The organism is Pararoseomonas baculiformis (assembly GCF_017813395.1).
GTDB classification, from domain to species: domain Bacteria; phylum Pseudomonadota; class Alphaproteobacteria; order Acetobacterales; family Acetobacteraceae; genus Roseomonas; species Roseomonas baculiformis.
Genome location: NZ_JAGIZB010000023.1, coordinates 1 through 55461, shown reverse-complemented (window position 1 = coordinate 55461; position 55461 = coordinate 1). Strand labels below are relative to the sequence as shown.

The following is a 55461-nucleotide window of genomic DNA, read 5'->3' as shown; positions in this document are numbered from 1 at the left end:
GCCCGATTCGCATGATCGTCACCTGGCCCCCCGGTGGTGGGGCGGACATCCTGGCGCGGCAGATGCAGCCATCCCTCAGCGCCGCGCTCGGACAGCCCGTGGTGGTGGAGAACCGGGGCGGGGCGTCCGGTGCGATCGGCGCGGCGGAGCTGATCCGCGCGCCGAATGACGGCCACACATTCGGCCTGGTGACGAGCACCCTCGTCTCCATGGCCCTGATGCGGCGGCAATCCTACGATCCGCTGCGGGACGTCACGCCGATCATGCTGCATTCGCGCGTGGCCAATATCCTTGTCGTCCATCCCTCGCTGCCCGTGCGTTCGGTGGCGGATCTGGTCGCGCTGGCGCGGCAGCGGCCGGGCGAGCTGTCCTTCGGCTCGCCAGGGATCGGCTCCGCCGTGCATATCTCGGGCGAAATGTTCAAGCTGGCCACGGGCACGAACATGATCCACGCCCCTTATCGCGGTGGCGGACCGGCCCTGGCGGACCTCGTGGCCGGCTCCCTGCACCTGATGTTCGGGAATGCCAGCTCCACCCTGCCTTTCGTGCGGGATGGAAGCCTGCGGCCGATCGCCGTCACCTCCGCGCAGCGGGCGCGCTACCTGCCCGATCTGCCGACCATCGCGGAATCCGGGCTGCCCGGCTTCGCGATCGACGAGTGGTATGGCTGCATCGGCCCGAGGGACATGGCGCCCGCCGCCGTGGAGCGGCTGAACGCGGCCATGTCCGCTATTCTCTCGGCCCCGGCGGAACGGGCGCGGCTGCTGGAGATGGGCGCGGAGGTCGCGGTGGGCACGCCGGCCGAGTTCGGCCAGCTTATCGCGCGCGATGTGGAGGCGATCGGGCGCGTGGTGCGCGATGCGCGCATCACCCTCGAATAGGGAAGGGCAGGCGATGCAGCGCAGGCTTGAGGGCATGAGGGCATTGGTGAGCGGCGCCAGCCGGGGTATCGGCTTGGCCATCGCGCGCCGGCTGGCCGCGGATGGTGCGCGGGTGATGCTGGTGGCGCGCTCCGGCGCGGCGCTGGAGGAAGCGGTTGCGGCGTTGCCGGGCTGCGCTGCCCACCCCACCGACCTCTCCCGCCCGGAGGCCGCGGCCGAGGCGGTGGAAGCGGCCATCCGGCAGTTCGGGGGCCTGGATCTACTGGTGCACAGCGCGGGCGCCACCCAGCGTGGCGACTTCCTGGCGCTGGACGACGCGGCTTGGATGGATGGCTATGGGTTGAAGCTGTTCGGCGCGGTGCGGCTGTGCCGCGCGGCCTGGCCGCATCTGCGCGCCAGCGGCGGATCCGCCGTGCTGATCGCCGGGGTCGGCGGGCGCGTGGCAAGCGCCGATTTCACCATCGGCGGGTCCGTGAACGCCGCGCTGATGAACCTGACCAAGGCGCTGGCCGATCGTGGCGTGGCGGATGGTGTGCGCGTGAACGCCATCAATCCCGGCAGCATCCGGACCGGGAGACTGACCGGGCGGATCGAAACCCTCGCGCGGGAGCGGGGGCTGGAATCCGGGGACGCCGCCCGCGCCCTGGCGGACCAGACCGGCGTGTCTCGCTTCGGGGAGCCGGAGGAGATCGCCGGCGTCGTCTCCTTCCTGGCTGGGCCCGACGCGTCCTACATCCAGGGGGCGATCCTTGATGTGGATGGCGGTTGGGTGCGGGCCGTGTGAGGCGGCTGGATCAGCCCAGGGGCGGCGCGTCCAGCCGCACGGCGATACCTTCCAGCCCGGGACGGGAGGCGGGGTAGCGCTGCATCACCAGCGGGTCATGACCGGGAATGATGTGATCCTGCGATGTCGCGAGCCGGTGCAGCGTGTCGTACCCTTCCAGCATCTGCGCGACATCCGCGACGATGGGAAAGGGGCGGCGCTGCTGGAAGTTCGCGTAGAAATGCGAGGCATCGGATGCCAGCACGACCCAGCCGCGCCGGGTGCGCACCCGCACCACCTGCAGGCCGAGCGAATGCCCGCCGACATGATGGACGCTGATGCCGGGCGCCACTTCAGAGCTGCCATCATGGAAGCGTGCCCGTCCCTCGAAGATCCGGTGGACCATGGCGGTGACATCCTCCGCCTCGAAGGGCTGGCGCAGCACGCCGTGGCACATGCAGCGGCCGGTGCAATAGGCCATCTCCCGGTCCTGGATGTGGTATCGGGCGGACGGGAACATGGAATGGTTGCCGGCATGGTCGTAATGCATGTGGGAGAGGATGACGTCCGGCACCGCCGCCACGTCCAGGCCGAGCGCGGCCAGGCCCTCGGCCGGGCTGCGGATCATCTCGCGCCCGCGCTTGCGGGCCATGGCGGCATCGAAGCCCGTGTCCAGCACGAAGTGCCGGTTCCGCCCAATGATCGCCCACACGAAGTAGTCCAGCGGCATGGGGGCGTTGTCATGCGGGTCGCCGCCGATGAAATTCTCATGGGCGGGCCGGTCATGGCGTGCGTAGCGCACCGCGTGGATCTCGTAGATGTCGTCGTCCTGGCTCATGGATCGATGCGTCCTTCCGTTTCCTGCCCTGTTCCTGGGGCCAGCCATGCCGGATGATGCGGGCGGCCGTGCCTCCACCAGCCGGATGCGCGACGTGGCGCAGCGGGCCGGTGTTTCGCCGATGACCGTTTCCCGCGCGCTGCGCGACCCCTCCAAGGTGTCCGAGGCGGTACGGCGGCGGGTGGAGGAGGCCGTGCGGGCGGTGGGCTACGTGCCCAACCGGCTGGCCGGCAATCTGTCCTCCATGCGGTCGAATGTGGTGGGGCTGGTCGTGCCTGGCCTCGACAACTCGCTCTATGCGCCCACCATCCAGGGCGTCTCCGCCGTGCTGCGCGCCAGCGGCTTCCAGCTGATGATCGGCGAGTGCGGCTACAGCCAGGAAGGGGAGGAGGCGCTGATCACCGCCTTCCTGGCGCAGCGCGTGGCGGGGCTGATGCTGCACGACACGCGCCATACCGCCCTGGCCTGCGAGATGATCCGCCGCGCGGGCGTGCCGGTGGTGGAGACGGGGACGATCATCCCCGATCCCCTGGACATGGTGGTGAGCTATTCCAACCACGATGCCGCCCGCGCCATGGTGCTGCACCTCCACCGGCTCGGATACCGCCGGGTCGCCTTCGTCAGCCTGCCCGCGGCGAACAATGATCGCAGTCGGGACCGGCAGCGCGGATATCGCGCCGCGCTGGCCGAGCTGCGCCTGGAAGCGGAGCCCCGGCTGATGCTGGAGATGCCCCCGGGCCTTGCTGCCGGCGCCGAGGCGGTGGTGCGGCTGGTGCAGGGCGATGCACCGCCGGATGCGATCTTCTTCGCGGGGGATGTGCTGGCAGCGGGCGCACTGTTCGAATGCCAGCGGCGAGGCTGGCCGGTACCCGGAAAGGTGGCGCTCGCCGCCTTCGACGATATCGACATGCTCCGGCACGTGGTGCCGCCGATCACCACGCTCCGTCTGCCGCGCACCGGGATTGGCCGGCGGGGCGCCGAGGTGCTGCTCGACCGGATCGAAGGCCGTTCGAGGGAGCGTGTGGTCGTGGACCTGGGTTTCGAGATCATCCAGCGCGACAGCACCTGAAGAGCTTTCTGTTATCGGTACCATGATTCCGCTTGTGCCACGAGCCCCCGCTGCATAGACCCGGCGCAAGGGCCGGCATGGCCGAGGGGAGGGACGCGATGGCGGATGATGTGCTCGGCTTCGTCGGGCTGGGGCAGATGGGGAGTCGCATGGCGGCGCGCCTGCTCGATGCCGGGCATGCGCTGGTAGTCTTCGACCCGGTGGAGGCGGCCGTGGCGCCGCTGGTGGCGCGCGGTGCCCGGCGCGCGGCGAGCGCCGCGGAGGTGGCGGATCTTTCCGATACAGTCCTCGCCAGCCTCCCTACGCCGGAGGTGGTGCGCATGGTCGGGCTCGGGCCGGACGGCGTGCTGTCCGGGCAGCGCGCGCGGCGCTTCGTCGATTTCTCCACCACCGGGCCGCGCGTGGCGCAGCAGGTCGCGGCAGCCTTCCTCGCGCAGGGCCGGACATCGATCGATGCACCGGTCAGCGGCGGCATAACGGGGGCCGAGAAGGGATCGCTCGCGATCATGGTGTCTGGCCCGCGCGAGGAATTCGAACGCCTGGAGCCCGTGCTGCGTGTGATGGGGAAGCCCTTCTTCTGCGGCGAGAAGCCGGGGCAGGCGCAGGTGCTGAAGCTGTGCAACAACCTCCTCGCCGCAGCCGCCCTGGCTATCTCCTCCGAGGCGATCGTGATGGGCGTGAAGGCAGGGCTCGACCCGAGCCTGATGTGCGAGGTGATCAACAGCAGCAGCGGCCGGAACAGCGCCACGCAGGACAAGTTCCCCCGTGCCATCATCCCCCGCAGCTTCGATTTCGGCTTCACCACGGCCCTGTCGCACAAGGATGTGCGGCTCTGCGTGGAGGAGGCCGAGGCAATGGGCATACCGATGGTGGTGGGCAGCGCCGTGCGCCAGATGCTGGCCGTCACCAGCGCCTCGTTCGGGCCGGAGAGCGACTTCACCTCCATCGTGAAAGTGGTGGAGCAATGGGCGGGTGTGGAGGTGGGCGGCGCCTGAGGCACCGCCCGCCCCCGGGACCCTGTCCTATTCCAGCTGGATGTTGAGGTCCCGCAGCACGCTCTCCCAGTTCGCGCGGTCCTCGGCGATGAAGGAGCGCATCTCCTCGGGCCTGGTCGCGACGGGGAGGGCGGCCTGGGCGCGGTAGAGGTTCTGCACCGCCGGGGCCTTCAACGCCTCGGCAGCGACGGCCGCGATTCGCTCGGCGATCGCGGCGGGCATCCGTGCCGGGCCGAGCAGGCCGAACCAGTTCTCGGCGTTCACCGGCATGCCCAGCTCGGCCATCGTGGGCGTCTCCGGCAGGAGCGGGATGCGCTGCGCGGCTCCCACGCCGAGGATCTTCACCTTGCCGTCGCGCGCGATGGCCTCGGCCGGGCCGGCATTGAGGAACATCGCGTCCACCTGCCCCGAGACGATGGCCGTGCTGGCCGGCGCCGCCCCGGTGAAGGGAACATGCAGCATCTGGAGCTGCGCCTTCTTGATGAGCGATTCCATCGCGAGGTGGGAGGTGCTGCCGATGCCCCAGGAGGCGAAGGTGACCTTGCCCGGCGCCGCGCGCACCTTGGCGAGGAAAGCGTCGAGATTGTCAGCGCCGAAGCCCGGACGGGTCAGCAGAACGAAGGGACCGCGCGCGAAAAGCGTGACGGGCGTGAAATCCGTCACCGGGTTGTAGGCCAGCCGCGGATAGATCAGCGGATTGATCGCGTGGGTTTCTGCATTGGCGAGGATCAGGGTGTAGCCATCGGGGGCGGAACGCGCGACGGCCTGGGTGCCCACCGCGCCATTTGCCCCTGGACGGTTCTCGATCACCACGGGCTGGCCGAGGGGCCCGGACATGGCGGGCGCGATCCCGCGGATGACGATGTCGGCAAGGCCCCCCGCGTTCCAGGGCACGACGACGCGAATGGGTTGCTCCGGATAGGCGGCGAGCGCCGGCCTGGCCAGGGGAAGCGTGGCACCGGCGCCGAGCAGGGCGCGCCTCGTGAACTGCACCATGGGTCTTCCTTTCCGTCGTTTCCTCTGCCCGGCCCGCACGGAACCGTCCGGCGCGGGCCAAGCCATTCCTTGCAAGGGACCTCCCGCGCGGCTGCGAGCCCCGGGCGGGCAGGGCCCGCGCCGGGAGTGGCGGATCACCGTCGAACGGTCCTCTTCGAGGGGAGGGACGCCGCGCCGCTGCGCCTGGGCCGCCGGAGCCGCGCCTCTCCCTGGCCCTGGTTACGAGCCTCGCGGGAGGGTTTCGCGGCCATCACGCCCTGTCAACGATTTTCAGATTGTCGGACAAAGATTCCAGAAACGCGCCCGGCATGGTGCTCTGCCGGCGCCGGGCGGCGGCGCCTATTCGGCCGCGCTGGCCCGGGCGCGGCTGGCCTCCGCCTGCTCCCGCGCCTGCTGGTTGAGGATCCTGAGCGCAACGCGGGCCGCCTGCATCACATGGTCCCGACAGGCTTCCCAGGTGCCCTCATGGTCCCGCCGCTCGATCGCCTCCACGATGCGCCGCATCTCGGCGATGGTGTGCGGGAGCCGCTCCGGATCCGAGAGTGTCGTCGCGCGAAGCTGCGAGTTCCGGTTCAACACCTGGTCCAGCATCCGCGCCACATAGGCATTCCGGCAGCCTCGCAGCAGCACCTCGTAGAAGCGCCGCTTGAGCCCGAGCAAGGCGACGCGGTCCGCCGCCGGTCCCGCGGCGGCAAGCTCCTCGAACACGCCGCGCAGTTCCGATATCTCCGCGTCCGAGGCGCGCTCGGCGAAGCCTCTGCCAGCCAGCGCCTCCAGCACGGCCCGGACCTCGTAGATCTGGGTCGCCTCGGCGGGGGACAGGAAGGAGACGAAGGGGCCGCGGTTGGGCACCACATCCACCAGCCCTTCCGCCTCCAGCAGGCGCACGGCCTCGCGGATCACGCTCCGGCTTACCCCGAAAAGATCGCACAGCATGCGGTCCGAAAGATGGTCGCCGGGCATGAACCGCCCGCTGACGATCGCCTCCCGCAGGCGGTCCTCGACCTGCCGCCGCACGGGCCGGGGCGTGATGCGCAAGGATCCGTCGTTCGGCATCGGTCTCCCTGTCCTCGGCCTGGCGGGCGCCTGGGCCGCACTTCAATGTGGCCGCCGGCCTGAGTTCAGTCCAGGCGGCAGGCCTGCATGCCCGGGCCGGTAAGATTGACAGACAATTGGGCAGGGGCATAGCCTCGCCGCAACAGGGAGGTCCGAGCATGTCCGATGACACTTGGTTCGACAAAGGGCTGGAAGTCCGGCGCGCGGTGCTGGGCACCGAATATGTCGATGGCAGCATCGCCCGGGCCGACGACTTCATGATGGCGTTCCAGCGGATCACCACGGAGTGGTGCTGGGGCTATGCCTGGACGCGGGAGGGGCTGGACCGGCGCACCCGCAGCCTCCTGAACCTCGCCATGCTGACGGCGCTGGGAAAGACGCCCGAGATCAAGCTGCATGTGAAGGGCGCCCTGAACAACGGCGTGACGGTGGAGGAGATCAAGGAAGTCCTCCTGCACGCCACCGTCTATTGCGGCATTCCCGCCGGGCTCGACGCCTTCAAGGCGGCGCATGAGGTGCTGGTGAAGGAAGGCGCACTGAGCGGCGAGCCGGCGAGGCCCGCGGCGGAATGAGCGGCGGATCCCTGCGACGGATCGCCTTCATCGGCATCGGCAACATGGGCTGGCCGATGGCCGCCCGGTTGGTGCAGGCCGGCTTCGATGTCGTTTCCTTCGATGCTGCGCCGGAGCGCGCGGGCCGCTTTGCCCAGGAGGTGGGCGGCGAGGCGGCCGATGATGCCGCCTCCGCCGTGCGGGGCGCCGATGCGGTGATCACCATCCTGCCGACCTCGAAGCATGTGGCCCAGGCGCTCGAGGCCATGGGGGATGCCCTGGCCGAGGGCATGCTGGTGATCGAGATGACCTCCGGCGTGCCGACGGCGACGCGCGGCTTCTCCGAAATGCTGGCTGCCCGCGGCGTGGCAATGATCGACGCGCCCGTCTCCGGCGGGGTGCAGCGTGCCCGCAGCGGCGAGTTGGCGATCATGCTGGGCGGCGAGGCCGCCGCCGTGCAACGGGCCGATGCCGTGCTGCGTGCCATGGGCACCACCCTGACCCATGTCGGCGGCATCGGCGCCGGCCAGGCCATGAAGGCGCTGAACAACCTGATGAGCGCCGCAGGCTTTCTAATCGGGTCCGAGGCATTGCTAATCGGCCAGCGCTTCGGCCTCGATCCTGCGGTGATGGTGGATGTGCTGAACGCCTCCACGGGCATGAACAACAGCACGCAGAAGAAGTTCAAGCAGTTCGTGCTCTCGCGGCGCTTCGATGCCGGCTTCGGGCTGGACCTGATGGTGAAGGACGTCTCCGTCGCGCTGGAGGTCGGGAGGGACACGGGAACGCCCACGCCTTTTGCGGCCCTTTGCCGGGAAATGTGGGCCAGCGCGCAGGTGCTGCTGGGCCCCGGCCAGGATCACACCGCCATGGCGCAGTTTTCCGAGCGGCTTGTGGGCGAGGCCTTGGGGGGCGGCAACCGTACCGAGGGCTGAGCGGAGGCCGTCGGGCAGCCTGTCACCAAAGCTTCACGTGACTGGCTGCATCGTTCGATAAAACTGGAACTATGGAATCGAACGATGCCGCCGCTTGCTTCGCTGCGCTGGGCCAGCCCACACGCCTCGGCATCCTGCGCCATCTGCTCGCCGCGGGGCCAAGCGGGCGGCAGGCCGGCGAACTCGCCGAAACACTGGGCGTGCCGCAATCGACCCTGTCGTTCCATATCCGCAGCCTGGAAGCCGCGGAACTCGTCCAGGTAACGCGGCAGGGCCGCTTCATGATCTGCGCGGCGCGGATCGATCGGGTGCGGCGCATCGTCACCTTCCTTCTGGAGGTGTGCTGCGACGGCGATCCGGCCCGCTGCGGCGATTTCGCGCGGCTGTTGGATACCACCGCGGGGCAGGGTGCCGCGCCCGGACCATTCCATGTCCTTTTCCTCTGCACGAGGAACTCGGCGCGCTCGATCATGGCCGAAGCCATCCTGAACGGGCTCGGCGATGGCCGCTTCCGGGCCTTCTCGGCGGGATCGCATCCATCGGCCGAGGGACCGATGCCGGAGGTTCTCGCCCAGCTGAAGGCCCTGGGCCATGACGTGTCCGGCCTGCGCAGCAAGTGCTGGGACGCCTTCGCCGGGCCCAATGGAACCCGCATCGACTTCGTCATTGCCCTTTGCGACACGCTGCAAGGCCAGGCCTGCCCCGATTTCGGCAAAACGGTCATCACGGCGGCATGGCCGCTACCGGATCCCGCCAAGTTCACCGGCTCCGCCGCCGAGCGGGCGACGCTGCTGAACGAGCTGGCCGCCGCGCTGCATCGTCGCCTCTCGCTTATGGTCGCGTTGCCGGTTCGATCGCTGGACCGCATGGCCCTCAAGGCCAGGCTGGATGAGCTGGCGGATCCCCATGCGCTGACGCGGGCCTGATGGGCGGAATTCGGGAAAGACCACGGATGAGGGTTGGAATCAGCGGCATGGGCCGCATCGGGCGGCTTGCACTCCGCGCGGCGCTCGGCGGCGCCGAGCGGGCGGAGGACGACCCGCGGCGGGACAACCGCCTGGATGTGGTGCATCTGAACGAGATCAAAGGCGGCGCCACCGCCTGCGCGCATCTGCTTGAGTTCGACAGCGTCCAGGGCCGCTGGCGCGGGCCGCGGATCGAGACGGAGGGCGAGGCGGCGATACGCATCGGCGAGCGCCGGCTGTCCTTCTCTGCCCATGCCGAGCCGGGCGCCATTCCCTGGGGCGAGCTGGGCGTGGAGGTGGTGCTGGAATGCACCGGCAAGTTCCTGACGCCCGATGTCCTCCGTAGGCATCTGGACCAAGGCGCGAGGCGGGTGATCGTCGCCGCACCGGTCAAGGACCCTTCGGTGCTCAACGTCGTCGTCGGCGTGAACCACGACCTTTATGACCCGGCGGCCCATCCGATCCTCACCGCCGCTTCCTGCACGACAAACTGCCTCGCCCCTGTCGTGAAGGTGGTGCATGAGGCCATCGGCATCCGCCACGGCCAGATCACCACGATCCACAATCCCACGAATACCAATCTGGTGGTGGACGCGCCGCACAGGGACCTTCGCCGCGCCCGGAGCGCAATGCTCTCCCTTCAGCCCACCACCACCGGCAGCGCGACCGCTATCGCCCTCATCTACCCGGAGCTCAAGGGCAAGCTGAACGGCCATGCGGTGCGCGCCCCGGTGCTGAATGCCTCCCTCACGGACTGCGTCTTCGAAATGGCGCGGGAGACCTCGGCCGAGGAGGTGAGCCGGCTCTTCGCCGCGGCGGCCGCTGGCCCGCTCGCTGGCATCCTGGGCTTCGAGCCGCGCCCGCTCGTCTCCGCCGACTACGCGCGGGACACCCGCAGCAGCATCGTGGACGGCCAGAGCACCCTGGTGACGGACGGCACGATGCTGAAGGTCTATGCCTGGTACGACAACGAGATGGGCTATGCCTGCCGCATGGTGGACCTCGCCTGCCATCTGGCGGAGAGGGGAGTCTGATGCCCGCCCTTGGCAACTACCTGATCGTGACGGGCGCCTATTGGGGCTTCACGCTCACGGATGGCGCGTTGCGGATGCTGGTGCTGCTGCACTTCCACCGGCTCGGCTACACCCCCTTCACGCTCGCCTTCCTCTTTCTTCTCTATGAGGCGGCAGGGATCTTTGCGAATCTCGGTGGTGGCTGGCTCGCCGGGCGCTTCGGGATCCAGCGGATGCTGGCGGTGGGGCTGGCGCTCCAGATCGGCGGCCTCCTCATGCTCTCGGCGCTCGATCCTGGTTGGGGCGCTACCTGGTCTGTCGTCTGGGTGGTGGCCGCCCAGGGCGTCGCGGGTGTCGCAAAGGACCTGACCAAGACCGCATCCAAGTCGGCCATCAAGGCATCATCCGGGCAGGGGGCGGGCCAGCTCTTCCGCTGGGTGGCCTGGTTCACCGGATCGAAGAACGCGATGAAGGGCTTCGGCTTTTTCCTCGGCGGCTTCCTGCTGCAGGTGGCGGGGTTCGGGCCGGCGCTCTGGGCGCTCGCGGCGCTCCTGGCTCCTGTCCTTGCTGGGGTGGTGCTGGGCCTACCCCGGGAACTTGGAAAGGCGAAGGCCTCGAAGAGCTTCAGGGAGCTCTTTGCCAAGACGCGCGGCATCAACCTTCTCGCGGCGGCGAGGGTCTTCATGTTCGGGTCGCGGGACGTGTGGTTCGTCGTGGGCCTGCCCGTCTTCCTCTATGGCCAGGGCTGGCACTTCATTGCTGTCTCCAGCTTCCTGGCGGCCTGGACCATTGGCTATGGCGGCGTGCAGGCCGTCGCCCCCTCTCTCATCCGCCGCAGCCCAGACGGGCTCTCGCGCGAGGTGCCCGAGGCGCGGCTCTGGGCGGGTGCTTTGGCCGCGATCCCGGTTGCCCTCGGCATCCTCCTCGCGGTGCCGGGGATCGGGCGCCCGGATCTCCTCGTCGTCGCGGGGCTGGCCGTCTTCGGCTTCGCCTTCGCGGTGAACGCCTCGCTGCATTCCTACCTGATCCTCGCCTATGCAGGTTCGGAAAAGGCTGCCGAGGATGTGGGCTTCTACTATGCGGCCAATGCCGCGGGGCGCCTGCTCGGCATCCTTCTCTCGGGGCTGCTGGCGCAGAGGGGTGGGCTGGAGGCGTGCCTCTGGGGGGCGGCGGCCATGCTGCTGGCCTGCATGTTCCTCACGGTCCTCCTGCCGCAGGACGCGAAGGCACGCCGCGCGAATGCCTGAGAGCCTGGGCCGCCACTCTTGTCATGCCGCGGGGGCGGCCCGGCCGGCGCTGCGCTCGACGACCCGCCGCAGGGTGAGCCCCTGGACGATGATGGTGAAGACGACGACCACATAGGTCGCGGCCAGGATCACCGATTTCTCCGGCGTCTCGGGGATCGACAGGGCGAGGGCGATCGAGATCCCGCCCCGCAGCCCGCCCCAGGTGAGGACGGGGATGGTGCCAGGGACGAAGTGCTTCCAGCGCCCGAGCAACCAGACCGGCAAGGCGACGGAGACGAGGCGCGCGAGCAGGACAAGGATGATGGCGGCCAGGGGCAGCCAGTTCAGCAGGGAATCCGGCCTCAGGACCAGAACCTCCAGCCCGATCAGAAGGAAGAGGATGGCGTTCAGGATCTCGTCAGCCAAAGTCCAGAAGCCGAACAGGTAGCGCTGGGTGAGGTCGCTCAGGGCATCGCGCGGGCCGCGGTTTCCGATCAGCAGGCCGGCCGTCACCATCGCGATCGGGCCGCTCGTGCCGAGCCGGGCGGCGAGGGAATAGGTGCCTGCCACCAGGGCAAGGGAGATCAGGACCTCGACCGCGTAGTTGTCGATCTGCTTCATGGCCCGGTAGGCGAGATAGCCGGAAACCAGCCCGAGCAGCGCGCCGCCCACCGCCTCGACGCCGAACAGCTCCGCCACCTCGCCGAAGCCGGTGGCGCCATGGCCGGCGCCGGCCGCGACCGCGAGGACGATGGTGAAGACCACCACCCCCACGCCATCGTTGAAGAGCGACTCGCCTGTCATGTCGAGCTGGAGGGAAGGCGGGACCTTCACGGCCTTGAGGGTGCTCAGGACGGCAACCGGGTCCGTGGGGCTGATCAGGGCACCGAAGACGAAGGCCCAGGCCAGCGGAAGCTCCGTCCCGAGCAGGGCGGCGACATACCAGAAGGACAGCCCGATGATGGCGGTGGAAAGCAGGACACCGGCCGTAGCCATGGTTCCCACCGCCCAGGCCCGTTCGCGCAGGACCGAGAGGTCCACATGAAGCGCGCCGGCGAAGAGAAGGAATGCCAGCATGCCTTCGAGCACGGTTCGCTGGAAATCCACCTGCCGGAGCAGGGTCCCCACCTGCTCATAGAGCTGGATCGCGGGGAAGATCCGCTCGACCAGAAGAAGGACGAAGGAGGCGATGAGGCCCATGACCAGTAGCCCCACCGTGTCCGGAAGGCCGATGAAGCGATGGTTGATCCAGGCGAAGGCGGCCGTCAGCACCAGGAGGAGCGAGATGAGTTCGAAAGGAGAGAACATTCGGGCCTCCCGGAGGCGGTGCATGGCTGCCGGTGCAGCTCGGATGCAAGGCGCGCGGGGCGGCGGGGTTTCTGCCGCTGGCGCATTGAAGGGCCGGGGCGGGGCATCCGGCGTCCGCGCGCTCGCAGCTTCGGGGCGCGTGATGTAGGGAGGAAGGCAGGGCCCGGGCCCGCTTCGCGTCCCCCGCTTGACCGTTCCCATCCCCTACCCGAGGAGGATGGGGCGGCGCCGCGGGCCATGCGCGGCCAGGGCGCAGGAGGAAGCGGAAGAATGCGATCTTGGAACCGGACCGACCAGGGGCTGGACCGCGCCACCACCCGCACGACGAGGGCGGCGTGATGGGGCCGCTCTCCGGGCTACGCGTCGTCGAGGTCTCCGCCTTCATCGCTGCCCCGATCGGGGGCATGACGCTGGCCCAGCTTGGGGCCGATGTGATCCGCATCGATCCGATCGGCGGGAATATCGACTATCGCCGCTGGCCTCTCTCACCCGGGGGAACGAGCCTTTACTGGACCGGGCTGAACAAGGCGAAGCGCTCCGTCGCGCTCGCCCTCAACAAGCCCGAGGGGCAGGAGATCGCGCGCGCCCTGATCTGCGGACCGGGGGAGGAGGCGGGCATCCTCCTCACCAACCTGCCGGCCAGCGGCTGGATGGGCCATGAGGCGCTCGCGGCTCACCGGCCCGACCTGATCTCGCTCCGCCTGATCGGCAATCCGGATGGCAGCGGCGCCGTGGACTACACGGTGAACTCCGCGAGCGGCTTCCCCATGGCCACGGGCGCGGGCGAGGGACCGGTGAACCATGTCCTGCCGGCCTGGGACATCGCGGCGGGCCTCTACCTTGCCACCGGCCTCCTCTCGGCGGAGCGCGTGCGGCGGCGGGAGGGCAGGGGGCAGGAGGTGGTCCTCTCCCTGGCTGATGTCGCCTTCGCCTCGGTCGCCAATCTCGGTTATGTTGCCGATGTCCAGGTGAACGGGGCGGTGCGGCCCCCCATGGGCAACGAGCTCTACGGCGCCTTCGGCCGGGACTTCGCCACGAAGGACGGGCGGCGCGTGATGGTCGTCGCTATCTCCAACCGCCAGTGGCGCGCAATCGGCAAGGTGACCGGGCTGGCCGGCAAGCTGGCGATGATCGGCCCCATGCTGGACGTGGACCTGGATGAGGAAGGCGGGCGGTTCGAGGCGCGCCATGCCATCGCCGCCGTGCTCGCCCCCTGGTTCGCCCGCCACAGCCTGGCCGAGATCGCCCGGACCTTCGAGGGCAGCGGCATCCTGTGGGGGCCTTACCAGGATTTCGGCCAGCTGGTTCGGGAGGATGCACGGGTTTCCACCGCGAACCCGATGTTCCGCGAGATCGACCAGCCCGGCGTAGGCCGCGTGCTGGCGCCGGCCGTGCCGCTGTCCTTCTCCGGCACGCCCCGCCCCGAGCCGCGCCCGGCCCCGCGCCTGGGCGAGCACAGCGATGCCGTGCTGGCCGAGGTGCTGGGCCTTTCGGCGGCGGCTATCGGCAAGCTGCACGATGCCGGCGTGGTCGCCGGCCCGGAGGAACGCTGAGATGAACGCCGTGACCGACAACCTCACCCTGGCCGACCACGCCGCCGCGCTCGCCGCCGCCGAACGCCTTTTCGAGGAGGGACGGCGGGCGGTGGCCGCCACTGTCGCGCCCACCGGCAGGCCCGATGCGGCGCTGATGGACCGGCACCAGTTCCCGCTGCACGGCCTGGCCTGGCAGGCCGCCTATGTCGAGGCGCTGCGCCAGACCCTGCGCTGGGCCGGACAGCTCTCCGCCGATGGCCGGCTCGGCACCACCGAGGCGGCAATACTGCGCCTGGGCTTCGCGGAATACGCCAGCCAGCTGGCAGGCGGCATCCCGATGAGCCAGACCGAGATGGTGCGGCCTGCCGATCTCGGCGTGCCGCCCGAGGCGGTGGCGCGGTTCCTGGCCGAGCCCGCCCTGGCCCGGCTGGCCGCACCGGCCGGGCTGGAGGCGGCGCGCCTGACTCTCGCCGATGCCGTCGCCGCCGGGGATTACGGCGCGATCGGCCTGGAGGACGAGGCGCTGGAGGCGACGCGGAACGAGTTCCTGCGCTTCACCGCGGCCGAGGTGACGCCGCATGCGCAGGAGTGGCACCAGAAGGACGAGCTGATCCCGCTTGAGCTGATCGGAAAGCTGTCCGAGATGGGGGTCTTCGGCCTGACCGTGCCGGAGGAGTTCGGGGGGCTCGGCCTCGGCAAGGTGGCCATGTGCCTTGTCTCGGAGGCGCTGAGCGGCGGCTATATCGGCGTCGGCTCCCTCGGCACGCGCTCGGAGATCGCGGCCGAGCTGATCCGGCTTGGCGGCACGGAGGATCAGCGCCGGCACTGGCTGCCCCGCCTGGCCTCCGGCGAGGTCCTGCCCACGGCTGTCTTCACCGAGCCGAACACGGGTTCCGATCTCGGCAATCTCCGCACCCGCGCGGTGCGGGAAGGGGATGTGTACAGGATCTATGGTGCGAAGACCTGGATCACACATGGCTCGCGCTCAGACCTCATGACGCTGCTCGTGCGCACCGGCCCCGCCGATTCAGGCTACAAGGGCCTGTCCATGCTGCTGGCCGAGAAGCCGCGCGGCACGGAGGCTGACCCCTTCCCCGCGCCGGGCATGAGCGGGGCCGAGATCCCCGTGCTCGGCTACCGCGGCATGAAGGAATACGAGATCGGCTTCGACGGCTTCGAGGTGCCCGTCTCCGCCCTGCTGGGCGGCGTGGAGGGCCAGGGCTTCAAGCAGCTGATGGAGACCTTCGAGAGCGCGCGCATCCAGACCGCGGCGCGGGCGCTCGGGGTCGCGCAGAACGCGATGGAGCTGGGCGTGTCCTATGCCACCACGCGCGAGCAGTTCGGCCGGGCGATCCTGCATTTCCCACGCGTGCATGCGAAGCTGGCATGGATGGCGGCCGAGACGATGATGGCGCGCCAGCTCTCCTATTTCGCGGCCCGCACCAAGGATTCCGGCCAGCGCTGCGACATAGAGGCAGGGATGGCCAAGCTGCTTGCCGCGCGCGTGGCCTGGTCCAATGCCGACAGCGCCCTGCAGATCCACGGCGGCAATGGATACGCGATTGAATACCCGATCAGCCGCGTGCTCTGCGACGCCCGCATCCTCTCCATCTTTGAGGGAGCCGCCGAGATCCAGGCGCAAGTCATCGCACGCGGCCTGCTGGGCCGCGTGAACTGAAGCGGGGCGGGCAGCGCCGCGCCCGCCCCCTCATAAGGCCGGTTGGCGGAGGTTCCTGCGAGGAATCCGCCTTCCCGGCTGCCATCCCCGGCGCGGCTGGACGGACCGGGGAGCCTCCGCTCGCGCGCCGTCAGGTGACCTTGCGGTACACCGTGAGGCCGAGCACGAGGAGTGCCACGGCGATGATCACGGCGAGCCAGAACAGGATCTTCGCGATCCCCATCGCGGCCCCGGCCAGGCCGCCGAAGCCGAGCGCACCCAGCACCAGCGCGATGACGGCGAAAATGATCGCCCATTTCAGCATGGTGGTTCTCCTTTCCCGAGACTCCGATATTGCAACGGCCATCCCCGGCACAGGTTCCAGCCCTCAGCGGCGGGGAGGGCGGGCGTGGCGATCGGCATCGCGTGCCCGCGCGTGGCGCGGCCCCTGAAAAGGGCACCGGGAAACCGGATCAATCCGGTACGGCGGATGGAACCATATCCGGTCCCAGCGGTTTGGTGCACGCAGCGGGCCCGGGTCGGGCCGCGCCCGGAGGACCTGCCATGAGTGACAGACCGGGAGCCTTGCCTCCCATCAACCAGCCTCCTTTCAACCGGCCTCCCACCGGTTCGTCATCCAGTAGCCAGTCTTCCAGCAGCGCGCCCCTCGACCCCATGCGGGAGGACGCGAAGCAGGCTGCCGGCCAGGTTCAGTCCAAGGCCGAGGAGGTAGCGAGCCAGGCCAAGGAAACGCTTTCGAGCGCGAAGGAGGAAGCGGGCGCACGCGCCGAGGAGCTTCTGCACGCCGGGCGCGAGCGGGCCGAGGGCCTGGCCGAGGAAGGCAAGGCCGCCGCCGCCGAGCGCGCCTCCGGTTTCGCCAGCGCCATCCGGAACGCGGCCGACGACCTGGAAGACACCTCTCCTGAGATCGCGCGCCATGTCCGCACGGCGGCCGAATCCGTGGAGGGCATCTCCGCGGCACTGCGTGATCGCAGCGCTGGCGAGCTCATGCAGGACGTGACGGACTTCGCACGTCGCCAGCCCGCCGCCTTCTTCGGCGTGGCAGCCCTGGCCGGCTTCGCACTGGTGCGCTTCGCCAGGAGCTCGGCCGAGAACCCGTCCATGGCCGAAGGCGGCAGAAGCCACGCGGCGCCTGCTCCGGGCTGGGACAACTCGAACACCATGGTGCCGAGGCCCATGACCAGCGGTGCCGCCAGCCTCGGCGGCTCGGTGGCCCATCGCCAGGGCGACGCCGCGCCGGGAACCATGCCCACCATGCCCGGCGCCGCCGCTTCCGCGCAACGGAGCCCGGCGGCCTCGGCCAGCTTCCCTTCCGGAAGCGGCTCCGGCTCCTCCCCCATGCCGAATGAACGGTCGGATACGCCGCTATGAGCCATCAGAATGACCGCTCCATCCCGGATCTGCTCGGCGATCTCGTCGACCAGACCTCGACGCTGGTCCGCAAGGAGGTCCAGCTTGCCCGTGCCGAGCTAGGCGAGAAGGCTTCGCTCGCCGGTGCGGCCGCCGCCTCCATCGCGGTGGGCGCCTTCCTGCTGCTCGCGGCGCTGATCGTGCTGCTGCAGGCCGCCGTCGCGGCGCTCATCGAGTATGTCGGGCTATCCGCCACCGTCTCGGCGCTGATCGTCGCCGTCCTGGTCGCGGTCATCGGCTACATCGTGCTGCGCGGCGGGCTGAACCGCCTCAAGGCCTCGAATCTCACCCCGGACCGGACCGTCACGCAGCTTTCGCGTGACGCCGGCGTGGTCAAGGAGCAGGTGCGATGAGTGGGACGACCACGGATCCTGGCGATAAGTCCTCGCGGCAGATCGAGACCGAGGTCGAGCGCACCCGCGCCGATGTTTCCGGCACGCTCGACGCGCTGCGGGACCGGCTTTCGCCGAGCCAGATGATGGACCAGGCCATCGACCAGATCGCGGACTATGCCCGCGGCTCGGGCGGGGCTGATTTCGCGCGGAACCTCGGTACCGCCGTTCGCGACAACCCGCTGCCTGTGATGCTGATCGGTGCCGGCATCGCCTGGATGCTCCTCTCGAAGAATGAGCCGCGCAGCCGGGATCCCTACGCGCATCGCGATACGGGCCAGCGCCTGCTTCCCCCGCCGGAGACGGACGCCTTCGTGGGCAGCATGCCGATCGGTTCCTCGAGAGGCAGTTCCTCGACGCGGGATCGCCTCTCGGGCGCCGCGAGCGCGGTGCAGGACGGCGCCGGGCGTGCCGCCGACACGGTGAGCGACGCCGCGTCTCGCATCGGCTCGGCGGTGAGCGATGCCGCCTCGGCCGTCGGCGCGGCCGCCTCGCGGGTTGCCGAAATGGGATCGGACCTCGTCGGGAGCGCATCCGACGCCGCGGGCCGTGCCGCGCGTGGGGTTGGCTCGGCGGGCTACCATGCGGCCGGTGCGGCGGGTGACGGGTACGACGCGGTCCGCCGGCGTGCCTCGGGGGCGGTCGGGGGCGTGAACCGGGGCGTCGGCGAACTCACCGAAGCCCATCCGCTGCTTCTCGGTGCACTGGGCATGGCGCTTGGCGCGACGATCGGCGCGGTCCTGCCCCGCACCCGGACCGAAGACCGCCTCATGGGCGAGGTGCGCGACGAGCTCGCGGATCGCGCCGCCGATGCGGCCCAGGAAAGCTATGACAGCGTCCGGACGGCTGCCACGGAGGGCCTGAACCAGGTTCAGGACCAGCTTGCCAGCAGCTATGCCGAAACGAAGGAAGGCCTGGACAAGGGTGGCCTTGGCTCGGCCGGCGATGTCCTCAGCAAGGCTGCCGGTGATGTGACCCGGGCAGCGGGAGACGCGCTGCGGAACGTCGCGGACGAAGCCAAGCGCAACGTCGACGAGGCCGGCGGCACGTCCAGCCCCAAGCCGACCGGGTCAGTCTAAACGGATGAAGGGGGCGGGGATCCGCCCCCTTCGTTCATACGGCTTTCCCACTTCTCCCATCCTGTACCGACGCCGCATCCGCTCCACGACCGTTCCGCTTCGAGACTTCCGGTCCGACCTTGCTCCTGGCAACGTCCCCGGGACGGGAGGACTTGATGGCGCAAGGAGAACATGGGGGGCCGCCGCCATTGATGGCCGGGGTGCGGGTGCTGGACCTGTCCCGGCTCGTGGCGGGCAACATCCTGACCGCCTCGCTGGCCGATCTCGGCGCCGAGGTGATCAAGGTCGAAACCCCGCGCGGCGGCGATGAACTGAGGGCGTGGCGCACCGCTGGCGTATCGACGCACTGGAAAGCCTACTCCCGCGGCAAGAAGAGCCTTGCCGTCGATCTCCGCTCGGAAGCCGGCAAGGCGCTCCTGCTGCGGCTCGCGGCACGTTCGGAAGCCCTGGTCGAGAATTTCCGCCCGGGCACGCTCGAGAAAATGGGGATAGGCCCGGAGCAGCTCCATGCGGTCAACCCGCGCCTCATCATCGCCCGGATCTCGGGATGGGGGCAGTCCGGCCCCTGGCGCCACAGGCCGGGCTTCGGCTCGCTTGTCGAAGGGCTGTCCGGCTTTGCCGCGATGAACGGCTTCGGCGACCGGGAGCCGGTCCTGCCGCCTTTCCCGCTGGCGGATAGTGTCACCGGACTTTACGGAGCGCTGGGGATCGCCGCGGCCCTCCGACAGGCGGAGCGGACCGGTACTGGCCGCGTCCTCGACCTCTCCCTGTTCGACAGCGTCTTCTCGGTTCTCGGGCCGCTTGCGCTCGATCACCAGGTCACGGGCCGTGCGCCGCTGCGGCAGGGAAGCCGGGCGCCGAGCCATGCCCCACGCAACGTCTATCGCACCTCGGACGACCGCTGGATCGCCTTGTCGGCCGGGATGCAGGGCGCCGTCGAGCGTCTTTTCGCCGCGATCGGCCAGCCGCAACTGATCGAGGATCCGCGCTTCTCCACGCCTGAAGCGCGGCAGTCCCATGTGGACGCACTTGATGCCCTGATCGGCGAGGTGATCGCGACCCGCACGCTGGACGCCAATCTTGCCCTTTTCGAAGCAGCCGATGTGACCGCGGGTGCGGTGCTCGACGCCACGGAGCTGCACGAGCATCCCTATATCCGGGAGCGCGGGGCGCTTGTCGCGCTGCCGGACGAGGAGCTCGGCTCCGCGCTCGTCCATGCGCCGCCGATCCGCTTCGAGGATGGGAAACCGTCCGCCATCGCGGCCCCGGCCCCGGCATTGGGCGAGCACAGCGCGGAGATCCTGCGCGCCGCCCTGGAGATGCCGGAAGCTGAGATCGAGCAGCTGCTGGCCACCGGCGTCATCGCTATCCCCCCATCTTCCAGGAATGAACAATCCGGATGAACCCGAACCCGCCGCCGCGCTGGCGCTCTCTTCTCTTCGTGCCGGCGCATGTCACCCGCTTCATCGCCAAGGCCAACCAGCGCGGGGCGGATGGGGTGATCCTCGATCTTGAGGACGCCGTTCCGCCCGCCCAGAAGCCCGAGGCGCGCGGAATGCTGGCGGAGTCCATACCCCGCATCGCGGAGAACGGCACGGCCGCGATGGTGCGGGTGAACCACCACCTCCGCCATATCGGGGCGGACCTCGAGGCCGCCATCCGCCCAGGCCTCTCGGCGCTCGTCCTGCCCAAGGTGGAGGATGCGGGATTTGTCCGCGACATGGCGGACGCGGTCGCGGAACTGGAGACGGAGCGGGCCATCCCGCCCGGGACCGTGCGCTTCATCCTGCAGATTGAGAGCCCGGCTGCGCTGTTCTCGCTGCAGAGCATCGCGGGCGCGCATCCGCGCATTGCCGCGATGACGCTCGGGCCGGAGGATTACTCGGCGTCCATGGGGGGGCTGCCCGTGCCCGAGGCGCTCCTTGCGCCGAATTACGCCGTGCTCTGTGCCGCGCGGGCGGCGGGCATCCTGCCGATGGGGTTCGTCGGAAGCATCGGCGAATTCTCGGATCCCGAGGCCTTCGCGGAGGTGGCGCGCCAGGCGCGGCGCCTTGGTTTCCGTGGCGCGCTCGTCGTGCACCCCGCCCAGGTTGGGCCGCTCAACGCGGCATTCTCTCCCTCCGCGGCCGAGATCGACTGGGCGAGGCGGGTGACGGCCGGTGACCGTGACGCGCGGGCGAGGGGGCTCGGTGCCTTCCAGGTCGATGGCAAGATGATCGACGCGCCGGTGGTGAGGCGTGCGGAGGAGATCCTTTCCCTGGCAGGGTGACGCGCGGGATCATCCAGGACTTTGGCAACAAGAACGAGGAGGAAACATTCATGCACCACCACATCAACCGCCGCGGATGGCTGGGCGGGGCGCTCGTTTCGCTCCTGCCGCTCTCCTCCGCCCGCGCGCAGGGGGGCTGGCCCCAACGGGCGATCCGCATCGTCCTTCCCTATGCACCGGGCGGCAGCACCGACGCGTCCGCCAGGCTCGTCGCGGGGCCAATGACGCAGTCGCTTCAGCAGCCCGTGGTCGTCGAGAACCGTCCTGGAGCAACAGGCACGATCGGCGCGGCGGAGGTCGCGCGGGCTCCGAAGGATGGCTACACCCTTCTGGTTGACGCGGCGGCGCATGGCTCGAACCACGCGCTCTACACGAACCTGCCCTTCGACTACACGAAGGACTTCGCGCCGATCACCCAGCTCACCGTGTCGCCGCAGATCCTTGCCGTCCATCCTTCCCTTCCGGCGAGGAACCTTGAGGAGTTCATCGCCCTGGCGAAGCGGGCGCCGGGCACCCTGTCCTACGGGACGCCAGGCAACGGCTCGGCCGGGCACCTGGCCTGTGCATCCCTGGCCTGGAAGGCAGGGCTTGACGTGACGCAGGTTGCCTACCGGGGTGGTGGGCCGGCCGTGCAGGATCTGCTGGCCAATCAGATCAGCTTCACCTTCGCTTCAGTCTCGGCGGTTCTCGGCCTGGTGCAGGATGGCAAGCTCAGGGCACTGGCTGTGTCCAGCCAGAACCGCATCGCGCCGCTTCCGGCCATTCCGGCCGTCGCCGAGACCTATCCGGGGTTCGACATCAACGAATGGGCCGGCCTCTATGCGCCGGCGGGTACACCGGAGCTGATCCTGGAACGCGTCGGGGATGCTGCGCGGTCGGCGTTGAGGCAGCCGGAGGTGCAACAGCGGATTGAGCAACTCGGCGCGCTGACCGTTGGCAGCACGCGTGAGGAGTTCACACGCTGGCTCTCCGGGCACCGAGCCCGGATGAGCGAACTCGTCCAGGCCGCGTCCATCCGGCCCGACTGACGGTGAACCGGCAACGTGACTTGCCGGTCCGGATCATCGGCCCGCCTCCATGGACCGCGCCGGTTGGGCTCTGACGGAAATCTTTACACCGGGCACAAGGCCCGGAAGATGCTGTTGCGTAATCAACTGGTTACGAACTGGCATAGCGGTTGCTTATATGGTTTCGACCACATTGTGGGCTTGGGGACCCCCGAAGGGCGGAGGTCAGAGCGCCAGATGAGGGAGGCTAAACGATGAAGCTTAAGACAGCTGCAGCGGCCCTCGGGCTGGGTCTCGGAATGGCGGTTTCGGCCGGCACCGCTGATGCGGCGCTGGTGATCAGCTACCAGATCGGCGGGGGCGCCGTGTCCAGCTGCGCCGACGGCGCCGCCTGCGACTTCAACACCATCGAGGGCGCCGTCAGCACCTTCGTGACGGGTGCGGGCTACAACTTCTTCATCGAGACGGCCCAGAGCTACCCTGCCGTCGGCAGCCAAGCCCTTCCCGTGCTGCGCATGGCCGTGGAGGGCAACACCGCGCCGGGCACCGGGGACGCCCCGACCCTGAGGCTCATGGCGACGCAGACCGGCTTCACCACTCTGGGCACCACGCCTTTCGACCTGGCCTCCACCGTCAACTTCCCCTCGGAACTCGACAACGGCGCCCTGCAGGCGACGGCGACCTACAGCTACTACCTCGACAACAGCAACACGGAATTCGGCACCGGCACGCAGATCGGTTCGGAGACCTTCACCTACAACGGCATCCTGACCTCGGCGCAGTCCACCAACCAGCTCGTCTCCGCGAACCCGGATGGCAGCTTCTCGCTGACCTCCATGCTCGTCCTCTCGGGCATCGACCGCGGGACGGGCTTCAACGCCAACTCCGTGGTGAGCGCCGTGCCCGAGCCCGCCAGCCTGGCCCTGCTCGGGATGGGGCTGCTCGGCCTTGGCCTGACCCGCCGCGCCGGCCGGCGTAAGGCAGCCTGACGCATCGCGTCAGCTGCTGTAAGAAAACCTGACAGGAACGCGCCAGCACGGCGCGTTCCACCAGGGCTTCTTCTCGCCTGCACTCGCGTCCCAGGGGTAGCAGCTAAGGGCGCATCAGATACGCGATACCTCTTCCGCTTGTGTCGCCCGGCCATGGCGCCTGCCGAGCAAGGCATCCGTTCGTGGGTTCCCGCCTCCAGCCTCCCCGCCATCACCCCTCGGCCCCACTTGCGCCGATGTGATCACGCCGGAGCGCGTTCCGCCATTTTCGACCGGACCATGTCGGTGAGCCCCCACCCCAAGGTATCGCGTTGCCGGCGATCAGCGCCGCATTCCCGCCCTCGGCCGCATCCCATGGGCGCCCCCTGATCGGCTCAGCTGTCGCTGCACAGTACGCGGCAGCCTCATACAACCTGACAGTGAACGACTGGTTCGCCGGGCGACCGCTTTGTGCCCGGACCTGCACGGTACCCGGCACTCTCCTGCACGGCTGAGTCGAGGCTTGCAGATCTCCCGGCGGCGTGGCTCATACCGGACCCTCTCATCTGCCTGCTTCGGGGCGCAGACTCTTCCGCGGAAACGCGCCAAGGATGGACGTCCATGTTGCTGAATATCCTGCAAAGGCTTGGCTTCACTGGTACGAGGGCGAGCCAATCAGCCCATGATGAACGTTATGGTCATCTGCTCGCCATTCTGCAGTCCACCAGTGAGCGGATTGACCAGCTTCACCGTGATACCTACGCGCTGCATGAAAAGGCGGACCTTCTCGCGCGCGATCTTTCGGCGATGCACGAAAAGATGGATGCATTCGGTGATGCCCTCCCGCGTATGTTCTCCGCCGAAGTCACTGCCAAGATAGAGAACGAGGTGGATCGCCTGGACAGCTATCTGGTTTACCATCTGGGCCAGAGGAATGGTGGCGCTTAGACGCTTCACCTTGGAAGGTCGCGGCTCGCAAACTGCGCATTGGTTCTGTGTTGGGGCGTGGTATCTTGAAACAAAATAGGCGCAGCCACCAGGTTGCAGCGGACATGGATGACGACCCTCGCATCTCGCCGGTACAAAATCCGTCGCGCCCTCGCCGCATGCTCTGGGTCGTGAACCATAAGGCGTTGATTGCGGCGGAACTGCCAATCTTGCGAAGCCTTGGATACGAGATATTTGTCCCGAAAATCATTCCGGGCCCTGGGCCGTTTCGTAGTGGTGCCGTGACCTGGGACTATGACGCGACGTTAACCATTCCCATTGATGCCCTGGATATCCTGAATGGCCACGAGTTTTACGAGAGAAACTGGACGCCGACACTGAGGCGGATCATCAACAGTCACTTCGATGTGGCTGTTGTCTCTCTTTCCGCTTTCGCGGCTCCATTCGAATCGGCGATCAAGCATTTTGCAGGTAAGGTGCTGGCTCGTACGTTCGGGCTCGAACATCCCCGTACCTACAGCGATATCCTTGATTACGTGGGTAAGAGTCGCATTCTGGACGATATCCCCAGGCTCGGGGAACGGTATGCTTTCGTGCAGGGCTACAGTAACCTGGCGGAAATAGAGCCGGCAGCTCTTGGCCGCAACGCTGTAACCGTGACATTGCCGTTGGCGCCTATGTGCTATGACTATGAAAATACATGGACCGGGAAGGGTGGCCACGCTGTCATGCTGTGCCCGAGCATCACCGACGGCTACTATCAAAGGATCTATAATGGGCTGAAGGAGAATTTCGGGGATCTTCCCCATCTAATCTTTGGTCGGCAGATCGCTCCGGTCGCGGATGCGGCAGTGCTGCCCTATATGTCAGACGAGGGATTGTTCAAGCTTTATGCAGAGGCTCCGGTCTTTATCTATCCTCACACCGAACCACGGCATATCCATTATTCCCCGATCGAAGCCATGGTGGTTGGCACGCCGGTGCTTTACCTGAAGGGTAGTCTCTCGGACACCCTTGCGAGCCATGCTCCACTTCCCGGCCGTTGCGACGATGTCAAGCAGATGCATGCCAAGGCGAAGCGGCTTCTTTCGGGAGACCATGGCTTGGCGACCGACATCCAGAACGGCCAGCATGTAATCATCGCCCAGTTCGCGGCAGAGTTGGCGCGCCGGCAATGGGCCAGCGTCTTGGGTGTGACGCCGAGCTGCGCGCGTTAGGGATATTGGAGAACTGAGCTCCAGATCCCGGGTAAGGAAATCAAGATCCGGAAATTTGGGTTCAGGCTGAATTCGCTCGCTGCCGGATCGGGAATGCACCACCGGAGGATGGCGCGAAACGCAGTTCTGAAAAACCGCGGCTGCTCCGTTCCCGGTGGGCCATCTCCGCCAGCCCCGCGCGAAATGCAGGTCAGCATGTTCTGCGGGCCCCCTTAGCAATGAGGGGTCGATCGACCGGGCGCTTGCCGATCGGAAACGCGCAGCGCTCCCCTGTGCGAAAGCAGCCCTGAAGGACGCCGGACTGCTCTCGTTGATCTGCCGCCCGCGCTGGTCACGTCTGTCCGCACGGCCCGGGAGCCTTGCAACACCACTGGGCAACTCCGCGTTCAAATCCGAGGCGGGCGGATGGGCGGTGCCGTGAGCTGATCGGTGAGGGCTCCCGCAGGGAGACCACGCTCTACCGGAGGGTTCGCGACGAGGCCTGACCGGTGATGGGAGTCACCGCCCGCGCTGGACAGGCCGAGGGAGCGTCTGGTCGCGGGGGAGCACCGGCTGGGATCGCTCCTCCCGTCCTGACGGTCGCAGATGGGATTTTCGCGTGAATGAAGTTCGAGACCTTGCCGGAGTAGGGGCGCCGTTCCGCGTCAACGTACCGCCGGCACGGGCCTTCCCCCATCCTGGATGGCAGGCCGCGCGGTCGAGGGCTCTCGATGCACTCCGGCAGGGCAGATCGGTCCTGCTGCTCGGTCTTCCCGGAACAGGCAAAACGCTCCTGCTGCACGATCTGGCAGGGGCACTCCGGGAAGAGGGTTTCGCCGTGCACATGGTGGAGCGCGGCGACGCGCTGGACCATCAGCCCGAACCCGCTATTCTGCTGGTGGACGAGGCCGGCTATATCGCTGCCAGCGCACTGGAAAGGCTCCAGCGCCGCGACCGGCCGTTCGCCCTGGCCGCCTTGCCTGGCTTTGCAGAGCGCCTGCAGCCCACGGGCGGCGCCTTCGTGCAGGTGGTCCTCGAACCCCTGGGGCCGGAGGACGTGGCTCGCTACGTTGCTGCCACCCTCGCGGCCGCGGGCCAGCCCGTCGCCCTGCTTGAGCCCGAAGCCATCCTGGCCCTGACGCAGTACTCCCAAGGGCTCCTTCGCGTGGTGAACAGCCTCGCGGGATTTGCGATGTTCCTGGCGCAGATGGAGGGGGCCGCCCGCGTTGGCCAGCGGCATGTGGACGAGGCGAACGCCCTGGTTCACGGCATGGCCGAGGAAGACGCGTTCGCGGCCGAAATCCCGGACCGGACGGAGGGCCCAGAGGAGCCTGCCGCCGCGCCTGCACCACCTGATGCGCCGTCCTACTCGGATGGCCAACCAGTTGTCGGGATGGCCGAGCCGCCCTCTTCGGCGTCCGAGATGCCGGAAGTTCGATCCGGGACTTATCCCGGGGAGGAGCCGTCCGGACCGGCAGAGGTCCCCGATGTATCGGAGATCGAGGCGCGCCCTCCCCAATTGCTAAAGGCCGCGCTGCGGCCTCCCACGCCGCGCGCCGATGCCGATGTCCGTGCTGCCCCATCCTTCTGGCGCATGACGGCTGAGCGGCCTGCCGCGCGGCGGGCCAAGTACCTGGGCGTTGTCGCCGCCGGGCTTGCGCTTGTCCTCCTGCTTGGCTTGTCCCTGGTCGATGTGTCGCCGAGCGCACCGTCGGACCCCGACGGCGCGACCCCTGCGCGGCCAGCTGCTATACCACTGGCCCCAGCGGCCGGTGTGCCGGCGCAGTCCCCCCCATCCGAGGAATCCTCCCCGGAGAGAGGCGAGACTGCACCTGCGGCCCCGGCAGGCATTGCGCCATCCGGATCCGAGGCCAGGCCGCCCAGGCGGGACCGGCCCGCGGATGAGCGCGCCGCGCCCGCCGATCTTCCTGGCCCGCCGCCCCCGGCCCCGTCCGCCCCGCCACCCCAGGCGAGTGTTGGAAGAGTTGCCGCCTTCCGTGGCACGGTGTTCAACGAGACACTCCGTCGCGGCGGAAGGCTCACGCTCGTGGTAAGGGGAGGGGATCAGCCAGGCCCCGTCTCCATTCGCTTCGATGCCTCCAATGGTCTGATCGGTTCCGGCGAACTCCGCGGCAACCTGACGAGCGACGGCCGGATCACGGCATCCGGCACCCTGATGATGGGGCGAAATCCCCATGAATGTGAGCTCACCGGCCGCATCAGCGGGGACAGCCTGACCGGTTCCGCGATCTTCAGTCGCAGCACCCCGGGCACAGCGACGCAGAGCACCTTCCGCCTCACTCGAAGCTCCTCGCCTGAGCGCCGCCGGGCAGCCCCGGCGGAGTGGCGCTGAGGCCACCCGCCACCGCCTTGCCTCGGGGAACTCCGGCCGAGCTGCTTTCCGCCCGCTGCCTAGTCCCCGAACATGTAGTCCTGCACAAACAGAATGTGCTCGCGCATCACACGCCGCGCTTCGGCACGGTCCCGCTGGCGCACGGCCGCGACCATTGCATGGTGCTGCGCCTGCAAGGTGGAGCGGTGCTCCGCCGTGTTCCCGCGCGCCTTCAACTGGCCCCAGTCGGTCCGTTCCCGAACACGGGCGAGGGAGCGCGACATCGCGATGACGGCGCCATTGTGGGTGCCCAGCGCGAAAGCGTCGTGCAGGGCCGCATCCCAATGCTCGAAGGCGGCCAGGTCCGCGGCCGCATCCGTTCCGCGCAGGCATTCGTCCATGCGGGCGATATCGGCCTGCGTCGCGCGCGCGACGGCGAGCGAGATCATCTCCGGTTCAAGAAGAAGGCGGCACTCCACCACATCCGACGGGCTGAGCGCTTCCTCCGCAGCAGGCGCGGCGGTCGGCGGTGCACTGCGGAAGGTGCCGCGGCCGACATGGCGGTGCAGGAGGCCTTGTGCTTCCAGCGCGTCGAGCGCGCGGCGCACCGTGTTGCGCGCCACGCCATAGCGCTGGCCCAGCTCGCGTTCCGTCGGCAGCTTCTCCCCTACGGCCCAGCGCCCGGCCCGCATCTCGCCTGCGAGGGCAGCCTGCAGGGCCGCGGCGCCCAGGCGCCTGTCTGTCGTTTCAGCCAGAGAAGGGGGCATCGTCTCAACGCTTGACGGGATCAACCAATCAATGAACCATACCCGCGAATTGGTTCAGTTCAAGCCCCGATTGGTATAGGTTGCCTCCCGATGAAGCTTGCGATGGTGAAAAGCGGCGCTGGTTCCCGCCTGGTGCGAGTGGACGATTCCGGCCGGCGGTTCTGGCCGATCGAGAGCCTGGCACCGGGCCTGCCGCGCGACATGGCCGGGCTGATCGCAGCCCTGTCCTCGGGTGCCACGCTGCCCCAGCCGGAAGGCACGGGGGAGGCGCTGGACGAGTCCATGCTGCTCGCGCCCCTTCTCAATCCGCCGCGCAACATCTTCTGCGTGGGCAAGAACTACCACGCCCATGCCAGGGAATTCGCCGGCAGCGGCTATGACTCGTCTTCCACGAGCGCCGCCGATGCCATTCCCAAGGCGCCGATCATCTTCACCAAGCCCTTTACCTCCGTCTCCGGTCCCTGGGACGACATCCCTCTGGTGCCGGGGCTGGACGCCGAGGTGGACTACGAGGCGGAGCTGGCCGTGGTGATCGGGCGCGGCGGGCGGGCCATCCCGAAGGAACGTGCGATGGAGCATGTCTTCGGCTACACCGTGGTGAACGATGTCACGGCGCGCGACCTGCAGGGCAAGCACAAGCAGTGGCTCCTGGGGAAGGGCATCGATGGCTTCTGCCCCATGGGGCCCTGGATCGTCACCGCCGATGAGCTGGACGCGCAGGCCATGCGCGTGACCTGCACCGTGAACGGCGAGAAGCGGCAGGACGCGGTCACCGCGGATCTGATCTTCGACATCCCGACGCTGATCGAGACCATCTCCCTCAGCATGGCGCTGCTGCCCGGCGATGTGATCGCCACCGGCACGCCCGAAGGCGTCGGCATCGGCTTCAAGCCGCCGCGCTTCCTGCGGGATGGCGATGTTGTGGAATGCGCCATCGAGGGGATCGGCCGGATCCGGAACACGCTCCGCAAGGTGGATCTTGCCGCGCTGAACCGCGCGGGCTGACAGGCCGGGCCCGTCGGGCCGGCCAGGATGAGGAAACCGGAGCGAGGCGCGGCGCGAGACCGCTCCCGTTCCCATGGTTCAGGAAAGGCGGGCGGCGGGGCTGCCTGCGAGGAGGTTTGCCGTGCTGCATCGTCGTGAATTGATGGCGGCCCTCGCGGCCGCCGGCATGGTGCCGGCGGTAACCCGCGCCCAGGGCGCATTCCCGTCGCGGGCCGTGCAGATGGTGGTCGCCTTCCCGCCGGGCGGGCAGGCGGATGTCACGGCCCGCCCGACCGCCGCGGCGCTGGAGCGGGTTTTCAACCAGCCCGTGCCCGTGGTGAACCGCCCCGGCGCGGGTGGGATCATCGGAAGCGCGAGCGTCGCCCGGGCGGCGCCTGACGGGTACACGGCCCTGATGGCCCTCTCCTCGCTGGGCGTGCTGCCCGAAAGCGAGCGGATCATGGGGCGCCCCCCCGCCTACACGGTGGACCAGCTTGCCCCCATCGCCCGCATCACGGCCGATCCCACCGTGCTGCTCGTGCCGGCCAGCTCGCCCTGGCGGTCGGTCGGGGACTTCGTGGCCGATGCGAAGAAGCGGCCCGGCGCGATCAGCTTCGGATCAGCCGGCAACTACTCCACCCTCCATGTGGCGATGGCGATGTTCACCGGCGCCGCGGAGATCGACCTGCTGCATGTTCCCTTCCAGGGCGGCGGGCCGGCGCTGACGGCGCTGCTCTCGGGCACGGTGAACTCGCTCTCCTCCGGCCCGGGCCCGGCGCTGGCGCATGTGAAGGAGGGCCGGCTGCGCGCCCTGGCAAGCTGGGGCCGCGAGCGGATCCCGGGCTTCGAGGATGTGCCGACCTTCATCGAGCTCGGCTACCCCGATGTGGAATTCTACATCTGGACCGGCGTGTTCCTCCCGGCGGCGACGCCGGAGCCGGTGCAGGGACGCTGGCGAGACGCGCTGCGGCAGATCTGCCAGCAGGACGAGGCGCTCAGGCGAGCCCTCGATGCGGCCGGAAGCCCCATCGCCTACCAGGATGGCGAGGCCTTCGACCGCTTCTTCCGCGACGATACGGCGCGACTGGTAAAAGCCGTCCAGCGGATCGGCAGGGTCGAGTAGCAGAGAAGGGAGGAGGCATCGCATGACTGGAAAGATGACCCGGCGCGGACTGGGCCTGCTGACGGCCGGCGCACTGGCTGCCCCGGCGGTCGGTACCGCCCAGGGGGCGGATAGCTGGCCGAACCGCCCGGTGCGGATCATCGTCCCCTTCGGCGCGGGCGGCTCGGCCGATATCGCCGCGCGGAACGTGGCGGAGACGCTGACGCAAAGCCTCGGCCAGCCCTTCGTGGTGGAGAACCGGCCCGGAGCGGGCGCCGTGATCGGCACCGATGTGGTCGTGAAGGCGGCGCCGGATGGCTACACCATCCTGATGATGTCCAACACGCATACGGCGAACGAGACGCTGCTGCCCAACCGCCCCTATGTGCTGATGCGGGATCTGGCGGGCGCGGCTGCGGTGAATGTGGCGCACCATGTGCTGGCGGTGCATCCCTCGCTCGGCGTGAACAGCGTGGCCGAGCTGATCGCCAAGGCGAAGGCCGAGCCCGGCCGGATCGACTATGCCTCCTCCGGCCCCGGCACGCCCTACCACATCGCGGGTGAGGTGTTCCGCGCCATGGCCGGGATCGAGATCCAGCACGTGCCCTTCCGCTCATCGGGCGAGGCGCGGACCGCTCTCATCTCCGGCACGGTGCCGATGATGTTCGATGCCATTCCCACCATGCAGCCGCATGTCGCGGGCGGCCGGGCGAAGGCGCTGGCCACGACGGGCCCGCAGCGCGATCCACTGCTGCCCGATCTCCCGACCGTCGCCGAAGCCGGCTTGCCGGGCTACGAGGCCTCGATCTGGCTGGGGCTCATGGTGCCCGCCCAGGTTCCGCAGCCCGTGGTGGAGAAGCTGAATGGCGCGGTGAATGCCTGGCTGGCACGGCCGCAGACGCGTGAGGCCATGGCAAAGCAGGGGGCGCAGCCCATGCCCATGTCGGCCTCCGAGTTCAACGCCTTCCTGCGCAAGGATGTACAGACGCAGGGTGACTATGTCCGCATGGCGAAGATCCAGGTGAACTAGGTGCCGGTTGCCTTCACCCTGAACGGAACCCCCGCCGTGGTGGAGGCGCCGGAGGGCATGACGCTGCTCCAGGCCCTGCGCGGCCCGCTCGGCCTCAGCGGGCCACGCTTCGGCTGTGGGCAGGAAGCCTGTGGCAGTTGCTATGTGACGCTGGATGGCGAGCCGCGCGCCTCCTGCACCCTTCCGGTGGAGGCGGCGGCCGGACGCGCGGTCGGCACGGTGGAAGGGCTGGGGCGGCCCGAGGCACCCCATCCGCTACAATCCGCCTTCCTGGCGGAGCAGGCGGGCCAATGCGGCTACTGCCTCTCCGGTATTCTCGTCAGCGCGGCCGCGCTGCTCGCGCGCAACCCCGCCCCGGACGAGGCCGCGGTGCGCGCCGCGCTGGAGCCGCATCTCTGCCGTTGCGGTGCCCATAACCGAATGATCCGGGCCGTGCTGCGCGCGGCCCGCGTGATGCGGGGGGAGATGGCGGCGTGAACCTCGCTTTCGGCTTCCCCATGGGCAAGCAGGGCAACGCACCCGACCTGCCCGGGAGCCTGCGGGCGGAGCCGCGCCTGGCGCGTTGGCTTCGTTTCTCGGCAGACGGGCAGGTCTTCGTCACACCGGGCAAGGTGGAGATCGGGCAGGGGATCCTCACGGCCCTGGCCCAGATCGCGGCCGATGAGCTGGACGTGCCGCTGGACCGCGTGCGGGTCCTTGCCGCCTCTACCCCCGGCAGCCCGAATGAAGGGGTGACCTCCGGCAGCCTGTCGATCCAGGAAAGCGGCATCGCCATCCGCCATGCCTGCGCGGAGGCGCGCGCGCTTCATCTCCGCCTCGCGGCGCGGCGGGCTGGCCTCGCCCCAGAGGATCTGCGGGTGGAGGATGGCGTGTTCCGGCGCGCGGATGGAAGCGAGGCCGGTTCCTACTGGGCACAGGCCTCCGAGGATCTGCTGGATGTGGAAGCGCGCGGCGACGTGCCGCCCAAGCCGGCGGCAAGGCGCGCCGTGGCGGGGCAGGCCATCGCGCGTGGGGACCTGCCAGGCAAGCTGTTCGGCCAGCCCCGCTTCATCCACGACATGCGCCTGCCCGGGATGCTGCATGCCCGGATTGTCCGCCCGCCCGCGCGCAAGGCCCGGTTGCGGGCGCTGCGCGAAGGCAGCCTGCCCGGCGATGCGACCGTCCTGAAGGACGGCAGCTTCCTGGCGGCCGTGGCCTCCGAGGAATGGGCGGCCGAGGCCGCGGCGGAGCGGCTGGCGGCGCGGGCGGAATGGGAGATGCTGGAGAGCCTGCCCGAGGAGGAACGGATCGCCGACTGGCTGGAGACCACCCCCGCCCAGCACAGCGAAGTGGAAAGGCGCGACGACCCTGCGCCCGCGCCCATGCACGAGGTGTCCGCGCGCTTCCTCCGCCCCTACCTCGCGCATGCTTCCATCGGCACCTCCTGTGCCATCGCCTGCTGGGGCGAGGGAGAGCTCACGGTCTGGACGCACAGCCAGGGCATCTACAACCTGCGCACCGACCTCGTGACGGTGCTCGGCCTGCCGCCGGAGCGGATCACCGTGCAGCATGTCGAGGGGGCGGGCTGCTACGGGCATAACGGAGCCGACGATGTGGCGCTGGATGCCGCGCTGATCGCCAGGGCCCATGTGGGAAGGCCCGTGCGGGTGCTCTGGACGCGTGCCCAGGAACTCGCCTGGTCGCCTCATTCACCCGCCGGGCTAGCGGAGATCGAGGCGGCGCTGGACGCCGATGGAATGCTCTGCCGCTGGCGGATGGTGCTGCGCGGGAATGGCCATTCCTCCCGTCCCGGCCGGGCGAAGGACCCGACGCTTCTCTCCGCCGCCTATCTCGATCCGGCCTTTCCCATCCCGGTGGCGATCGATGCGCCCATGGCGGGAGGAGGCGGCGGGCAGCGCAACGCCGTGCCGGGCTATCGCGTGCCCTCGCTCGACGTGTCCATGCACCGGCTGCTCGAAATGCCGCTTCGCAGTTCCGCCCTGCGCGGCTTGGGCGCGCTGCTGAATGTCTGGGCGACGGAATCCGTCATGGATGAGCTGGCGGCGCTGAGCGGCCAGGATCCCGTGGCCTTCCGCCTCCGTCATCTCGGGGATGATCCACGCGCGATGGCCGTGCTGCGCGAAGTGGCCTCGATGTGCGGCTGGCCGCGCCGTTCGGATCGGGAAGGGGTGGGCACGGGGATCGCCGTCGCGCGATACAAGTCCACGGGCGGCTGGTGTGCCGTTGCCGCCGAGGTGGAGGCGGCCGAGGTGGTGCGCTGCCGCAGGCTATGGATCGCGGCCGGTCTTGGCGAGGTCATCAATCCGGATGGGGCGGTGAACCAGCTGGAGGGCGGCGCCATCCAGGCCACCTCCTTCGCCCTCAAGGAAGCCGTTCATTTCGATCGCCTGAATGTCACGACGGATCACTGGGAGGCCTATCCCGTTTTGCGCTTCTCCGAGGTGCCCGCGGTGGAGACACGTCTGCTCGGCCCGCCTGATGCGCCACCGCTGGGCGCGGGGGAACCTTCCCTGGGCCCGACCATCGCCGCGATCGCCGGCGGCATCCATGCCGCGCTGGGCATCCGGCCCCGCAGCATGCCCTTCACGCCCGACAACCTCGCCGCCGCCATGGAATGACCTCCTTGCCCGAGACAATCCGCCTTTCCCTCGCCTGCACCAGCTCCGATCGCACGCGGCCCATCATCGATGGGCGGGTGGAAGCGCCAGGTGTCTCGCTCACGGTCCTTCCCGGGGAGCCGGAGGACATCTTCCGCCGCGCGCTGCGGGACCGGGCTTTCGACGTGACGGAGCTGTCCATGGGCAGCCATATCGTCACCACTGCCCGCGGGGATGCGCCTTACATCGGGATCCCTGTCTTCCCCTCGCGCGCCTTCCGCCATTCCGCCATCTATGTCCGCACGGATCGCGGGATCCGCGGCGCGGCCGATCTTGCCGGGAAGCGGATCGGCCTGCCGGAATACCAGCAGACCGCGGCGCTCTGGGTGCGTGGCATCCTGCGCGAGCATTACGGCGTGGACACGCGTGGCATCGCCTGGCGCACCGGCGGCATGGAGGAGGCCGGGCTCGGCGAGCGGGTTGCGCTGAAACTGCCGCCGGACCTTGATGTGCGGCCGATCGGCCCTGGCGAGACGCTGAATGCCCTGCTTGCCGCCGGAGAGATCGACGCGGTGGTGGGGCCGCGGCCGCCATCCTGCTTCGTGGCGCGCTCGGCGCCGGTTGACCGGCTGTATCCGGATTACCGGACCGAGGAGGAATCCTATTTCCGCGCGACCGGCTTCTTCCCGATCATGCATTGCGTCGCGCTCCGCAAAGAGTTGGCGGCGGAGCATCCGTGGCTGCCGCTGGAACTGTTCCGTAGCTTCGCCAAGGCCCGCGCGCTGGCCCTGTCGGAGCTTTCCCTCGTCAATGTGCTCCGTGTTTCGCTGCCCTGGATCGCGGCGGAGGCGGAAGCGCAATCCCGCATCATGGGCGGGGATCCCTGGCCCTATGGCTTCCGCCGGAACCGGGAGGAGGTGGCCGCGATGATCCGCTTCGCGGCCGCGGATGGCCTGACCTCCCGCAACCTGCAGCCGGAGGAGCTTTTCCACCCAAGCGTCCTGGACGCGGCGCCCTGATCTGCCGGGCGGCTCGTGCGGCCGTCCGGCAACTTCGTCCTATCTTCCGGCCCGCCTAAACGCCGTGCCCGCGCGGCTCCTGGTTCCTGAGCCGCGGCGGGCGCATCGCGTGTTCGGGCTCCCCTATCGTTCTGCCTCGCCCTTCGCCGGAATGGCAGCGGCCCTGCCGATGCGGGGCCTCCGCTGGTCGAACAAGGCCAGGCCCACGGTCAGCATCATGAAGATGGCCGCGGCGCCGAATACCCAGCGCGGGGCGCCGTGATCGAGGATCCAGCCGTACAGAAGGGGCCCAAGGGCGCCCCCGATGTTGAAACCGGTGGAGACGATCCCGAAGGCACGGCCCGAGGCACCGGGCGGCGCGGCGGCCTGCACCATCATGTCGCGTGACGGCGCGATCACGCCGGAGAGAAAGCCGGCCATGCCCATCGCCAGCACCAGGGGGACGGGCGCCAGGTCCACCAGGGCGATCAGCAATGCCAGCGCGGCGGTCAGCGCGAAGGCGGTTGCGGCCACGTCGCCATGGCGGCGCGTCCGGTCCGCCACGAGGCCGCCGGCCAGCACCCCGATGGCACTGAGCAGCAGGAAGGCCGTCAGCGCGGCATTGGCCAGTGTCAGGGTTGCGCCATAGCCGCTGACCAGCGCCGCCACGGCGAAGTTCTGGATACCCCCGTTGGAGAAGCTGAGAAGTACGAAGAAGACGGTGAGCGACAGGATGGCGGGGGTGAACACCGAGCCGCTGCTCCGCACAGCTTCGTTCCGCTGCTCCGGGCCAGTGGCGGGGGCGGCAGCCGGGCGTTCAGGGGCACTGACCATGAGCATGAAAAAGGCGAGCAGCACTCCGGCCAGCCCAACCACGCCAAGCGCGAGGCCGGGTCCCGCCAGGGCAGCCAGGCCGAACATGGTTGCGGGAGCGATGGCTGTGCCGAGATAGCCGGAGAAGGTGTGGAGGGAGAAAGCCCGGCCCATGCGGGTCTTGGCGATGCCTGAGGAGAGCAGGGCGTAGTTCGCGGGGTGGTAGACGCTATTCGCCAGCCCTGCCAGCGCCGCGGCCACGAGCAGCCAGGCATAGGTCCCGATCACGCCGAGGGACAGGAAGGCCAGCCCCCCAAGGGCCAGCCCCGCCCCGAGGATGCGGCGCGGCCCCACCCGGTCGGCGAGAAAGCCCACCGGGGCCTGCGCGACGGCGGAGACGACGTTGAACACCGTCAGCGCCAGGCCAAGCTCGACAAACCCGACCCCCAGGCTGTCGCGCAGGAAGGGGAACAGCGGTGGCAGGGCGAGAATATGCACATGGCTGATCAGGTGGGCCGCGGAAATCAGCAGGAGCAGCCTGACTTCCGAGGGCGCCCAACGCTTGCCTTCTCCCCCGAGGGAGGGCCGGGCGGCTGCCTCCGCCGATGGCGCATGCGACGACAATGGCTGTTTCCTCGTTCACTCAGCCGACCTGTGCCGGCCTGGCGCGGAGCTTAGCCTGTCCTGGCGGGATCCGCCCTCCACCCACGGGCCGGATTCTGCGCTTTCCGCGTTGGCCGGTTGCCGGGCCTGTGGCGGGCGGGCCCACCCGGGGCCGGCCCTCCGTACCGGCACCGCCGCGGATCAGTGCAGCCGGTGCAAGGCCCGCGATGCGGCCCCTGATGGGGGTTCCTTGTCGATCACTCGATCCGCAGGCCGGCTTCCCGAACGAGGCGCCCCAGTGTTTCCACCTCCTGCCGCGCCAACCTTTCCATCTCCTCCACGGTCAAGGGACGCAGCTGCGCGCCGGCGGAGGTGGCAATCTCCTGGACCTTCGGCTGGGCCGCCGCGCGGCGGAGCGCCTCGTTCAGCTTGAGGACGATGGGCTGCGGCGTCCCAGCGGGCGCGAAGACGGCGAACCAGGCGTCCACGACATAGCCGGGCAGCCCGGCCTCGGCGGATGTGGGCACTTCGGGCAGGGCCGCCAGCCTCGTCTCGCCCGCAACCGCCAGGGCTTTGACCTGCCCGCCCCTGTAGAGGGCCATGGCGGAGGACGGGGTGGTGATGAGGAGATCGACCCGCCCACCGGCGACATCCTGCAGGGCAGGGGCCGCGCCACGATAGGGCACATGGAGCATGGGCACGCCGACAAGCTTCGCGAGCTGGATGCCGGCGAAGTTCTGAACCGATCCCGTGCCGGCGGACGCGTAGGTGATGCGCCCGGGATTGGCGCGAATATGCGCCACCAGCTCCGCAAGGTTCCGCGCAGGCAGGGTTGGGCTCGCGAAGACCACATGTGGCGAGACGGTCGCCATGCCGACGGCCGTCAGGTCTCGGTTCGGGTCCCAGCCGATATCCGGCGTCAGCGCGGGATTGGCTCCGTGATAGCCGGAATATTGCAGGAGCAAGGTGTAGCCATCCGGCTTCGCCCGCGCGACAGCGAGGATACCGACATTCCCGTTGCCGCCGGAGCGGTTCTCGACGATGACCTGCTGGCCGAGCAACTGGCCCAGCGGCTCCTGGAAAAGCCGGGCGGCGAAATCCGTGCCGCCGCCCGGCGGGTTCGGGGCGATGATGGTGACGGGGCGTGTGGGCCAGTCCGTCTCGGTCGCCCGGGCCTGGCCCGCGGCAATCGCCGCGATGCCGGTCATCAGGTGCCGGCGTGTCATGCCGTTCATGGCGTCTCTCCCTTTTTCTGCTTCTTGTTCTGTTTGTCAGTCAGTCACGCGTTAGTCCGGTGGCGGCTGGTGGCCCGGCCGCCGGTCACGGGGAACCGGCCGCCTCCGGCAGGTTGCGCCTCGCCGCAGCCGGGAGAACGGCCTGGAGTGAGGTCCGGACCACCGCCACCATCGGACCGGGCGCGCGCAGCGCGGTTGCCAGGGCGGGCAGGTCTCCCTCGTCCCGCACATGCAGCACGGGAACCCCGAAGGACGCGGCCCATGCCCCGAGATCGGGATTCGCCAGGGAGGTGCCGGAAACGCGCCCCGGATGGCTTCTCTCCTGGTGGATCCGGATCGAGGCGTAGCTGCCATTGTCCGAGATGAGCATCTTCATCGCAGCCCCGCGCGCCACGGCCACGGCCATTTCCTGCCCTGTCATCAGCACACCGCCATCCCCCACGGCGCAGATCACCGTCCGGTCGAGATGTCGCAGCGCCGCCGCGACGGCCGCGGGCACGCCAAAGCCCATCGCGCCCGAGATGGGCGCGAGAAGCCGCTGGGGCGGCATCCAGGCCAGCTTGCGGTAGAAGGGGGCGGCGAAGGTGCCGGCGTCGAGCGTCACGATCGCATCGGCCGGGGCGCATTCGCCCACGATCTGTGCGATGCGGGAGAAGGGAAGGCCATCCGGGCAGGATGCCGCGGCGATGCGGCTGTCCGCGTCCTGCAGGGCACGGAGCCGCTCCAGCCAGGCCGTGCGCGTGGCCGGGAAGGAGGGCACCTGGCCGGCCATCGCTTCCAGCACGCCGCTGGCCGCGCCCGCCACCGCCATTTCGGCCGGGAAGTGCCATCCCAGGAAGCGCGGATCGGCGCAGACATGCACAAGGCGCTGTCCGGGAACCGGCCAGCTATAGCCCTGGGTGGTGATGTCGGTCAGGCGCGAGCCCAGCGCCAGGAGCAGATCCGCTTCGGCGAAGGCCTGGCGCTGCTCATCCGGGTTCCGGAGCCCGAGATCGCCGGCATAGAGCGGGTGCCGGTTCGGAAAGAGGTCCTGGCGGCGGAAGGAAACGGCGACGGGCAGCTGCCACCTCTCCGCGAAGGCCAGCAGGGCTTCCCTCCCGCCGGCAACATCGAGTCCGTGCCCGGCGAGCAGGATGGGGCGCTCCGACCGCCGCAGCAGGTCGGCCAGCCGCTCCGCCTCCGCCGGGGGGAGCGCGGCTGCCGCCGGATTCGTGGCGGGCAGCGCCGGGGCGGGGCAGGGGGCCGCGAGGACATCCTCGGGCAGGGACAGGACCACGGGGCCGGGCACGCCCTGCGTGGCCATGCTCCAGGCGCGGGCGACAAGCTCCGGCACCTGGTCGGCATGGCTCGCCTCGCCGACCCATTTGGCGATGCTGCCGAACATGGCGCCGTAGTCGATCTCCTGGAAGGCGCGGCGGCGAAGGTCCCGCTGCTCAACCTGGCCGATGATGAGGATGAGCGGCACCGCATCCTGCTCGGCGGTGTGCAGGGCGATCGCGGCGTTGCAGGCACCGGGCCCGCGGGAAACGAGCACCACGCCCGGGCGACCCGTGAGCCGCGCATCCGCCACGGCCATGAAGCCGGCGCCGCCCTCGTGGCGACAGGTCACCAGGTCCAGGGCGGGATGCCCGTGCAGCGCGTCCAGCAGGGCGATGTAGGACTCCCCGGGTACGCAGAAGGCGCGGTCGACGCCGCGGGCGACCAGCATGTCGACGAGAACGGTGGCGGCGGTTCTGGCTTGTTCCATGGAACAGGCTTACCGCCGCAGGCGATGCGGCGGATGCGATTATCAGCTATAGCGACAGGCTATGGATCAGACCCGGCTCCGGTCCCTCCTCGCCATTGCCGAGCACGGCACCTTCAGCCGCGCCGCATCGGCGCTCGGCCTCGCGCAGCCAAGCCTGTCGCGCCAGATCGCGCTGCTGGAGGAGGAGCTTGGCCGCACGCTGCTCTACCGGCACGGGCGCGGTGCGCGGCTGACGGCGGACGGGCAGAAGCTCATCGAGGCAGCGCGCCCGCTTCTCGCGGCGCTCGCCAGCCTGCCCTCCCTGCTGGATGACGATGTTCCGCGCGGGCGGGTCGTGCTGGGCGTGCCGACCTTCATGTCCGTGCACCTGGCCGAATCCATCTTCGGACCTCTGCGCCGCACCTACCCGCATCTGCAGATCCGACTCGTTGACGGCTTCAGCGGCTTCGTGAACCAGTGGCTCACGGAGGGGCGGCTGGATCTGGCGATCCTTTATGACAGCCGTCGCAGCCGCACGATCTCGGCCGAATTGCTGGCGGAGGAGGAGTTGCTGCTCTTTGCCCGCAGCCGCCATGCACGCGCCGTCCCGGCGCATGGTCCCGTGCCGGCATCCCGGCTGGGAGGGCTCGACCTGATCCTGCCGGATCGGCAGCACGGGCTACGCCGGGCGTTGCACGCCGCCGGCGTCCGGCCCGATCCCGCGCGGCTCCTGGAGGTGGACAGCCTCACGGCGATCCGCACCCTGGTCGAGCGTGGAATTGGCTGGAGCGTGCTTCCACGCGCGGGCCTGACCCGTGAGTTGAAGGATCGCCGCTATGTGCTGCGGCCGATCGGAGACCCGCCGCTCCGGGCCAGGCTGGTGGTCGCGCTGAGCCCGATGCGGCCGGTCACGCCGGCGTTGCGCGCCGTGCTGGCGCATCTCCACGCGACCGTCGCATCGCTCCAGGGCCAGGCCATCATGAGCCAGCCCTCCGGCTCGCAGGTCGCCGCCCGGCCGGGCGGCTCGCCTCCGCTGTCCTAGCCCGGCAAGCGCTGCCGGACCGAAATCCGCGCCTGGTCACCGCCAGCCCAGCGCCGGGGCGACATGCTGAAGGACGCCCCCGATGACATGGGCGCAGTAATCCACGCCAAGCTGATTCGGAATGGTCAGCAGCAGCGTGTCAGCCGCGGCGATCGCCTCGTCGGCGCGGAGCTGCCCGACCAGGGCATCGGGTTCGGCGGCGTAGCTGCGGCCGAAGATGGCGCGGGTCTTCTCGTCCAGGTAGCCGACCTGGTCCTGCTCCTTGCGGCCCCGTCCGAAATAGGCACGGTCGCGATCATCCAGCAGCGGGAAGATGCTGCGGCTGACCGAGACACGCGGCGCGCGCGCATGGCCGGCTGCCTGCCAGGCCGCGTGATAGGCGCGTATCTGCCTGGCCTGCTGGATATGGAAGGGCTCGCCGGTCTCGTCGTCCTTGAGCGTGGAGCTCTGAAGGTTCATGCCCTGCTGGGCCGCCCAGACCGCGGTGGCGTCGGAGCCCGAGCCCCACCAGATGCGCTCCCTCAGGCCCTCGGAATGGGGTTCCAGGCGCAGCAGGCCGGGCGGGTTGGGGAACATCGGGTGCGGGTTCGGCTGGGCGAAGCCCTGGCCCCGCAGCACATCCAGGAACACCTGCGCGTGGCGGCGGCCCATATCCGCGTCCGTCTCGCCCTCGGCGGGGGCATGGCCGAAATGGCGCCAGCCATCGACCACCTGCTCGGGCGATCCACGGCTGAGGCCGAGCTGAAGACGGCCGCCGCTGATGAGATCCGCGGCGCCGGCTTCCTCCGCCATGTAGAGGGGGTTCTCATAGCGCATGTCGATCACGGCGGTGCCGAGCTCGATCCGGCTGGTCCTCGCGCCCATGGCGGCGAGGAGGGGGAAGGGCGAGGCAAGCTGGCGCGCGAAGTGATGGACGCGGACATAGGCGCCATCCGCACCTAACTCCTCCGCCGCGACGGCAAGCTCGATGGATTGCAGCAGGGCGTCGGCGGCCGAGCGGGTGCCCGAGCCCGGCGAGGGCGTCCAGTGGCCGAAGGAGAGAAAGCCGATCTTCTTCACGTTGTGGTTTCCGGTTTGGCGGGATGCGGCCCGCCCTGCGCTGGGGGCAGCGCCGCGATCAACGGCGCGCCTGGGTTGCGCAAAGGATGGTCCCTGCGCCGCATCCACCCAAATCACTGGCGCCGATGACGGTCATGCTGGCAGGCCGGTTGCGCCGCGGCTGGCCATGGCAGGCCGGGCCAGAAAGCGGCGCCTTTCCCATGGCCATGCGGGTTCAGCCAGGCAGGGCGGCCCCCGGCCATCCGCCTCGCAGGACGAGGTTCCGGGCCTCGTCCCGCAGCAGGGCCATCACCGCCTGGGCGGCCCGGCTGTCGCCCCGGTCCGGCGGGCGGGCCAGGAGGATCTCCCGGCATGGGGTCGGGTCCCGGAGTGGGGCCATGCTGAAGCGGTGTCCCATCTCGTCCGGGGCGATGGAGGAGGGCGGAAGCACGGTATAGCCCAGGCCCGTGGCCACGATGTCCTTCAGGACACGAAAGGAATCCGCCTCGAACCGGATGCGGAGACTGACGGCCGCCTCGGCCGCGGCGCTCTCGATCAGGTGGCGCAGGCCATGGGGGCGGCTGGGCAGCACCATCTCCAGCGAGGCGAGGTCCCGCATCGCGACAGAAGCGCCGCCATCCAGCGCACCGGCGGGGCCGATGAGCGCAAGGTCGTCATGAAGAAGTGTCTCCACGGGCAGGTTCAGGCCCCCCGCCGGACCATACAGCAGGGTCGCATCCAGCTCCCCGCGCCGGAGCCATTCGACGAGGTGTCCGGCATAGCCTTCGACGACCCGCAGCGACACCTCCGGCAGCTCGGCGGCCACGCGGCGGACGATGCGCCCTGAAAGAACATGGCTGGTGGTGGGCATGAGGCCGAGCGCGACATGGCCGGCCACCTTGCCCAGCAGGCCGCGCACCTCCTCGAGGGATCGCTCGATCTGGCGGAGGGGACCGGCAACGCGGTCCAGCAGGGCCTGGCCGGCATCGGTGAGGCGCATCCCGCGGCCATGGCGGGTGAACAGGGGAGCGCCGACCTGCTCCTCCAGCATGCGGATATGGCGGGACAGGGCCGGCTGGACCAGGCGGAGCCGGTCCGAGGCACGGCTGAGCGAGCCCGTTTCGGCGACCTCGATGAAGCTGCGGAGCTGGCGGATATCCATGCGGCGCCCCCGTAGGCTTCAGGATTCGTGATATCTCGTATCAGCAGACGATCTCTTCCCGAAGCCCTGTGGATGGCTGACCCTCCCTTGCAGGGCGCGCAGGCGACGCGCCGGCGGGAGGATGCCTTGGACGGACCGAGGGGGCTGGGCGCGGAAGCCAGGGAGGCAGCAGGGGAATCCGGGGCGGACTGGCCTGACCGGATCTTCGACGTGCTGATGGAGCAAGAGGTCCGGCAGGTGGCCTATGTTCCGGATGGCGGGCATGCACGGCTGATCCGCCGGCTGCATGCGGAGCCCTCCGTGAGGGCGGTGCCACTGACCACCGAGGAAGAAGGCGTGGCGCTGCTGGCGGGTGCCTGGCTGGGCGGTCAGCGCGGGGCGCTGCTGATGCAGTCCAGCGGCGTGGGCAACTGCGTGAACATGCTCTCGCTCGTGCGGCTATGCCGCATCCCGCTGCTGATGCTGGTGACGATGCGCGGCGAGTGGGGCGAGTTCAACCCGTGGCAGGTGCCGATGGGAAGCACGACGAAGGCGGCTCTGGAGCTGATGGACATGCGCGTGCTGCGGGCGGAGCGGCCGGAAGAGGTGGGCGAGGTGGTCTCGGCCGCGGCACGCATGGCCTATGGCGGAGGAACGCCCATGGCGGTGCTGCTGGCGCAGCGCCTGATCGGCGCGAAAGTCTTCGTGAAATGAGCGGGACGCTGGATCGGCGGGCGGCCGTCGCGGCGCTGCTGCGGGAGCGCGGGGAGGCGGTGGTGATATCCGGCCTGGGCTCGCCGACCTATGACGTGGCCGCCGCCGGGGACGACGACCTGAATTTCCCGCTTTGGGGCGCCATGGGCGGGGCCGCGGTGATGGGGCTGGGGCTGGCTCTCGCGCAGCCGGAACGGCCGGTGCTGGTGGTGACCGGAGATGGCGAGATGCTGATGGGAATGGGCAGCCTCGCCACCATAGCGGCGCAGGCGCCGGGGAACCTGGTGATCGCCGTGCTTGATAACGGCCTCTATGGCGAGACAGGCGGGCAGCGTAGCCACACGGCGATGGGAACGGATCTGGCCGCCGTGGCGCGGGGCTGCGGCATCGCGGATGTGCGGGTGATCGAGACGATGGAGGGGATCGAGGCACTGGCGCGGCGCGTGCCGGAGCCCGGCGCCACGGGGCCCTGCTTCGCGGTCCTCCGCATCGCGGGCGCGGAGCCCGAGCGTGTTCTGCCCCCGCGCGATGCGGCAGCGCTGCTGGGGCGGACGCGGAAGGCCTTGGGCTTATCGCCCGGCATCTGACAAGCTGAAACAAGCGCGAGCGCCGGACCACGGTGCCGCAAGACAGGGAGAGAGGCATGACGTCCTTCACGAGGCGTGCCGTGCTGGCTGGCATGGCGGCGGCAGCGGCGACACGGGTTCGGGCCCAGACCGGCACCTGGCCGAGCGAGACGATCCGCATCGTGGTGCCCTTCGCGCCCGGCGGGTCCACCGATGCGGCGGCGCGGCTGGCGGCGCCTGGGCTGCAGCAGCGCCTCGGGGTTCCGATCATCGTCGAGAACCGCAGCGGCGCGGCGGGCAGCATCGGCTCGGATATCGTCGCGAAGGCGAAGCCGGATGGCTACACTTGGCTGCTAACCTTTGACAGCCATGCCCTGATGCCGGTGCTGGTGCCGAACCTGCCCTTCGACCTGCAGAAGGGATTCGATCCGGTGACGCAGATCGGGCGGGCGCCCTATGTCATCGCCTGCAAGCCGGACAAGCCCTTCCGCACGATCGAGGACGCCTTCGAGGCGGCGAAGAGCCGGGGGATCTCCTTCGGATCCACCGGGAACGGCACGATCGGGCATCTCGTCATGCTCATGATGCTGCGGCGCAAGGGGGTGGAGATGACCCATCTGCCCTATCGCAGCGGCGGGCTGGCCGTGAATGACGCGGTGGCAGGGCATGTGGACATGATGATCGGAAGCGCGGCCCTGCTGGCGCCGCAGGTTTCCTCCGGCACGCTGCGGCCCCTGTTGCAGCTTGGCGCACAGCGCCTGGCCGGCCTGCCGGATACGCCGACAGCGGAGGAGGCGGGGTTCAAGGACCTGACGGCGGAGGCATGGTGGGGCGTCTTCGGACCGGCCGGCGTGCCGGAGCCGGTGCTGAAGCGGTTCCAGGCGGCGCTGATCGAGAGCTACCGCGAGCCGCGCATCGCCAAGCAGTTCACCGAGACGAACCAGGCGGAGCTGGTGCTCGGGGATGGGCCCGCGCTCGCGCGCTTCGTGGAGCGGCAGATCTCGACCTGGGGCGAGGTGGCGCGGGCCAACAACGTGAAGCCGGACTGAGCGAGAGGCGGGATGGCCCGGGCCTTCGCGCAAGCGATCACGCCCGGGCCCTCCAACCACGCGACCCATGAGGATCCAAGATGAGCCAATCGGCCGAATTCCATAATCTCGACGCGCCCGAGGACGGCATCCTGCGGGAGCTGGCGGATGGCGTGAGCACCCGCATCTTCCCCGGCGAAGGCGCCATGCTGTCCGTCGTCGTCATCGCCCCGAATGCCAGCGGCACGATGCATGCCCATCCGGAGGAACAGTGGGGCGTGCTGCTGGAGGGTTCGGCCGTCCGCATCCAGGGCGGCGAGGAGATCCCCGTCCGCAAGGGAGATTTCTGGCGGACGCCCGGCGGCGTTCCCCACACGATGCGCGCCGGGCCCGATGGGGCGCGCGTGCTCGACATCTTCGCGCCGCCGCGGGCGGAATACCGCGTGCCCGGCAAGGGCTTCGGCACGGGCTGAATGCTGGCCGGGCGATGCCTGGCCCCGCGCGATGGCCTCCCGGCCTCGCGCGTCAGCCCTTCGCGTTGAGGAACGGGTTGGACCGGCGCTCCTCGCCGAAGCTGGAGCCGGGGCCATGGCCGCAGAGGAAGCGTATTCCGTCGCCCAGCGGGAGCAGCTTGTCCTTGATCGAGGCGATCAGCGCCGCGTGATCGCCATAAGGAAAGTCGGTGCGCCCCACCGAGCCACGGAAGATCACATCCCCCACCAACGCGACGCCGAGGGCGACGGAGACGAAGGCCAGGTGGCCCGGCGTATGGCCAGGGCAGTGCAGCACGGCGAAATCCTGCCCGGCGATGCGGACCGCCTCGCCTTCGGCCAGCCAGCGGTCGGGAGTGACGTTCTCCAGCCCCTCGATGCCGAAGCGCGCGCCCTGTTCCGCAAGGCCTTCCAGGAGGAACGCGTCGCGGCGGTCGGGGCCCTCGATCGGCACGCTTTCGCCTTGCCGCGCATCCAACTCGCGCTTCAGCGCCGCGGCGCCGCCCGCATGGTCCAGATGGCCATGGGTGAGGAGGATGCGGTCCACCGTGAAGCCCGCCTCATCCAGCGCGGCGAGGATGCGGGGTACGTCCCCGCCCGGATCGATCACCGTGCCGCGCCCGGATTCCGCGTCCCAGACCAGGGTGCAGTTCTGCTGGAAGGGCGTGACCGGGATCTGGGCGGCCTGGAGCTGGGGCATGGCCCGGCCTGCCATGGTGGCGCGGAAGGGTCAACGGAGGGGCCGGGCGCGCCTCACGAAAGAGGCACCAGGAGTTCGGTGACCTTTCCGTGACGCCTGCCTATGCTCCGGACAAGAGGCAATGAGGGAGACGAGAATGGTACAGCATGTCCAGGACTATCCCACGACCGAAGGCGACTACCTGCCGCATGTCATCGCCCGATGTGTCGAGAAGGCCAATCGCCACGGCGTGCCCCACCGGTTCCGCCTGAACGGCGCCGAGGTCATCGTCCGCCCCGGCCAGGATGCCGAAGCGGTGAACGAAGAAGTGCAGCGGCAGTGGCGGATGAACTGGAAGCCTACGACCGTGGCAGGCGGCGCGGCGGGTTCCGCGGGCGCCTGAAAGGGCAGGGCGGCCGTCAAGTTCCCGGCGGCCTTTCGCCCTGGCGTCAATCTCCGCCCTATCTATGATCGCGTGACCTTGCCGGGCGCGGGCCCGAGGGACCAGGAACACATGCGAGGAGTAGGGCTGCCCATGGGCCGCTCCTCCCGGCAGGGCCGGTGGTGCCCTGCGTTCCCGGTTCACCGGCCCGGCCCCGGCGAGCGCGCGATACAGCGGAGTGCCTGACGGATGACGAGCCCGAGCGACTACACGCCGCCCAAGGTCTGGACCTGGAACAAGGCAAGCGGCGGACGCTTCGCCAACATCAACCGCCCGATTTCCGGGCCGACGCATGACAAGGAACTGCCGGTCGGCCGGCATCCTCTGCAGCTCTACTCCCTTGGCACCCCCAACGGGGTGAAGGTCACGATCATGCTGGAGGAGCTGTTGGCCCTTGGCCATCAGGGCGCGGAATACGATGCCTGGCTGATCCGGATCGGGGAGGGGGATCAGTTCGGCAGCGGCTTCACCGCCATCAACCCGAATTCCAAGATTCCGGCCCTGGTGGACCGGAGCGGGCCCGAGCCGGTGCGGGTCTTCGAATCCGGCGCGATCCTCACCTATCTTGCCGAGCGGTTCGGCGCATTCCTTCCCGCGAGCGGCGCGGCGCGTGCGGAATGCCTGTCCTGGCTCTTCTGGCAGATGGGCAGCGCGCCCTATCTTGGCGGCGGGTTCGGCCATTTCTACGCCTATGCACCCGTGAAGATCGAATACGCGATCGACCGCTTCACGATGGAGACGAAGCGCCTGCTGCACGTGCTCGACCAGCGCCTGGGTGAGAGCGAGTATGTGGCCGGCCCGGACTACACCATCGCCGACATCGCGATCTTTCCCTGGTATGGCGGCTTGGTGAAGGGCTGGCTCTACGACGCCGCGGAGTTCCTGAACGTCGCCGAGTACGGGAACGTCAGGCGCTGGGCCGATGCCGTCGGCGCGCGTCCGGCCGTGCAGCGCGGCCGCATGGTGAACCGGACCTCCGGCGAACCGTCGAGCCAGCTGCATGAGCGGCACGATGCCAGCGACTTCGAGACGAAGACGCAGGACAAGCTGGCGGCGGCGCCGGCGAGCCCCTGACGCAAAACGGGCGTGCCGCGGGAGGGGAACCGCACCTCCCGCGGCACGCCCCGCCATTCCGCGTCACTTGCGGTGCCGCGGCGGAGTGGACAGCATGGCGCGGCGCCGGCCCAGGCCTCCGCCGCGCGGGGCACGGCCGCCACGTGGGGCACCGCTTCGCGGGCCGGCAGGCGAGGTATGGCTGAATGCAAAGACAATGGCGCCGCTCCGCCCTGGCCGGGCTGGCAATGGCGCTTCTCCTCGGTGGATGCGGGAACGAGCGGCTTTCCGAGGCGCTGGGCACCATCAACAAGGAATACGGTGCCCTTCAGGACCAGGCACTGCTCATCAATATCCTGCGCCGCAGCCTGCGGCTGCCCGCGCATTTCACCACCCTCACCACGGTGCGTGGCCGGAACCGGGTGAATGCCGGGGCGAGCATGAGCCTGCCCTTCGGGGCGGAGGCGCCTTCGCGATTCGAGTTCAACCCGAATGTCTCGGTGGAGCAGGGCCCGACCTTCGAGGTGTCCACCCAGGCCAACAAGGAGTTCTACCAGGGCTATCTTGCGCCGGTGGGGGTGACGACGACCCACTTCTACCTGCGGCAGGACCAGCCGCCCGAGCTGATCCTCTCCCTGATGGTCGAGCGAATCCGGCTGCGTGAAGCCGGTGGGCAGGAGCGGCTCTATGTGAACAGCCCCGACCAGCCCGCGAGCTATGCCGAGTTCCAGGCCCTGCTGGAGCGCCTGGTGGACGAAGGGCTGACGACCGAGGAGGTTCAGCTTCAGCGCGATGTCGGGCCGGAGTTCCGGTCGGACAGCCCGGTCGGCCTGTCCCAGATCCTATCGGCCCACGAGAAAGGCCTGGTCGTCGATGACCTCACGGGCACGCCGCCGCGCGGCCAGGCCGGCCAGGGCCCACGCCGCTACCGGCTGCGCAGCCTGACGGCAAGCGCCCGCTTCTGTTTCCGCCGCCCCACCTCCGCCCTGTTCGCCCAGGGCCGCTGCCGTTCCGGGGCGGTCGAGGAGCGGCGCTACGCCGTGGGGGACCGGAGCTTCTTCGGGGCGCCGACCGGCGCGCTGGCTGTCCTGGATGGAGGAAGCCTCGGCGTCCTCGAGCTGCATCTCCGCTCGCTGGCGGAAATCATGGACTACCTGGGAGAGGCCGCGCAGATGCAGCTGGAGAAGGGCCACCCGCCCCCGGAGATCCGGACAGCAGGTGGGCGCGAGGCCTTGCTGGCTGTGAAGCGTGGGCCTGCGGGCGGGCCCGGCATCTCCGTCGTTTTCCATGGGGAGAGCTTCACCGTGCCGGCCGGGCCTGCTGGCGGGCAGTCCGGCTCGGTCTTCGCGATCATATCCCAGCTTCTCGCCCAGGCGCAGTCCGTCAGGAACATCCCCACCACCAACGCCGTGACGATCCTGGGGGACTGAGCGCTGCCTTGCATCCTTTCCCGGCGAAAGCGCCACCTCCGGCAGGCAGCAAACCCGGCGGAGCGCCCCGCGTTCCGTCACCTGGGCCAGCCTCGCCGGCGCGGCGGGTGGCTCGCGAGCCAGACCTTTCCACCGAGGCGGGAGACCCGACATGACCCTTTCCAGCGCCGCCCTCCCTGCGACCGGGTCCCTGCCTGGGCCAGGCCAGTCTCCGGTTCCGCCGATCTCGCCCGGGCCGCACATGCCTTCCACGCCCTCACCGATCTCGCCGGTGCCGGGGCCTGGCCCGGTGATGCCGCCGATCTCGCCTCCCCTGCCACCGCGGCCACCCCTTTCCTGAGCAACCGCGCGCCCGTCCGGGAGCGGGTCGCGGCGGGCGCTTCGCGTCCCGGCGCCGGCCCGCGGGACAAGCGACCATGCGGTGGCGCCGGCCATGTCCGGGAACAGCGGCGAGAAGGGAATGGCGATGGCTGGCGCTGAGCCCATTCCGCCGGGGCACGACGACAGGGGAAGCCCGCCCCGCCGTGCCCTGGTGGTGATCAACAGCAAGAGCCGGCGCGGCATGGAGGATGTCGCCTCTGCCCTGGCCAGCCTTGAGCAGGGCGGCTTCACGCTGGTCCGGGAGGATTGCAAGGATCCGGAGGGCCTTCGCGATACCATCAGGCGCCTCGCCCCTTCGATCGGACTGGTGGTGCTGGGCGGCGGCGACGGGACAATGAACGCCGCAGCCCCCGCCCTGATCGAGACGGGGCTTCCGCTCGGCATCCTGCCGCTGGGCACCGCGAACGACCTCGCCCGGACCCTCGGGCTGCCCCAGGATGCCGAGGAGGCGGCACGCGTCATCCTCGAAGGCGTGGCGCACCGCGTGGACTTGGGGGAGGTCAACGGGCACCCCTTTTTCAATGTCGCCAGCATCGGCCTGAGCGTCGAGGTCACCCGGGCCCTGACCCGGGATGTGAAGCGGCGCTGGGGAAGGCTCGGCTACGCCATCGCGACCGGCCGGGCGCTCTGGCGCATGCGCCCCTTCTCTGCCGAGATCCGGTGCGATGGGCAGTCCCGCAGGGTCCGCACGCTGCAGATCGCCGTGGGGAACGGGCTGTATTATGGCGGCGGGATCGCGATCAAGGAGGATGCGCGGATCGATGACGGCCGCCTCAACCTCTACAGCCTTGAATTCGAAAGCCTGTGGAAACTGGCCCTGGTCTATCCTGCCTTCCGCTCCGGACGGCATGGCATGTGGCGGGAGGTACGCACGGTGGAGCTGGAGGAAGCCGAAATCCGCACCCGCCGCCCGCGCCGCGTGAACACGGATGGGGAGATTACCACCTCGACCCCGGCGCGCTTCCGCATTCTCCGCCGCGCCGTGACCATCATGGTGCCGGCGCCCGCGGAGCGCGATACGGCGGCGGGGATTTCGGCGCACCTACCCGCCGCGGGCATGGGTCCGGCCCAGGGCTGAGCTGGTTGCGGCGGGCGCGTATTCCCGCGCCCGCCGCCCGGCCGGATGCTCACTCCTTTCCGGAGGCCACCGTGTCCGCCATGGCGGCACCGCGCGTCCCCATGGGCTCGTGGGGGCCCTCCGTGGTGTCGTGGCTCGTCTGGCGTTCCATCTCCGCATCCAGCTCGGCGCCCGTCAGCACCACCGCGGAGGAAATCCAGATCCAGGTCATGAAGCCGATGACCGCGCCGAGCGAGCCATAGGTTTCGTTGTAGCTGCCGAAATTGGCGACGTAGAAGGAAAAGGCCGCCGAGCCCAGAAGCCAGGCCACCGCCGCGAAGGCACCGCCCCAGCTGACCCAGCGCCACTTGGCATGGTCCCGGCTCGGCCCATAGCGGAACAGGCAGGCGAAGAGGATCGCGACAGCCACGAGCAGGAGGGGCCAGCGCAACCAGTGCAGCAGCGTCTCCATCGTTTCGCCGAGGCCGAGGAAGCCGAGCGCGATGGGGAGCACCACCACCGCACCCATGGCGAGAAGGGCGAATATGATGGCACCCACGGTAAAGGCGAGGGTGATGGCTGTGCGCTTCAGGAAGCTGCGCTGTTCCTTTTCCTCATAGACGATGTTCAGCGTGTCGAAGGCGGCCTTTGTGGCCGCGTTCGCGCTCCAGAGCGACACGGCCAGGCCCGCGGCAAGGCCAAAGCCGAGGGAAGCCTGGCCCTGGGACGCAACCCGCTGCACCTGCTCCTCGATGATTTCCATCCCGCCCCCCGGGATGACCCCGCCCAGGGCGGCGAGATGTTCGCGGATCTGGGCTGGATCGGCGAAGAGGCCGTAGAGCGAGACAAGGGCGCTGAGCGCAGGGAAAAGCGCAAGGAGGGCGAAGAAGGTGATGCCGGCCGCCTCCGTCAGAATTCGGTCTTCCGAGGCCTGCTGGGCCGTGCGGCGCAGGATGTCCCACCACCCCCGGGCGGGTATCTCTGAGGGTGCGTCGGCGTGGTGGCCCCGCCCGCGCGAGGTCTTGGGATCCTGTCCCGCGTCCTGCTGTCGCTGGCCGGGCCGGGGGCGGCGCCCTGCATGGGCCAGGTCCCTACGTTCCGCTGGCGGCTGATATCCCGCGATCAGGAGCCCGGCCGAGGCAATGAGGGCCGCGATCAGGATGCCTCGGCTTCCGTTGTTATCGCGCATGCGCGGTTTCCTTTTCGCTCTTTCCCGGGCCTTGCCCAGCCGGCGCCCCGGCCACGCGGTCCATCCCAGGACTTCAGGCAGCGCTGCAGAGGGGCAGCACCGCAGCAACGCCCTGAGCCTCCACGCGCTGCGGCGGGCCACAATTTTTCGCGCGCGGGTTGCGCGCGCGCCGATTTCAGGCACGGGCGGCGGGCGCGAAAAATCCTGAGCTATGCAGCATCCTCGGCCTCCCTACGTTACCGGACGGAGCCTGGCCGGCACCCAGGGCGGGAGCGTGCAGATGACCAATCGCGAAGACACCGTGCACTATGACAGCCCATCCGGCGGCTGGGGATCGCTGCGGGGCATGACCAGGGTCTTTGGCAAGGAGTGGGCGACGCCGCTCGCCATCGAGACCCTCATGCGGCAGAACAAGCCGGGCGGTTTCATGTGCGTCTCGTGCTCATGGGCGAAACCCGCGGACCACCACACCTTCGAATTCTGCGAGAACGGCGCCAAGGCGACCCTCTGGGACCTGACGACCCGCCGCTGCACGCCCGACTTCTTCGCTGGCCATACCGTGACCGAACTGCGGGAGTGGAAGGACTACGACCTGGAGCAGCAGGGGCGCCTGACCCACCCGCTTCGCTATGACCGCGAGACGGACCGCTACGTTCCCTGCAGCTGGGACGAGGCCTTCGATGCAATCGGACGAGAGCTGAGGGCCCTGGACCCGAAATCGGTCATTTTCTACGCCTCAGGCAAGGCCAGCCTGGAGGCATCCTATCTCTACGCGCTCTTCGCGCGCCTCTACGGGCACAACAACCTGCCCGACAGCTCCAACATGTGCCACGAGACCACATCGGTCGCCCTGAAAAAGGTGATCGGCGCGAGCGTCGGCACATGCGTCTTCGACGACCTGGCGAAGTGCGACGCGATGTTCTTCTTCGGGCAGAACACCGGCACGAACAGCCCGCGCTTCCTGCACCCGCTGCAGGATGCGGCCAAGCGCGGCGTGCCGATCGTTACCTTCAATCCCGTGCGGGAAAAGGGGCTGGAGAGCTTCCGGAACCCGCAGAGCCCGCTGGAGATGCTGGCCGGCAAGGAAACCGCGATCAGCAGCCAGTACCACCAGGTCCGGCCCGGCGGCGACATCGCGGTGGTCATGGGCATGTGCAAGCATGTCTTCGCGGCGGACGACGCCGCCAAGGCGGAAGGCCGCCGCGTGCTCGACGTGGACTTCATCCAGCACCACACCACGGGCCTCGATGCCTTCGAAGCCAAGGTCCGTGCCACGTCGTGGGACGACATCGAGCGGGAATCCGGCCTGACCCGGGAGGCGATCGAGGGTGCCGCCCAGGTCTATGTCGAGGCCGACCGGGTGATCGCCATCTATGGCATGGGCCTGACCCAGCACACCCATGGCTTCGAGAACGTGGCGATGCTGGTGAACCTGCTGCTGCTGAAGGGCAATATCGGCCGGGAGGGCACCGGGATCTCGCCAGTGCGCGGGCACTCCAACGTGCAGGGCCAGCGCACCGTCGGCATTTCGGAGAAGCCGGAGCTGGTGCCGCTCGACAAGATCGCGCAGCAGTTCGGCTTCGAGCCGCCGCGCGACAAGGGCATGAACACCGTCGAGGCATGCGGGGGCATTCTGTCCGGCGAGGTAAAGGGCTTCATCGGGCTGGGCGGCAATTTCGTCCGCGCCATTCCCGAGCGGGACATGATGGAGCACGCCTGGACGAGGATGCGTCTTACCGTGCAGGTCGCCACAAAGCTGAACCGCAGCCACCTGGTGAACGGGGAGGTCGCCTATCTGCTACCCTGCCTGAGCCGGACGGAGGAGGACATCCAGGCTTCCGGGCCGCAGGCCGTCAGCATGGAGGACACCTTCAGCTGCATCCACGGCTCCATCGCGCGGCGCCGGCCGGCCAGCGAGCAGTTGAAATCCGAGGTCGCGATCGTCGCCGGCTTGGCGCAGGCGACGCTGGAGCCGAACCCTCGCGTGAAATGGGCCGACTGGGTCGGGAACTACGCCCTGATCCGGGATCTGATCGCCGAGACCTATGCGGAGGAGTTCCACGACTTCAACGCCCGTCTCTTCACGCCCGGGGGCTTCTACCGGGGCAATTCGGCGCGCGAGCGGATCTGGAAGACGGCCGCCAGGAGGGCGGTTTTTACCGCCCCTGAGACCCTGACCTCCGTCGGCTTCGAGGATGCGCCCGGCCGTTACCGCCTGATCACCATGCGCAGCAACGACCAGTTCAACACCACCATCTACGGCTACAGCGATCGCCTCCGCGGCATCGAGGGCACGCGGGACGTGCTCCTCATCAACCCCGAGGAGATGCGCCGGGCGGAGCTGCAGGAGGGGCAGGTCGTCTCCCTCGTCGGCGATGCCGGGGATGGGGTTCACCGTGAGGTACAAGGGCTGGTCGTCACCCCCTTCGACCTGCCGGATGGTTGCCTGGGCGCCTACTATCCGGAGATGAACCCGCTGATGCCGGTGTGGCACCATGACCAGATGTCGAAGACGCCGGCCGCCAAGTCCGTGCCCGTGCGCATCAAGGCCTCGGGCGAATTCGCGAAGCGCGAGGACCGGCTGGAGCCGCCAGGCCATGCCACGAGGCCGGGCTGACGGCTGGCAGGTCACACATGGCCTGATCGGGGAGGGGAGTGCCCCGCGGCTCTCTCCTTGCTCTCTTGCGTTCCTTGTCAGCAAGGGAGGGGCAGGGGGCCGCCGGGAGATGCCGGTGGCTTTCACCCTGCTTGCATTTCCGGCCGGCGCCTTACCCCTGGAGCCATTGGCGTTCAGCTCTCCTCCTTCAGCCGGGTCAGGAAAGCCAGGGTTACCACCGTCGCCAGGGTAACCATCACCGCCACATGGTAGCTGCCCAGGGCGACTGCCGCTCCGATCAATCCGGTGGCCCACAGGCTGGCCGCCGTGGCGGTTCCGTGCACCTCTGAGTCCCCCTTCAGGATGGCGCCCCCGCCGATGAATCCGATACCGGTGATGATGCCGGTGACCACGCGGGCCATGCTTTCCGGATCGCCGGCGAAGCGCCCCTCGGTGGCTTGGATGAAGCCGCAACTCGCTGTGGCGACCAGCGGGAAGGTGCGAAGCCCGGCGCTGCGCCCCTGCCGCTCGCGGTTCCAGCCGATCGCGAAGGCAAGACCGTAGGCTATGGCAAGGTCCCTGAGCTGGGGCAGGAAGAATGCCGCCTTGTCACCCCACCAGCCCGGGTCGAGGATTTCTGCCATAAGGTTCTTCCCGTATCGTCGTGTTCCCTTCGGAAACGCGAGCGGGTCGCCGGCGCTTCTCACCAGGGCCTCTGAGCGGGGCTTCTCGCCTGGGCATCGTGCCGCGGGCGGGGAAGAAGGCTTGGTTCCTTCCAATCCTTGTGCGCTAGGCTGCTGAGGCACAGATGAGCGGGATGCATGCAAAGTCGGACCGCAGCGTCGGCAGGCGCGGGCTGAGAGGGGCAACACGTTGAGCCAGCCTGCCCCTCCGCCGCCGGACCAGGTGGTCAGCCTCAGCAGGGCGCGCGAAGACAGGTTATGGGCGGTCATCGCGGCTGTCGGGCGCAAGACGCGTGTCGCGGAAATCTACGCGAGCCGTGCGGCCGCCGATGCGGATCGCGCCTGGCGGGAGCAGCAGGTCCGGGCCTATGCCGGCTTCCTGCGCAGCTCGAGCATGCCTGTCCCGAGCTACATTGTCTCTCCGATCCGGCGCGCGGACCTACCGCGGAGCTGGCGACCCTTGCCGGCCCTTGGCTTCCTGCGGGGGCAGCTGATCTGAGTGGCAGGGGGGTGGCCGGTGGCGCCAGAAAAATGTCGTCCCACCGCGGAACCCTCTTGTCATGGGTGTCGTGCGGGTCTACATCGCCGCTCCCGCTGGTGAGGTTTGGTTCTCTCTAAGAATTCGCCGAGTGCTTCTGAGAGTTTCTGAAGTATTTGGGGTTGACG

52 protein-coding genes (1 of these 52 only partly in view) are annotated in these 55461 nt (G+C 69.2%); 38 read left to right on the top strand and 14 right to left on the bottom strand.

Translation table 11 applies throughout. The annotated features are described in order from the left end of the window. Together J8J14_RS19635 and J8J14_RS19630 are read left to right on the top strand one after the other, a co-directional pair. Positions 1-881 carry the 3' portion of a tripartite tricarboxylate transporter substrate binding protein gene (locus J8J14_RS19635; RefSeq protein ID WP_209381250.1) on the top strand. It extends 79 nt beyond the left edge of the window, so 881 of the gene's 960 nt are visible here — the last part of the coding sequence; its start codon lies off the left edge, out of view; its stop codon occupies positions 879-881. A gap of 13 nt (positions 882-894) precedes the next feature. Further along, entirely contained in the window at positions 895-1665 is a 771-nt protein-coding gene (locus J8J14_RS19630) for an SDR family oxidoreductase (RefSeq protein ID WP_209381249.1), read from the top strand. A 10-nt stretch (positions 1666-1675) separates the two neighbouring features. On the opposite strand, the gene J8J14_RS19625 is transcribed toward J8J14_RS19630, so the two are convergent. After that, entirely contained in the window at positions 1676-2482 is an 807-nt protein-coding gene (locus J8J14_RS19625) for an N-acyl homoserine lactonase family protein (protein WP_209381248.1), read from the bottom strand. 46 nt (positions 2483-2528) lie between these two features. Between J8J14_RS19625 and J8J14_RS19620 the strand changes: the two genes are divergently transcribed. After that, positions 2529-3551 (top strand): LacI family DNA-binding transcriptional regulator, encoded by a 1023-nt coding sequence (locus J8J14_RS19620; RefSeq protein ID WP_209381247.1) that lies wholly within the window; start codon positions 2529-2531, stop codon positions 3549-3551. Between the two features lie 98 nt (positions 3552-3649). After that, entirely contained in the window at positions 3650-4546 is an 897-nt protein-coding gene (locus J8J14_RS19615) for an NAD(P)-dependent oxidoreductase (RefSeq protein ID WP_209381246.1), read from the top strand. 27 nt (positions 4547-4573) lie between these two features. Here the strand turns inward: J8J14_RS19615 and J8J14_RS19610 are convergent, their stop codons facing one another. Both J8J14_RS19610 and J8J14_RS19605 read right to left on the bottom strand, forming a co-directional pair. Continuing rightward, entirely contained in the window at positions 4574-5542 is a 969-nt protein-coding gene (locus tag J8J14_RS19610) for a Bug family tripartite tricarboxylate transporter substrate binding protein (protein ID WP_209381245.1), read from the bottom strand. Positions 5543-5881: 339 nt separating this feature from the next. Beyond that, a complete protein-coding gene (locus J8J14_RS19605; protein ID WP_209381244.1) occupies positions 5882-6598 on the bottom strand; it encodes a GntR family transcriptional regulator in 717 nt (238 codons plus the stop codon). Positions 6599-6756: 158 nt separating this feature from the next. On the opposite strand from J8J14_RS19605, the gene J8J14_RS19600 reads away from it, so the two are divergent. The 5 genes from J8J14_RS19600 (at position 6757) to arsJ (ending at position 11309) form a co-directional block, all read left to right on the top strand. Continuing rightward, complete coding sequence (locus tag J8J14_RS19600; protein WP_209381243.1) at positions 6757-7170, top strand: carboxymuconolactone decarboxylase family protein; 414 nt, start codon at positions 6757-6759, stop codon at positions 7168-7170. After that, positions 7167-8084 (top strand): NAD(P)-dependent oxidoreductase, encoded by a 918-nt coding sequence (locus J8J14_RS19595; protein ID WP_209381242.1) that lies wholly within the window; start codon positions 7167-7169, stop codon positions 8082-8084. Before J8J14_RS19600 ends, J8J14_RS19595 begins: the two co-directional genes overlap by 4 nt. Positions 8085-8155: 71 nt before the next feature. After that, complete coding sequence (locus J8J14_RS19590; RefSeq protein WP_209381241.1) at positions 8156-9010, top strand: metalloregulator ArsR/SmtB family transcription factor; 855 nt, start codon at positions 8156-8158, stop codon at positions 9008-9010. 26 nt (positions 9011-9036) lie between these two features. Further along, the gene (locus J8J14_RS19585; protein WP_209381240.1) at positions 9037-10083 is read left to right on the top strand and encodes an ArsJ-associated glyceraldehyde-3-phosphate dehydrogenase; all 1047 of its coding nucleotides are present in this window, start codon (positions 9037-9039) and stop codon (positions 10081-10083) included. Next, a complete protein-coding gene (arsJ, locus tag J8J14_RS19580; protein ID WP_209381239.1) occupies positions 10083-11309 on the top strand; it encodes an organoarsenical effux MFS transporter ArsJ in 1227 nt (408 codons plus the stop codon). Before J8J14_RS19585 ends, arsJ begins: the two co-directional genes overlap by 1 nt. Positions 11310-11330: 21 nt before the next feature. On the opposite strand, the gene J8J14_RS19575 is transcribed toward arsJ, so the two are convergent. Further along, positions 11331-12596, bottom strand: coding sequence for a cation:proton antiporter (locus tag J8J14_RS19575; RefSeq protein WP_209381238.1), 1266 nt, complete (start codon positions 12594-12596; stop codon positions 11331-11333). 278 nt (positions 12597-12874) lie between these two features. Between J8J14_RS19575 and J8J14_RS19570 the strand changes: the two genes are divergently transcribed. Both J8J14_RS19570 and J8J14_RS19565 read left to right on the top strand, forming a co-directional pair. After that, entirely contained in the window at positions 12875-14149 is a 1275-nt protein-coding gene (locus tag J8J14_RS19570; protein ID WP_245215985.1) for a CoA transferase, read from the top strand. Position 14150: 1 nt separating this feature from the next. Next, the gene (locus J8J14_RS19565) at positions 14151-15809 is read left to right on the top strand and encodes an acyl-CoA dehydrogenase family protein (protein ID WP_209381237.1); all 1659 of its coding nucleotides are present in this window, start codon (positions 14151-14153) and stop codon (positions 15807-15809) included. A gap of 130 nt (positions 15810-15939) precedes the next feature. Here J8J14_RS19565 and J8J14_RS19560 read toward each other — a convergent pair whose 3' ends face one another. Next, positions 15940-16113 carry a DUF1328 family protein gene (locus J8J14_RS19560; protein WP_209381236.1) on the bottom strand — a complete coding sequence of 58 codons (174 nt, stop codon included), beginning with the start codon at positions 16111-16113 and terminating at the stop codon, positions 15940-15942. A 350-nt stretch (positions 16114-16463) separates the two neighbouring features. Here J8J14_RS19560 and J8J14_RS19555 point away from each other — a divergent pair, with 350 nt between their 5' ends. The 10 genes from J8J14_RS19555 (at position 16464) to J8J14_RS19510 (ending at position 27431) form a co-directional block, all read left to right on the top strand. Further along, positions 16464-17180, top strand: coding sequence for a hypothetical protein (locus tag J8J14_RS19555; protein WP_209381235.1), 717 nt, complete (start codon positions 16464-16466; stop codon positions 17178-17180). Then, a complete protein-coding gene (locus J8J14_RS19550; protein ID WP_209381234.1) occupies positions 17177-17572 on the top strand; it encodes a phage holin family protein in 396 nt (131 codons plus the stop codon). The genes J8J14_RS19555 and J8J14_RS19550 overlap by 4 nt, the downstream gene beginning before the upstream one ends. Beyond that, a complete protein-coding gene (locus J8J14_RS19545; RefSeq protein WP_209381233.1) occupies positions 17569-18690 on the top strand; it encodes a DUF3618 domain-containing protein in 1122 nt (373 codons plus the stop codon). The genes J8J14_RS19550 and J8J14_RS19545 overlap by 4 nt, the downstream gene beginning before the upstream one ends. Before the next feature lie 155 nt (positions 18691-18845). Further along, a complete protein-coding gene (locus tag J8J14_RS19540) occupies positions 18846-20093 on the top strand; it encodes a CaiB/BaiF CoA transferase family protein (RefSeq protein ID WP_209381232.1) in 1248 nt (415 codons plus the stop codon). After that, positions 20090-20959 (top strand): HpcH/HpaI aldolase/citrate lyase family protein, encoded by an 870-nt coding sequence (locus J8J14_RS19535; RefSeq protein ID WP_209381231.1) that lies wholly within the window; start codon positions 20090-20092, stop codon positions 20957-20959. Before J8J14_RS19540 ends, J8J14_RS19535 begins: the two co-directional genes overlap by 4 nt. Before the next feature lie 50 nt (positions 20960-21009). After that, the gene (locus J8J14_RS19530) at positions 21010-21987 is read left to right on the top strand and encodes a Bug family tripartite tricarboxylate transporter substrate binding protein (protein ID WP_209381230.1); all 978 of its coding nucleotides are present in this window, start codon (positions 21010-21012) and stop codon (positions 21985-21987) included. A 233-nt stretch (positions 21988-22220) separates the two neighbouring features. Next, positions 22221-22955, top strand: a complete 735-nt coding sequence (locus J8J14_RS19525; RefSeq protein WP_245215984.1) for a PEP-CTERM sorting domain-containing protein — start codon at positions 22221-22223, stop codon at positions 22953-22955. A gap of 600 nt (positions 22956-23555) precedes the next feature. Further along, positions 23556-23882: a hypothetical protein gene (locus J8J14_RS19520; RefSeq protein ID WP_209381229.1), complete on the top strand. Its 327-nt coding sequence runs from the start codon at positions 23556-23558 to the stop codon at positions 23880-23882. 104 nt (positions 23883-23986) lie between these two features. Continuing rightward, entirely contained in the window at positions 23987-25099 is a 1113-nt protein-coding gene (locus J8J14_RS19515) for a glycosyltransferase (protein WP_209381228.1), read from the top strand. An 823-nt stretch (positions 25100-25922) separates the two neighbouring features. Further along, a complete protein-coding gene (locus tag J8J14_RS19510) occupies positions 25923-27431 on the top strand; it encodes a hypothetical protein (RefSeq protein ID WP_209381227.1) in 1509 nt (502 codons plus the stop codon). A 59-nt stretch (positions 27432-27490) separates the two neighbouring features. Here J8J14_RS19510 and J8J14_RS19505 read toward each other — a convergent pair whose 3' ends face one another. Beyond that, a complete protein-coding gene (locus J8J14_RS19505; RefSeq protein ID WP_209381226.1) occupies positions 27491-28177 on the bottom strand; it encodes a FadR/GntR family transcriptional regulator in 687 nt (228 codons plus the stop codon). 90 nt (positions 28178-28267) lie between these two features. On the opposite strand from J8J14_RS19505, the gene J8J14_RS19500 reads away from it, so the two are divergent. The 6 genes from J8J14_RS19500 (at position 28268) to J8J14_RS19475 (ending at position 34909) form a co-directional block, all read left to right on the top strand. Beyond that, complete coding sequence (locus J8J14_RS19500) at positions 28268-29182, top strand: fumarylacetoacetate hydrolase family protein (protein ID WP_209381225.1); 915 nt, start codon at positions 28268-28270, stop codon at positions 29180-29182. 121 nt (positions 29183-29303) lie between these two features. Beyond that, positions 29304-30284: a tripartite tricarboxylate transporter substrate binding protein gene (locus tag J8J14_RS19495; protein WP_342452492.1), complete on the top strand. Its 981-nt coding sequence runs from the start codon at positions 29304-29306 to the stop codon at positions 30282-30284. A 22-nt stretch (positions 30285-30306) separates the two neighbouring features. Further along, the gene (locus J8J14_RS19490; RefSeq protein ID WP_245215983.1) at positions 30307-31293 is read left to right on the top strand and encodes a Bug family tripartite tricarboxylate transporter substrate binding protein; all 987 of its coding nucleotides are present in this window, start codon (positions 30307-30309) and stop codon (positions 31291-31293) included. Continuing rightward, positions 31294-31770 (top strand): (2Fe-2S)-binding protein, encoded by a 477-nt coding sequence (locus J8J14_RS19485; protein WP_342452491.1) that lies wholly within the window; start codon positions 31294-31296, stop codon positions 31768-31770. It begins immediately after the preceding gene. Next, the gene (locus J8J14_RS19480) at positions 31767-33911 is read left to right on the top strand and encodes a molybdopterin cofactor-binding domain-containing protein (protein ID WP_209381223.1); all 2145 of its coding nucleotides are present in this window, start codon (positions 31767-31769) and stop codon (positions 33909-33911) included. The genes J8J14_RS19485 and J8J14_RS19480 overlap by 4 nt, the downstream gene beginning before the upstream one ends. 5 nt (positions 33912-33916) lie before the next feature. Next, a complete protein-coding gene (locus J8J14_RS19475) occupies positions 33917-34909 on the top strand; it encodes a substrate-binding domain-containing protein (RefSeq protein ID WP_209381222.1) in 993 nt (330 codons plus the stop codon). Positions 34910-35032: 123 nt separating this feature from the next. Here J8J14_RS19475 and J8J14_RS19470 read toward each other — a convergent pair whose 3' ends face one another. The 3 genes from J8J14_RS19470 to J8J14_RS19460 all read right to left on the bottom strand — a co-directional run bounded on the left by J8J14_RS19470 (position 35033) and on the right by J8J14_RS19460 (position 39286). Then, positions 35033-36199, bottom strand: a complete 1167-nt coding sequence (locus tag J8J14_RS19470; RefSeq protein ID WP_209381221.1) for an MFS transporter — start codon at positions 36197-36199, stop codon at positions 35033-35035. A gap of 362 nt (positions 36200-36561) precedes the next feature. Continuing rightward, a complete protein-coding gene (locus J8J14_RS19465; protein ID WP_209381220.1) occupies positions 36562-37539 on the bottom strand; it encodes a Bug family tripartite tricarboxylate transporter substrate binding protein in 978 nt (325 codons plus the stop codon). A gap of 85 nt (positions 37540-37624) precedes the next feature. Continuing rightward, positions 37625-39286: a thiamine pyrophosphate-binding protein gene (locus J8J14_RS19460; RefSeq protein WP_209381219.1), complete on the bottom strand. Its 1662-nt coding sequence runs from the start codon at positions 39284-39286 to the stop codon at positions 37625-37627. A 61-nt stretch (positions 39287-39347) separates the two neighbouring features. On the opposite strand from J8J14_RS19460, the gene J8J14_RS19455 reads away from it, so the two are divergent. Beyond that, positions 39348-40307, top strand: coding sequence for a LysR family transcriptional regulator (locus J8J14_RS19455; RefSeq protein ID WP_209381218.1), 960 nt, complete (start codon positions 39348-39350; stop codon positions 40305-40307). Positions 40308-40343: 36 nt separating this feature from the next. Here the strand turns inward: J8J14_RS19455 and J8J14_RS19450 are convergent, their stop codons facing one another. After that, positions 40344-41366: an LLM class flavin-dependent oxidoreductase gene (locus J8J14_RS19450; protein WP_209381217.1), complete on the bottom strand. Its 1023-nt coding sequence runs from the start codon at positions 41364-41366 to the stop codon at positions 40344-40346. Positions 41367-41580: 214 nt separating this feature from the next. Next, entirely contained in the window at positions 41581-42507 is a 927-nt protein-coding gene (locus J8J14_RS19445) for a LysR family transcriptional regulator (RefSeq protein ID WP_209381216.1), read from the bottom strand. Between the two features lie 72 nt (positions 42508-42579). Here J8J14_RS19445 and J8J14_RS19440 point away from each other — a divergent pair, with 72 nt between their 5' ends. From J8J14_RS19440 to J8J14_RS19425, 4 genes are all read left to right on the top strand, one after another. Next, positions 42580-43200: a thiamine pyrophosphate-binding protein gene (locus J8J14_RS19440; RefSeq protein WP_209381215.1), complete on the top strand. Its 621-nt coding sequence runs from the start codon at positions 42580-42582 to the stop codon at positions 43198-43200. Then, positions 43197-43787, top strand: coding sequence for a thiamine pyrophosphate-dependent enzyme (locus J8J14_RS19435; protein ID WP_209381214.1), 591 nt, complete (start codon positions 43197-43199; stop codon positions 43785-43787). The genes J8J14_RS19440 and J8J14_RS19435 overlap by 4 nt, the downstream gene beginning before the upstream one ends. 56 nt (positions 43788-43843) lie before the next feature. After that, the gene (locus J8J14_RS19430) at positions 43844-44815 is read left to right on the top strand and encodes a Bug family tripartite tricarboxylate transporter substrate binding protein (RefSeq protein ID WP_209381213.1); all 972 of its coding nucleotides are present in this window, start codon (positions 43844-43846) and stop codon (positions 44813-44815) included. 80 nt (positions 44816-44895) lie between these two features. Next, on the top strand, positions 44896-45267 hold the full coding sequence (locus J8J14_RS19425; protein WP_209381212.1) for a cupin domain-containing protein: 372 nt from the start codon (positions 44896-44898) through the stop codon (positions 45265-45267). 52 nt (positions 45268-45319) lie between these two features. Here J8J14_RS19425 and J8J14_RS19420 read toward each other — a convergent pair whose 3' ends face one another. Further along, positions 45320-45985: an MBL fold metallo-hydrolase gene (locus J8J14_RS19420; RefSeq protein ID WP_209381211.1), complete on the bottom strand. Its 666-nt coding sequence runs from the start codon at positions 45983-45985 to the stop codon at positions 45320-45322. Positions 45986-46121: 136 nt separating this feature from the next. Between J8J14_RS19420 and J8J14_RS19415 the strand changes: the two genes are divergently transcribed. From J8J14_RS19415 to J8J14_RS19400, 4 genes are all read left to right on the top strand, one after another. After that, entirely contained in the window at positions 46122-46367 is a 246-nt protein-coding gene (locus tag J8J14_RS19415; RefSeq protein WP_209381210.1) for a hypothetical protein, read from the top strand. A 228-nt stretch (positions 46368-46595) separates the two neighbouring features. Next, on the top strand, positions 46596-47480 hold the full coding sequence (gene yghU, locus J8J14_RS19410; RefSeq protein WP_209381209.1) for a glutathione-dependent disulfide-bond oxidoreductase: 885 nt from the start codon (positions 46596-46598) through the stop codon (positions 47478-47480). A 185-nt stretch (positions 47481-47665) separates the two neighbouring features. Continuing rightward, positions 47666-48889 (top strand): hypothetical protein, encoded by a 1224-nt coding sequence (locus J8J14_RS19405; protein ID WP_209381208.1) that lies wholly within the window; start codon positions 47666-47668, stop codon positions 48887-48889. Positions 48890-49322: 433 nt separating this feature from the next. Next, the gene (locus J8J14_RS19400; RefSeq protein WP_245215981.1) at positions 49323-50348 is read left to right on the top strand and encodes a lipid kinase; all 1026 of its coding nucleotides are present in this window, start codon (positions 49323-49325) and stop codon (positions 50346-50348) included. A 49-nt stretch (positions 50349-50397) separates the two neighbouring features. On the opposite strand, the gene J8J14_RS19395 is transcribed toward J8J14_RS19400, so the two are convergent. Next, a complete protein-coding gene (locus tag J8J14_RS19395) occupies positions 50398-51516 on the bottom strand; it encodes a YihY/virulence factor BrkB family protein (protein WP_209381207.1) in 1119 nt (372 codons plus the stop codon). Positions 51517-51796: 280 nt separating this feature from the next. On the opposite strand from J8J14_RS19395, the gene J8J14_RS19390 reads away from it, so the two are divergent. Continuing rightward, the gene (locus J8J14_RS19390; RefSeq protein ID WP_209381206.1) at positions 51797-54133 is read left to right on the top strand and encodes an FdhF/YdeP family oxidoreductase; all 2337 of its coding nucleotides are present in this window, start codon (positions 51797-51799) and stop codon (positions 54131-54133) included. 173 nt (positions 54134-54306) lie between these two features. Here J8J14_RS19390 and J8J14_RS19385 read toward each other — a convergent pair whose 3' ends face one another. After that, positions 54307-54756, bottom strand: coding sequence for an MgtC/SapB family protein (locus J8J14_RS19385; protein ID WP_209381205.1), 450 nt, complete (start codon positions 54754-54756; stop codon positions 54307-54309). Positions 54757-54985: 229 nt separating this feature from the next. Here J8J14_RS19385 and J8J14_RS19380 point away from each other — a divergent pair, with 229 nt between their 5' ends. Further along, entirely contained in the window at positions 54986-55294 is a 309-nt protein-coding gene (locus J8J14_RS19380) for a hypothetical protein (RefSeq protein ID WP_209381204.1), read from the top strand. Positions 55295-55461 lie beyond the last annotated feature (167 nt).

Excerpts from the sequence above, each read along its gene's own strand:
- J8J14_RS19630 (WP_209381249.1), top strand. The coding sequence starts at position 895 with ATGCAGCGCAGGCTTGAGGGCATGAGGGCATTGGTGAGCGGCGCCAGC.
- J8J14_RS19625 (WP_209381248.1), bottom strand. The coding sequence starts at position 2,482 with ATGAGCCAGGACGACGACATCTACGAGATCCACGCGGTGCGCTACGCA.
- J8J14_RS19620 (WP_209381247.1), top strand. The coding sequence starts at position 2,529 with ATGCCGGATGATGCGGGCGGCCGTGCCTCCACCAGCCGGATGCGCGAC.
- J8J14_RS19615 (WP_209381246.1), top strand. The coding sequence starts at position 3,650 with ATGGCGGATGATGTGCTCGGCTTCGTCGGGCTGGGGCAGATGGGGAGT.
- J8J14_RS19610 (WP_209381245.1), bottom strand. The coding sequence starts at position 5,542 with ATGGTGCAGTTCACGAGGCGCGCCCTGCTCGGCGCCGGTGCCACGCTT.
- J8J14_RS19605 (WP_209381244.1), bottom strand. The coding sequence starts at position 6,598 with ATGCCGAACGACGGATCCTTGCGCATCACGCCCCGGCCCGTGCGGCGG.
- J8J14_RS19600 (WP_209381243.1), top strand. The coding sequence starts at position 6,757 with ATGTCCGATGACACTTGGTTCGACAAAGGGCTGGAAGTCCGGCGCGCG.
- J8J14_RS19595 (WP_209381242.1), top strand. The coding sequence starts at position 7,167 with ATGAGCGGCGGATCCCTGCGACGGATCGCCTTCATCGGCATCGGCAAC.
- J8J14_RS19590 (WP_209381241.1), top strand. The coding sequence starts at position 8,156 with ATGGAATCGAACGATGCCGCCGCTTGCTTCGCTGCGCTGGGCCAGCCC.
- J8J14_RS19585 (WP_209381240.1), top strand. The coding sequence starts at position 9,037 with ATGAGGGTTGGAATCAGCGGCATGGGCCGCATCGGGCGGCTTGCACTC.
- arsJ (WP_209381239.1), top strand. The coding sequence starts at position 10,083 with ATGCCCGCCCTTGGCAACTACCTGATCGTGACGGGCGCCTATTGGGGC.
- J8J14_RS19575 (WP_209381238.1), bottom strand. The coding sequence starts at position 12,596 with ATGTTCTCTCCTTTCGAACTCATCTCGCTCCTCCTGGTGCTGACGGCC.
- J8J14_RS19565 (WP_209381237.1), top strand. The coding sequence starts at position 14,151 with ATGAACGCCGTGACCGACAACCTCACCCTGGCCGACCACGCCGCCGCG.
- J8J14_RS19560 (WP_209381236.1), bottom strand. The coding sequence starts at position 16,113 with ATGCTGAAATGGGCGATCATTTTCGCCGTCATCGCGCTGGTGCTGGGT.
- J8J14_RS19555 (WP_209381235.1), top strand. The coding sequence starts at position 16,464 with ATGCGGGAGGACGCGAAGCAGGCTGCCGGCCAGGTTCAGTCCAAGGCC.
- J8J14_RS19550 (WP_209381234.1), top strand. The coding sequence starts at position 17,177 with ATGAGCCATCAGAATGACCGCTCCATCCCGGATCTGCTCGGCGATCTC.
- J8J14_RS19545 (WP_209381233.1), top strand. The coding sequence starts at position 17,569 with ATGAGTGGGACGACCACGGATCCTGGCGATAAGTCCTCGCGGCAGATC.
- J8J14_RS19540 (WP_209381232.1), top strand. The coding sequence starts at position 18,846 with ATGGCGCAAGGAGAACATGGGGGGCCGCCGCCATTGATGGCCGGGGTG.
- J8J14_RS19535 (WP_209381231.1), top strand. The coding sequence starts at position 20,090 with ATGAACCCGAACCCGCCGCCGCGCTGGCGCTCTCTTCTCTTCGTGCCG.
- J8J14_RS19530 (WP_209381230.1), top strand. The coding sequence starts at position 21,010 with ATGCACCACCACATCAACCGCCGCGGATGGCTGGGCGGGGCGCTCGTT.
- J8J14_RS19525 (WP_245215984.1), top strand. The coding sequence starts at position 22,221 with ATGAAGCTTAAGACAGCTGCAGCGGCCCTCGGGCTGGGTCTCGGAATG.
- J8J14_RS19520 (WP_209381229.1), top strand. The coding sequence starts at position 23,556 with ATGTTGCTGAATATCCTGCAAAGGCTTGGCTTCACTGGTACGAGGGCG.
- J8J14_RS19515 (WP_209381228.1), top strand. The coding sequence starts at position 23,987 with ATGGATGACGACCCTCGCATCTCGCCGGTACAAAATCCGTCGCGCCCT.
- J8J14_RS19510 (WP_209381227.1), top strand. The coding sequence starts at position 25,923 with ATGGTGGAGCGCGGCGACGCGCTGGACCATCAGCCCGAACCCGCTATT.
- J8J14_RS19505 (WP_209381226.1), bottom strand. The coding sequence starts at position 28,177 with ATGCCCCCTTCTCTGGCTGAAACGACAGACAGGCGCCTGGGCGCCGCG.
- J8J14_RS19500 (WP_209381225.1), top strand. The coding sequence starts at position 28,268 with ATGAAGCTTGCGATGGTGAAAAGCGGCGCTGGTTCCCGCCTGGTGCGA.
- J8J14_RS19490 (WP_245215983.1), top strand. The coding sequence starts at position 30,307 with ATGACTGGAAAGATGACCCGGCGCGGACTGGGCCTGCTGACGGCCGGC.
- J8J14_RS19465 (WP_209381220.1), bottom strand. The coding sequence starts at position 37,539 with ATGAACGGCATGACACGCCGGCACCTGATGACCGGCATCGCGGCGATT.
- J8J14_RS19460 (WP_209381219.1), bottom strand. The coding sequence starts at position 39,286 with ATGGAACAAGCCAGAACCGCCGCCACCGTTCTCGTCGACATGCTGGTC.
- J8J14_RS19455 (WP_209381218.1), top strand. The coding sequence starts at position 39,348 with ATGGATCAGACCCGGCTCCGGTCCCTCCTCGCCATTGCCGAGCACGGC.
- J8J14_RS19445 (WP_209381216.1), bottom strand. The coding sequence starts at position 42,507 with ATGGATATCCGCCAGCTCCGCAGCTTCATCGAGGTCGCCGAAACGGGC.
- J8J14_RS19440 (WP_209381215.1), top strand. The coding sequence starts at position 42,580 with ATGGCTGACCCTCCCTTGCAGGGCGCGCAGGCGACGCGCCGGCGGGAG.
- J8J14_RS19435 (WP_209381214.1), top strand. The coding sequence starts at position 43,197 with ATGAGCGGGACGCTGGATCGGCGGGCGGCCGTCGCGGCGCTGCTGCGG.
- J8J14_RS19430 (WP_209381213.1), top strand. The coding sequence starts at position 43,844 with ATGACGTCCTTCACGAGGCGTGCCGTGCTGGCTGGCATGGCGGCGGCA.
- J8J14_RS19425 (WP_209381212.1), top strand. The coding sequence starts at position 44,896 with ATGAGCCAATCGGCCGAATTCCATAATCTCGACGCGCCCGAGGACGGC.
- J8J14_RS19420 (WP_209381211.1), bottom strand. The coding sequence starts at position 45,985 with ATGCCCCAGCTCCAGGCCGCCCAGATCCCGGTCACGCCCTTCCAGCAG.
- J8J14_RS19415 (WP_209381210.1), top strand. The coding sequence starts at position 46,122 with ATGGTACAGCATGTCCAGGACTATCCCACGACCGAAGGCGACTACCTG.
- yghU (WP_209381209.1), top strand. The coding sequence starts at position 46,596 with ATGACGAGCCCGAGCGACTACACGCCGCCCAAGGTCTGGACCTGGAAC.
- J8J14_RS19405 (WP_209381208.1), top strand. The coding sequence starts at position 47,666 with ATGCAAAGACAATGGCGCCGCTCCGCCCTGGCCGGGCTGGCAATGGCG.
- J8J14_RS19400 (WP_245215981.1), top strand. The coding sequence starts at position 49,323 with ATGTCCGGGAACAGCGGCGAGAAGGGAATGGCGATGGCTGGCGCTGAG.
- J8J14_RS19395 (WP_209381207.1), bottom strand. The coding sequence starts at position 51,516 with ATGCGCGATAACAACGGAAGCCGAGGCATCCTGATCGCGGCCCTCATT.
- J8J14_RS19390 (WP_209381206.1), top strand. The coding sequence starts at position 51,797 with ATGACCAATCGCGAAGACACCGTGCACTATGACAGCCCATCCGGCGGC.
- J8J14_RS19385 (WP_209381205.1), bottom strand. The coding sequence starts at position 54,756 with ATGGCAGAAATCCTCGACCCGGGCTGGTGGGGTGACAAGGCGGCATTC.